General features: G+C 53.9%; 61 protein-coding genes. 13 read left to right on the top strand and 48 right to left on the bottom strand.

The annotated features are described in order from the left end of the window. Nucleotides 1-959 precede the first annotated feature (959 nt). Both ACF2JD_RS22025 and ACF2JD_RS22020 read right to left on the bottom strand, forming a co-directional pair. Nucleotides 960-1,628 (bottom strand): hypothetical protein, encoded by a 669-nt coding sequence (locus tag ACF2JD_RS22025; protein ID WP_103829035.1) that lies wholly within the window; start codon nucleotides 1,626-1,628, stop codon nucleotides 960-962. 571 nt (nucleotides 1,629-2,199) lie between these two features. Next, nucleotides 2,200-4,173 carry a hypothetical protein gene (locus ACF2JD_RS22020; RefSeq protein WP_103829036.1) on the bottom strand — a complete coding sequence of 658 codons (1,974 nt, stop codon included), beginning with the start codon at nucleotides 4,171-4,173 and terminating at the stop codon, nucleotides 2,200-2,202. 881 nt (nucleotides 4,174-5,054) lie between these two features. On the opposite strand from ACF2JD_RS22020, the gene ACF2JD_RS22015 reads away from it, so the two are divergent. The 3 genes from ACF2JD_RS22015 (at nucleotide 5,055) to ACF2JD_RS22005 (ending at nucleotide 7,610) form a co-directional block, all read left to right on the top strand. Then, nucleotides 5,055-6,647, top strand: a complete 1,593-nt coding sequence (locus ACF2JD_RS22015) for a phospholipase effector Tle1 domain-containing protein (RefSeq protein WP_103829037.1) — start codon at nucleotides 5,055-5,057, stop codon at nucleotides 6,645-6,647. 4 nt (nucleotides 6,648-6,651) lie between these two features. Beyond that, on the top strand, nucleotides 6,652-6,936 hold the full coding sequence (locus ACF2JD_RS22010; protein WP_134696325.1) for a hypothetical protein: 285 nt from the start codon (nucleotides 6,652-6,654) through the stop codon (nucleotides 6,934-6,936). A gap of 302 nt (nucleotides 6,937-7,238) precedes the next feature. Next, on the top strand, nucleotides 7,239-7,610 hold the full coding sequence (locus ACF2JD_RS22005; RefSeq protein WP_103829039.1) for a hypothetical protein: 372 nt from the start codon (nucleotides 7,239-7,241) through the stop codon (nucleotides 7,608-7,610). A 677-nt stretch (nucleotides 7,611-8,287) separates the two neighbouring features. On the opposite strand, the gene ACF2JD_RS22000 is transcribed toward ACF2JD_RS22005, so the two are convergent. The 23 genes from ACF2JD_RS22000 to ACF2JD_RS21890 form a co-directional block, all read right to left on the bottom strand. Beyond that, complete coding sequence (locus ACF2JD_RS22000) at nucleotides 8,288-8,839, bottom strand: zinc-finger-containing protein (protein ID WP_103829240.1); 552 nt, start codon at nucleotides 8,837-8,839, stop codon at nucleotides 8,288-8,290. A 113-nt stretch (nucleotides 8,840-8,952) separates the two neighbouring features. Further along, nucleotides 8,953-9,594 (bottom strand): EAL domain-containing protein, encoded by a 642-nt coding sequence (locus ACF2JD_RS21995; protein WP_134696324.1) that lies wholly within the window; start codon nucleotides 9,592-9,594, stop codon nucleotides 8,953-8,955. A gap of 206 nt (nucleotides 9,595-9,800) precedes the next feature. Then, nucleotides 9,801-10,445 carry a hypothetical protein gene (locus tag ACF2JD_RS21990; protein ID WP_146054412.1) on the bottom strand — a complete coding sequence of 215 codons (645 nt, stop codon included), beginning with the start codon at nucleotides 10,443-10,445 and terminating at the stop codon, nucleotides 9,801-9,803. Nucleotides 10,446-10,557: 112 nt separating this feature from the next. Continuing rightward, nucleotides 10,558-10,863: a hypothetical protein gene (locus tag ACF2JD_RS21985; protein ID WP_103829243.1), complete on the bottom strand. Its 306-nt coding sequence runs from the start codon at nucleotides 10,861-10,863 to the stop codon at nucleotides 10,558-10,560. A 237-nt stretch (nucleotides 10,864-11,100) separates the two neighbouring features. Next, nucleotides 11,101-11,334 (bottom strand): hypothetical protein, encoded by a 234-nt coding sequence (locus tag ACF2JD_RS21980; protein WP_103829257.1) that lies wholly within the window; start codon nucleotides 11,332-11,334, stop codon nucleotides 11,101-11,103. Nucleotides 11,335-11,387: 53 nt separating this feature from the next. Continuing rightward, entirely contained in the window at nucleotides 11,388-11,624 is a 237-nt protein-coding gene (locus ACF2JD_RS21975) for a hypothetical protein (RefSeq protein WP_103829244.1), read from the bottom strand. Between the two features lie 20 nt (nucleotides 11,625-11,644). Then, nucleotides 11,645-11,863: a hypothetical protein gene (locus ACF2JD_RS21970; protein ID WP_103829245.1), complete on the bottom strand. Its 219-nt coding sequence runs from the start codon at nucleotides 11,861-11,863 to the stop codon at nucleotides 11,645-11,647. Nucleotides 11,864-12,392: 529 nt separating this feature from the next. Further along, the gene (locus ACF2JD_RS21965) at nucleotides 12,393-12,632 is read right to left on the bottom strand and encodes a hypothetical protein (protein ID WP_103829247.1); all 240 of its coding nucleotides are present in this window, start codon (nucleotides 12,630-12,632) and stop codon (nucleotides 12,393-12,395) included. Between the two features lie 338 nt (nucleotides 12,633-12,970). After that, complete coding sequence (locus ACF2JD_RS21960; RefSeq protein WP_103829248.1) at nucleotides 12,971-13,186, bottom strand: hypothetical protein; 216 nt, start codon at nucleotides 13,184-13,186, stop codon at nucleotides 12,971-12,973. Between the two features lie 114 nt (nucleotides 13,187-13,300). Then, nucleotides 13,301-13,780 carry a restriction endonuclease gene (locus ACF2JD_RS21955; protein ID WP_440988151.1) on the bottom strand — a complete coding sequence of 160 codons (480 nt, stop codon included), beginning with the start codon at nucleotides 13,778-13,780 and terminating at the stop codon, nucleotides 13,301-13,303. Between the two features lie 200 nt (nucleotides 13,781-13,980). Next, complete coding sequence (locus ACF2JD_RS21950; RefSeq protein ID WP_134696323.1) at nucleotides 13,981-14,226, bottom strand: hypothetical protein; 246 nt, start codon at nucleotides 14,224-14,226, stop codon at nucleotides 13,981-13,983. Nucleotides 14,227-14,237: 11 nt separating this feature from the next. Beyond that, complete coding sequence (locus tag ACF2JD_RS21945; RefSeq protein ID WP_103829251.1) at nucleotides 14,238-14,909, bottom strand: DUF4400 domain-containing protein; 672 nt, start codon at nucleotides 14,907-14,909, stop codon at nucleotides 14,238-14,240. Beyond that, nucleotides 14,909-17,053, bottom strand: coding sequence for a type IV conjugative transfer system coupling protein TraD (gene traD, locus ACF2JD_RS21940; protein WP_128343932.1), 2,145 nt, complete (start codon nucleotides 17,051-17,053; stop codon nucleotides 14,909-14,911). Before traD ends, ACF2JD_RS21945 begins: the two co-directional genes overlap by 1 nt. A 105-nt stretch (nucleotides 17,054-17,158) precedes the next feature. Beyond that, nucleotides 17,159-17,713, bottom strand: a complete 555-nt coding sequence (locus ACF2JD_RS21935) for a PFL_4695 family integrating conjugative element protein (RefSeq protein WP_158656467.1) — start codon at nucleotides 17,711-17,713, stop codon at nucleotides 17,159-17,161. After that, nucleotides 17,710-18,150: a transglycosylase SLT domain-containing protein gene (locus tag ACF2JD_RS21930; RefSeq protein WP_167576798.1), complete on the bottom strand. Its 441-nt coding sequence runs from the start codon at nucleotides 18,148-18,150 to the stop codon at nucleotides 17,710-17,712. Before ACF2JD_RS21930 ends, ACF2JD_RS21935 begins: the two co-directional genes overlap by 4 nt. 164 nt (nucleotides 18,151-18,314) lie before the next feature. Continuing rightward, on the bottom strand, nucleotides 18,315-19,184 hold the full coding sequence (locus tag ACF2JD_RS21925) for a hypothetical protein (protein WP_134696321.1): 870 nt from the start codon (nucleotides 19,182-19,184) through the stop codon (nucleotides 18,315-18,317). A 268-nt stretch (nucleotides 19,185-19,452) separates the two neighbouring features. After that, nucleotides 19,453-20,823: a hypothetical protein gene (locus ACF2JD_RS21920; protein ID WP_134696320.1), complete on the bottom strand. Its 1,371-nt coding sequence runs from the start codon at nucleotides 20,821-20,823 to the stop codon at nucleotides 19,453-19,455. Next, on the bottom strand, nucleotides 20,820-21,383 hold the full coding sequence (gene pilL2 / locus ACF2JD_RS21915) for a PFGI-1 class ICE element type IV pilus protein PilL2 (RefSeq protein WP_134696319.1): 564 nt from the start codon (nucleotides 21,381-21,383) through the stop codon (nucleotides 20,820-20,822). Before pilL2 ends, ACF2JD_RS21920 begins: the two co-directional genes overlap by 4 nt. A gap of 1,304 nt (nucleotides 21,384-22,687) precedes the next feature. After that, complete coding sequence (locus tag ACF2JD_RS21910) at nucleotides 22,688-23,530, bottom strand: PFL_4669 family integrating conjugative element protein (RefSeq protein WP_103829290.1); 843 nt, start codon at nucleotides 23,528-23,530, stop codon at nucleotides 22,688-22,690. 24 nt (nucleotides 23,531-23,554) lie between these two features. Further along, a complete protein-coding gene (locus ACF2JD_RS21905; RefSeq protein WP_440988150.1) occupies nucleotides 23,555-24,145 on the bottom strand; it encodes a hypothetical protein in 591 nt (196 codons plus the stop codon). Between the two features lie 379 nt (nucleotides 24,146-24,524). Next, the gene (locus ACF2JD_RS21900; RefSeq protein ID WP_103829292.1) at nucleotides 24,525-25,364 is read right to left on the bottom strand and encodes a hypothetical protein; all 840 of its coding nucleotides are present in this window, start codon (nucleotides 25,362-25,364) and stop codon (nucleotides 24,525-24,527) included. Between the two features lie 53 nt (nucleotides 25,365-25,417). Continuing rightward, entirely contained in the window at nucleotides 25,418-27,439 is a 2,022-nt protein-coding gene (locus ACF2JD_RS21895) for a TraI domain-containing protein (protein ID WP_158656465.1), read from the bottom strand. Continuing rightward, complete coding sequence (locus ACF2JD_RS21890; RefSeq protein WP_158656464.1) at nucleotides 27,343-27,891, bottom strand: hypothetical protein; 549 nt, start codon at nucleotides 27,889-27,891, stop codon at nucleotides 27,343-27,345. Before ACF2JD_RS21890 ends, ACF2JD_RS21895 begins: the two co-directional genes overlap by 97 nt. 253 nt (nucleotides 27,892-28,144) lie before the next feature. Here ACF2JD_RS21890 and ACF2JD_RS21885 point away from each other — a divergent pair, with 253 nt between their 5' ends. Beyond that, nucleotides 28,145-29,539 (top strand): hypothetical protein, encoded by a 1,395-nt coding sequence (locus ACF2JD_RS21885; RefSeq protein ID WP_128344144.1) that lies wholly within the window; start codon nucleotides 28,145-28,147, stop codon nucleotides 29,537-29,539. Between the two features lie 495 nt (nucleotides 29,540-30,034). Here ACF2JD_RS21885 and ACF2JD_RS21880 read toward each other — a convergent pair whose 3' ends face one another. Together ACF2JD_RS21880 and ACF2JD_RS21875 are read right to left on the bottom strand one after the other, a co-directional pair. Then, nucleotides 30,035-30,748 (bottom strand): hypothetical protein, encoded by a 714-nt coding sequence (locus tag ACF2JD_RS21880; RefSeq protein WP_103829325.1) that lies wholly within the window; start codon nucleotides 30,746-30,748, stop codon nucleotides 30,035-30,037. Nucleotides 30,749-30,754: 6 nt separating this feature from the next. Then, nucleotides 30,755-31,663 (bottom strand): DNA replication terminus site-binding protein, encoded by a 909-nt coding sequence (locus tag ACF2JD_RS21875; protein WP_158656463.1) that lies wholly within the window; start codon nucleotides 31,661-31,663, stop codon nucleotides 30,755-30,757. Between the two features lie 220 nt (nucleotides 31,664-31,883). Here ACF2JD_RS21875 and ACF2JD_RS21870 point away from each other — a divergent pair, with 220 nt between their 5' ends. Next, nucleotides 31,884-32,117 (top strand): hypothetical protein, encoded by a 234-nt coding sequence (locus ACF2JD_RS21870; RefSeq protein WP_134696316.1) that lies wholly within the window; start codon nucleotides 31,884-31,886, stop codon nucleotides 32,115-32,117. A gap of 38 nt (nucleotides 32,118-32,155) precedes the next feature. Here ACF2JD_RS21870 and ACF2JD_RS21865 read toward each other — a convergent pair whose 3' ends face one another. From ACF2JD_RS21865 to ACF2JD_RS21855, 3 genes are all read right to left on the bottom strand, one after another. After that, on the bottom strand, nucleotides 32,156-32,527 hold the full coding sequence (locus ACF2JD_RS21865; RefSeq protein WP_134696315.1) for a hypothetical protein: 372 nt from the start codon (nucleotides 32,525-32,527) through the stop codon (nucleotides 32,156-32,158). 118 nt (nucleotides 32,528-32,645) lie between these two features. Beyond that, a complete protein-coding gene (locus ACF2JD_RS21860; RefSeq protein ID WP_128344150.1) occupies nucleotides 32,646-33,197 on the bottom strand; it encodes a hypothetical protein in 552 nt (183 codons plus the stop codon). 404 nt (nucleotides 33,198-33,601) lie between these two features. Further along, nucleotides 33,602-34,492, bottom strand: coding sequence for an AbiTii domain-containing protein (locus tag ACF2JD_RS21855; protein ID WP_134696314.1), 891 nt, complete (start codon nucleotides 34,490-34,492; stop codon nucleotides 33,602-33,604). Nucleotides 34,493-34,769: 277 nt separating this feature from the next. On the opposite strand from ACF2JD_RS21855, the gene umuD reads away from it, so the two are divergent. From umuD to ACF2JD_RS21830, 5 genes are read left to right on the top strand one after another with little or no spacing between them, the layout of a single operon-like run. Then, nucleotides 34,770-35,192, top strand: a complete 423-nt coding sequence (gene umuD, locus ACF2JD_RS21850) for a translesion error-prone DNA polymerase V autoproteolytic subunit (protein ID WP_134696327.1) — start codon at nucleotides 34,770-34,772, stop codon at nucleotides 35,190-35,192. Then, entirely contained in the window at nucleotides 35,189-35,866 is a 678-nt protein-coding gene (locus tag ACF2JD_RS21845) for a Y-family DNA polymerase (protein WP_440988149.1), read from the top strand. Before umuD ends, ACF2JD_RS21845 begins: the two co-directional genes overlap by 4 nt. 44 nt (nucleotides 35,867-35,910) lie before the next feature. Further along, a complete protein-coding gene (locus ACF2JD_RS21840; protein WP_440988148.1) occupies nucleotides 35,911-36,141 on the top strand; it encodes a DinB/UmuC family translesion DNA polymerase in 231 nt (76 codons plus the stop codon). Then, nucleotides 36,128-36,271, top strand: a complete 144-nt coding sequence (locus ACF2JD_RS21835; protein WP_440988147.1) for a hypothetical protein — start codon at nucleotides 36,128-36,130, stop codon at nucleotides 36,269-36,271. Before ACF2JD_RS21840 ends, ACF2JD_RS21835 begins: the two co-directional genes overlap by 14 nt. A gap of 30 nt (nucleotides 36,272-36,301) precedes the next feature. Then, nucleotides 36,302-36,454, top strand: coding sequence for a DUF4113 domain-containing protein (locus tag ACF2JD_RS21830; protein ID WP_440988146.1), 153 nt, complete (start codon nucleotides 36,302-36,304; stop codon nucleotides 36,452-36,454). Between the two features lie 123 nt (nucleotides 36,455-36,577). Here ACF2JD_RS21830 and ACF2JD_RS21825 read toward each other — a convergent pair whose 3' ends face one another. From ACF2JD_RS21825 to ACF2JD_RS21755, 15 genes are all read right to left on the bottom strand, one after another. Beyond that, nucleotides 36,578-36,805, bottom strand: coding sequence for a hypothetical protein (locus ACF2JD_RS21825; protein ID WP_194760745.1), 228 nt, complete (start codon nucleotides 36,803-36,805; stop codon nucleotides 36,578-36,580). Beyond that, complete coding sequence (locus ACF2JD_RS21820; protein ID WP_134696313.1) at nucleotides 36,781-37,455, bottom strand: AbiTii domain-containing protein; 675 nt, start codon at nucleotides 37,453-37,455, stop codon at nucleotides 36,781-36,783. The genes ACF2JD_RS21825 and ACF2JD_RS21820 overlap by 25 nt, the downstream gene beginning before the upstream one ends. 562 nt (nucleotides 37,456-38,017) lie before the next feature. Continuing rightward, complete coding sequence (locus ACF2JD_RS21815) at nucleotides 38,018-38,875, bottom strand: AbiTii domain-containing protein (protein WP_158656480.1); 858 nt, start codon at nucleotides 38,873-38,875, stop codon at nucleotides 38,018-38,020. A gap of 179 nt (nucleotides 38,876-39,054) precedes the next feature. Next, nucleotides 39,055-39,930 carry an AbiTii domain-containing protein gene (locus ACF2JD_RS21810; protein ID WP_103828862.1) on the bottom strand — a complete coding sequence of 292 codons (876 nt, stop codon included), beginning with the start codon at nucleotides 39,928-39,930 and terminating at the stop codon, nucleotides 39,055-39,057. Nucleotides 39,931-40,105: 175 nt separating this feature from the next. After that, entirely contained in the window at nucleotides 40,106-41,008 is a 903-nt protein-coding gene (locus ACF2JD_RS21805) for an AbiTii domain-containing protein (protein WP_440988145.1), read from the bottom strand. Between the two features lie 176 nt (nucleotides 41,009-41,184). Beyond that, nucleotides 41,185-41,517, bottom strand: a complete 333-nt coding sequence (locus ACF2JD_RS21800; RefSeq protein WP_134696312.1) for a hypothetical protein — start codon at nucleotides 41,515-41,517, stop codon at nucleotides 41,185-41,187. Between the two features lie 111 nt (nucleotides 41,518-41,628). Then, nucleotides 41,629-42,525: an AbiTii domain-containing protein gene (locus tag ACF2JD_RS21795; protein ID WP_228520267.1), complete on the bottom strand. Its 897-nt coding sequence runs from the start codon at nucleotides 42,523-42,525 to the stop codon at nucleotides 41,629-41,631. Between the two features lie 179 nt (nucleotides 42,526-42,704). Beyond that, on the bottom strand, nucleotides 42,705-42,983 hold the full coding sequence (locus tag ACF2JD_RS21790) for a hypothetical protein (protein ID WP_128344160.1): 279 nt from the start codon (nucleotides 42,981-42,983) through the stop codon (nucleotides 42,705-42,707). 288 nt (nucleotides 42,984-43,271) lie between these two features. Then, on the bottom strand, nucleotides 43,272-44,141 hold the full coding sequence (locus ACF2JD_RS21785; RefSeq protein WP_167576804.1) for an AbiTii domain-containing protein: 870 nt from the start codon (nucleotides 44,139-44,141) through the stop codon (nucleotides 43,272-43,274). A 203-nt stretch (nucleotides 44,142-44,344) separates the two neighbouring features. After that, on the bottom strand, nucleotides 44,345-44,593 hold the full coding sequence (locus ACF2JD_RS21780) for a hypothetical protein (protein ID WP_206618400.1): 249 nt from the start codon (nucleotides 44,591-44,593) through the stop codon (nucleotides 44,345-44,347). A 139-nt stretch (nucleotides 44,594-44,732) separates the two neighbouring features. Then, nucleotides 44,733-45,023: a hypothetical protein gene (locus tag ACF2JD_RS21775; protein ID WP_181014934.1), complete on the bottom strand. Its 291-nt coding sequence runs from the start codon at nucleotides 45,021-45,023 to the stop codon at nucleotides 44,733-44,735. After that, nucleotides 45,016-45,933, bottom strand: coding sequence for a hypothetical protein (locus ACF2JD_RS21770; RefSeq protein WP_194760742.1), 918 nt, complete (start codon nucleotides 45,931-45,933; stop codon nucleotides 45,016-45,018). The genes ACF2JD_RS21775 and ACF2JD_RS21770 overlap by 8 nt, the downstream gene beginning before the upstream one ends. A 162-nt stretch (nucleotides 45,934-46,095) precedes the next feature. Next, nucleotides 46,096-46,992 carry an AbiTii domain-containing protein gene (locus tag ACF2JD_RS21765; protein WP_103828859.1) on the bottom strand — a complete coding sequence of 299 codons (897 nt, stop codon included), beginning with the start codon at nucleotides 46,990-46,992 and terminating at the stop codon, nucleotides 46,096-46,098. A 494-nt stretch (nucleotides 46,993-47,486) separates the two neighbouring features. Continuing rightward, a complete protein-coding gene (locus tag ACF2JD_RS21760; RefSeq protein ID WP_134696310.1) occupies nucleotides 47,487-47,819 on the bottom strand; it encodes a type II toxin-antitoxin system RelE/ParE family toxin in 333 nt (110 codons plus the stop codon). Beyond that, on the bottom strand, nucleotides 47,816-48,097 hold the full coding sequence (locus ACF2JD_RS21755; RefSeq protein ID WP_134696309.1) for a hypothetical protein: 282 nt from the start codon (nucleotides 48,095-48,097) through the stop codon (nucleotides 47,816-47,818). Before ACF2JD_RS21755 ends, ACF2JD_RS21760 begins: the two co-directional genes overlap by 4 nt. A gap of 775 nt (nucleotides 48,098-48,872) precedes the next feature. On the opposite strand from ACF2JD_RS21755, the gene ACF2JD_RS21750 reads away from it, so the two are divergent. Both ACF2JD_RS21750 and ACF2JD_RS21745 read left to right on the top strand, forming a co-directional pair. Further along, on the top strand, nucleotides 48,873-49,787 hold the full coding sequence (locus ACF2JD_RS21750) for a DUF6685 family protein (RefSeq protein ID WP_228520273.1): 915 nt from the start codon (nucleotides 48,873-48,875) through the stop codon (nucleotides 49,785-49,787). Nucleotides 49,788-50,621: 834 nt separating this feature from the next. Further along, nucleotides 50,622-51,074, top strand: a complete 453-nt coding sequence (locus ACF2JD_RS21745; protein ID WP_103828854.1) for a hypothetical protein — start codon at nucleotides 50,622-50,624, stop codon at nucleotides 51,072-51,074. Nucleotides 51,075-51,142: 68 nt separating this feature from the next. Here ACF2JD_RS21745 and ACF2JD_RS21740 read toward each other — a convergent pair whose 3' ends face one another. Next, the gene (locus tag ACF2JD_RS21740) at nucleotides 51,143-52,261 is read right to left on the bottom strand and encodes a tyrosine-type recombinase/integrase (protein WP_134696303.1); all 1,119 of its coding nucleotides are present in this window, start codon (nucleotides 52,259-52,261) and stop codon (nucleotides 51,143-51,145) included. Then, entirely contained in the window at nucleotides 52,258-53,373 is a 1,116-nt protein-coding gene (locus ACF2JD_RS21735) for a DNA-binding protein (RefSeq protein ID WP_158656478.1), read from the bottom strand. The genes ACF2JD_RS21740 and ACF2JD_RS21735 overlap by 4 nt, the downstream gene beginning before the upstream one ends. A 330-nt stretch (nucleotides 53,374-53,703) precedes the next feature. Between ACF2JD_RS21735 and ACF2JD_RS21730 the strand changes: the two genes are divergently transcribed. Further along, nucleotides 53,704-54,138, top strand: a complete 435-nt coding sequence (locus ACF2JD_RS21730) for a hypothetical protein (protein WP_103829330.1) — start codon at nucleotides 53,704-53,706, stop codon at nucleotides 54,136-54,138. Between the two features lie 125 nt (nucleotides 54,139-54,263). On the opposite strand, the gene ACF2JD_RS21725 is transcribed toward ACF2JD_RS21730, so the two are convergent. Further along, on the bottom strand, nucleotides 54,264-54,977 hold the full coding sequence (locus tag ACF2JD_RS21725; RefSeq protein WP_103829329.1) for a hypothetical protein: 714 nt from the start codon (nucleotides 54,975-54,977) through the stop codon (nucleotides 54,264-54,266). Nucleotides 54,978-55,867 lie beyond the last annotated feature (890 nt).

Raw genomic sequence — 55,867 nt, 5'->3', positions numbered from 1 at the left:
CGACGGGCGTCGGGTCTTGGGGAGTAGTACATGGGACTCTCTCTATTTAATGCCGGTTCACAGCAGTGAACTGAGTGAGCAGGAAAAGGGTCTCCTGGTGATCATACCAGCAGGCCACAGGCGGGGTTCACGGATAGTTAGGCGAGTGTGTCAGGGCTGGGCACATCAGGAAGGTACACACACGGCGGTGTCGTGACGGCATGCTCTTTCGTGTAATGAGGTCGAGGCTCGGGCGCTAAGTAGATATGAAGCCCACCTTCGGGCTTCCACATTGGAGAACAGAGCATGAACAAGACTCGTATCAAACAAGGCGCCCGCTGGGCATTCACTGTCGCCCAGCAGGCGATCACCTAGGCCGCCGTCAGGCTGCTTGGCATGGCGTCAGGTCGCTGTGGCGACTGGGGGGCTATGTTGAGCCCACGAATAGAAGCGGGGCCACAGGCCCCGCCGATTAGCACGGACTTTTAGAGTGAGACTTTGCTTTCATCTCACAAGGGCAGTCCAGGAGTCCGCCGAGCACCACACAAAATCACCGGCTCTAGCACAGGACCGTCAGATCCAATCCTCCACGGGGCCGACTGCGGCCCCCACTGCCAACTACAAGCCCGCCTGCGCTGGCCGCCTTGGGCAATGAATTTTCACGGATTCTCAATCTGGATAGTCTGCAAGTAGCCAAATGCCGATAGCCATGCAGCCGAACGTGGACCCTGTGATTGAATACCGAGCCTGCTGGCCACCGAGTAGTCCAGATCACAACTAAAGGAGGGGGAGGGGGTCGCAGTCGAGTAACTCGAAGTGAAAAGGCAGGATCCGGCTCATCTATCGATGGTGCTTCACTGACGTGGTTAATGCGGTAGATGCTACTCATGCAGTTCATTATCTCTACGACGTCTTCGAAATCACAACATACATCAACAAAAAGCCCCGCTAGGCGGGGCTATTTGCATCTTGCGCCTGGTCTATGCGCAGATCTTAACTGGGCGCGGCAACGGCTTACAGGCGATGATCGCGAGCTGCCATTCGTGGTGCTGGGGGCTACCCCATATCTTATCTGACAATGAAGCCAACTCAGCATCAGAACGGATCTGGTGCAGTTCGCCGGTCATCAGTTGATAGTGGTACACGTACAGCCGACGATAAAGCGCCTCGGACATTCTGGCCTTCCAGAAGTGCATACCTTCCCCAGTCTGCATGTTATCACTCAGGATCACATCATAACGGGCCAGTATATAGCCGAAGAATACCGCAGACGGCAGATCTCGAAGTACAGCCTTGTGGTGCTGATTGAACGAACGCCAAACCCGTTGCTGGGTGGCCGGGCGACATTTCAGATCTTCATAGTGAACGATGATCACCTGGTTGTAATAGGCGACCTCAGCCGTATGGTCATTGACCAAGGCGATCTCGAATTTGTCGCCACCGAGTCGAGTAGTCACACAGACGAGGCGGTAGCCGGGCGGTAGAGCGATTCCCAACTCCGGCGCAATCTCCTGGATGTGCTCATGCCCCACCAGAGCTTGATACATCGCCCCGTTGGTTGCGGTCACTTCCAGGTCACGGAATGTTTCTGTGACCTTGTTTGCATCGATAATGAGTTGCGGCATAGCGTCTCGTAGTTGATTGCTCATATTTGATTCATGCCTACTCTAACACTCTGGGGCGGGTGACTTCCATAATAATAGACAAAGCCCCGCAACGCGGGGCAGGACAACCAAAACGAACTGTGTCAGGCAAATCACCGACTGATTTTATCCCGAGGCCTCATGCATTTGAGCCAAAGGCAATAGCAAGCGACTAGGGAACCCAGGCAGTAGAGAATGAACGGCAGCACCATCCGATATGAGAAGGGGCTAGGAACCATGCTCGTCGGCGGAATTGACATTATCTTGAAGCTCTTGAATTTCGTAGATTTTCCGTCTGCATCAGTCAGATTATAAGTCCCTTCCCAATCAATAGAGAGGTCACCTGCAAGAGTTCTATCATTCGGAAGCACGACTTCCACATTGTGGCGAACAAAGCCAACCGATTGCCATTTCATCCCTAAGTGGATGACCCCTATCGCCATCCATAGCCAACACCCACCGGCCAACAAAATCACTGGCACATACCGAACTTGACTCAATTGCATCTCTCCTAGAACACTAGAAATGTAACGTGGTAGCGATTGACTAGCAAACCACTGAAAATGTTTTTTTGGCTCTAAAGCTTCATTACCTTTTTCCTACGGCTTCCCGCCGCCGCCCGGTTCCAGTCATCCCGCTTATTGCTCTCAATTGATTCCCTTCCTGCTTCCCACGTTCCGCTGAAAAAATTGGCATCATCTGTTCTACCAACAGCGATTAAGGGGGTTACCAATCGTGAGAAATACACCCTCTTGTGAATCTGAGCCGCAACTTCAAGCGGCGATCGAGAAGAAGAGAGCATTTTTTTCAATCTGGCGATAGTGTCTGCGTTATCCCTATACCAGAAAGTGACACGAAGATGAGCCGGTTTAAGCGGTATAGAGCGGAGAATCGTTTCAAATTCTGACTGTTTGCTTTTGCGTGGGTCATGGCTCGCGATTTGACGCAGCAGTGCGGCATCGGCATCACGCGCCACCGATTCAAACACCTTAGCTAGGCTGGTCAATTTGCGATCATCGCCCCCCTTGAGCAGGAGGCGAGCGCCGGCCGGTGACTTCTTGGCAGCCTTACGCAATCCTGACATTATCCGCTCAACAGCATCCAGGTTGGCTGATAGCCACTCTTTAGGCTTGGTTCTGGCGGATGGACTCGTACTTGATGCCGTAAAACTGAGCCCTTGCAGTTCCTCCGCCACCTCAGTGCTATACGCCTTACCGCGACCCCGCTTTCTGGGCACATCGATTACTGGAAGTGTAAGGTCCGAATTTGCTACAGACCGAGCATCCCCGATTGAATGCGATTTAAAGTGAATTTCCGTTGAAAGTGTGAGTCGTTCATCACTTTCCTTTGACTTCACATTTCGATATTTAATATCGACATCGATCAGTCCCGCACTCAGAAGTTCGTTAAGGGCCAATGAGAGTTGCCGGCGATCATTGTGGTTGTGCCGACCAGTCTCGCGTGGATGGATTTCACGCAGGAGCTCAAGAACCGTCATGGGCCGCAGATTCAGAAACACCCTGCGCCCCATTAGCTTGCCTGGCCTAGCTGCGATCCATAGAGCTAGCAGGCGAGCCATCTGAGAGTTCAACTGAATGACTGCACTTCGATTTATTGGGACGAGCTTTTTAGTGCTCAGATACAAGGTTCGCAGCTCTGGGGTCGGAGATATTTCGATGGTCCCATCAGGTTCCAACCTCAGAGTACCAACGATATTCGCAATCATGACCGATCTCTTTCGGCTAGTCTCATCCGCATCATCGAGCGTTGGGTAAAATAGAAGAGCAACGCTCTTTAGCCTTGCAAGCGAATCGACGATTTTTTTGTCCAACAGGTAATCTGACGGCCGCATATCCTCAGGAATCGGTGAGAAAAATCGCTCTATGGTCATACGAATTGGCTTGATGATGGCTTGCTCAAACCTCTCCTTTGACAGGCGCCCTAACCAATGAGTGATGCAGATATAAGAGACCAAATCCATTTGAGTGTTGAGGGTTGGCCCCCTCAGTGACATATAAGCGTGACCACTGCTAAGCGGAGTGGTCAGGTGGTAAATTCTATGCTCATCCAGTGCTGGTGGCGTCTTCCCGCTCGCAAGCACGCGGAACATCCCCGTTTTCAGGGTCATATCCAGGTGCAAATCAATGTTCTCAGGGGGAGGGCTGCGATCTGGGTACAAGGAGCGGGTTTGAACCCTATCGTACTCAACCAAGTAGTCCGTATCTTGTTCTATCACCACGGGAGCTCTTGTGTTAGCCACAGCAGTAGGTTCTGGGTGATCCTTTTCTTCAGCTCCCCCTACATTGTGTTCATTGGCTTCATCCACCAGCAACGTCATTTTTTCCATTGCCGGCCAAATGATCTCTAGGGCTCGCTCTACTGACAGCTCCGGTGCCGTCGACACAAAATTCAGCAGCATTGACACAGCCGACTTGTTAATTTTCGGTAAAAGTGGGGGCGCCATCACTTTGATGACGTCAGCACGAAATCCCTGTTTGGTTAAATACGCCTCTAAAATCGCATTCGCGCAGCTAATTTTATCAACGATCATGCGTCACCCCCCAACCTGTGCATATGCTGAATATAACCTGTTCAAAAGCTGTTTATAACCTGTTATCACCTGACAAAATAGTCTCGATAGAGACTCCGCGGCATAGTAGATAAGAGACCACGGCATAGTAGATAGCATATCACGGCATATAACATAGAGCATCACGGCATAGCATATAGAGCATCACGGCATAGTACATAGAGGAACGCGGCATATAACATAGCAGTGCACGGCATATTACATAAAACAGAAAAAAGCCATATACATCACTAAGTTACAACCACCCCATCTTTAAAGATCTTTAACAGATCAAAGATATTAAAAGATCAGTAGATCAAGAGATCAAAAAAAAGAGATCAATGATCTATAATAAGTTGCAGTCGATCTCTTCTCGTTAGGATCCATTTTCGGATTCACAATCCGTTCGCAGCCCCTGAGCAAGCCTGATTTGAGCCCTAGACAGCTCTCAGATGGAAAGTAGACCCCGTGGCAATACGTTGGTATACCCCGGTGATGAGCGCCCTATAAACCGCAATTCCAGCGATTTTATGACTGGGTGAATAACCGCTTAAAAACCGTCCCATCCTATCGGATCCAGACCATAGATCTACTGGATCCAACGTGGATCCATTTTTTAACAGGACCTCGTTTACCTCACACCATCAATAACCTACAGCTAATCGTTCAGTTCAAGCTTTTCGCTGTAGATCCAAGACACGTTGACCCCATACTCTGAACTAGATCCTTAGCAGGGTATGCAAGGATCGATGATCTGAAGATAAAGCGACACAAACAGACGTCCTGAGTTTAAAACACGGTCTCATTCAGCATCTTCAAGATCCGATTGGGGTAACATATGCCTTTCGATTCGGAGGTATTTGATGAGGACCTTAGCAAGGAAAGGCGATCCCACCAGCACTGGCGGTGCGATCCAAGACGGGGACAGCAGCTGGCTCAGCGAAGGCTCCCCAACCACCTATATCGGGATGATAGCGACCTGCCCAGCTTGCAAAGTCGGACAGGGCCCTATCGTCGCCGTGGGCCCCCGCTCCATCATCGGCCCGGGCGGGCCGGTAGCACTGCAGGGCGATTATGTCGCTTGCGGCTGCCCGCCTATGAGCAACACCATACTCCCCGCCCAGGGGACGACAGTCGGCGACAACAAAGGGCCTCGAGCGAAAGCAGCCAGCGCCCCAGCAGAACCACCAGCGCCAGCACCGGCCAGTTCGCCGGCGACCCCTCTTGTCCCGTTGGTTGACCCCGAGGAACACCGGATCGGCATCTTCTTCGATGGCACCCAGAACAACAGGCACAACAGCGAGCTCAGGGAGCAATGTGAAGAGGCAAGCGAGGCGGCCTGCAAATCCATAGAGAAGCTGATAGGCACTGAATCCTCATACGACGGCGGCCCAACCAACATTGCCCGGCTGCATCAAGCCTATACCGGCCCAGCAATCTACATCGAGGGGATCGGCACTGCTGCCGGCAAGGCTGACACAAAGATCGACATGGCTTTCGGTACCGGTGCAACTGGCGTCATAGCCAGGTCAAAGGAAGGCCTGGCCAAGATCAGCACCATGATCGCCAGCCTACCCGCCGGCCCGGTAGCTGTGGATGTCTTCGGCTTTAGCCGGGGCGCTGCAGCTGCGCGACATTTCGTGAACATCCTTCTGGAATCGAACCTGGGGCGCCAGGTGCACGTCGCATTCGTTGGCCTCTTCGATACCGTAGCAGCCATAGGCCTGGACGCCAGCAATGACGAGAATGCGCCAGTTCGCCTCTACATTGCTCCCGGGGCCGCGGAGAAGGTTGTCCAGCTCGCCGCCAAGGACGAGTACCGGCTCAATTTTGCGCTTAACTCCGTACAGCCAGACCACACGGAACTCCCGCTATTCGGTACTCATAGCGACGTTGGCGGCGGGTATCTAGACCAAGTTGAGAAGACGCCAATCATGCGCCCCTATGATGCCATCCTGAAATTTGGTGATGACGCAGCCTATAAGAGATTCCAGGCTGCAGCCAACGCCAGGCTCCAGGAGGAAGCTATCCCTCTATACAAGGGATATGCGAAAGACAGCAGCCAAATAAAGCCGACCATCAGCTCTTTCTCCGTCGTATCCAAGAGCGACGCGCCAATGGTGGGCTATGTGGCCAACGCGATCATGACGCGCACGGTCAAACCTGAACTGCAGCTGCTCGCCGGCCACCTTATGCAGACTATCGCGCAGGAAAGCGGAGCGCCGCTCACCCCCCTGTCTGAGCCGGTTCCCGGGGCGCTGGCCTTCTTGTTCGACAAGTACCTGGGCCTGTGGCATGGAAGCGGTGACCTCAAACTGTCCAAGGAGCAAAACGAGATGCTGATGACGGAGTATGTTCACTGCTCCGATAACTGGACGCCGCTCGGCCCCCTCTACGTGAACGCCCCCGCCCCTAGTAGGGTTCGTCGCGTCTACCAGCAAACACCAGGGAAGTGACCTTATGAAGCGAATAGTCAGTGTCCTAGCCCTCCCCCTCGCACTTGCAGCTTGTGGCGATACCCAGGAGAAGAAACAGCCCCGTAAGCCGCCAGAGGAGCGGGTGATCAGTGAGCCAGCTCATGGATTTGGCGTCCTTTTTGGCAAGCCAAACCCCGATTACACACCGCCAGGGAGGCTAGTTGATAGCCCGGACTTTAAAGTGACTCTCCCAGAGGACCGCTGGGAAGAGGTCACTATCAGCAAAAAAGAGGGCAAGCCAAGCGCGGCGGCAGGTGTAGATAAGTGAGAGCTCGCTGGGCTGTCACTCTCCTGGCGACAGTAGGGGTCTTGGCCATAGCCACCCTGTTTTACACTAGGTCAGATCTACCGAAGGCGGAAAGGCCAGGTATCACCTCCTCCAGTCATGGAGTGGGTGTCCTGTTAGGTTCGCCACAGTACCAGGTGAAAGGTGAGCTGGTGGAGGGGGGCTTTCTGGATAAGCAGCTGGACGAGAAGGGCAGTACGGAATTGGACGAATACCAGTGACACTAGGCCGGCCAGCTGCAATGATGAACCAATCAATCAATCAATCAACACGGAGGGCAAGTGATGTCCTTTACTGCGATCACCCTTGAGGCCGCCCTGGCCATTGAGCCGGCCAAGCTATCTGGCGTCATAGACGGGGTACCGGTCAACCCGGCCAAGCCACCAGCCAGAGACATCAAGCACGACGAGCGTGAGCCCGAAGAAATGATTCTGTGGTGGCGCCAACCGTACCTGCAATGGAATAGCAATGGGCACTGGGATGTTAGATGCCTCGATGGCGGCGCATGGGATCGCCCCACGTTCATAGGTAACCATGAAGAGCTGGCCGGTGCCATAGAGCTGGCCAAGAAGCCTACCCGCGCCTATGCCATAGGGGAGCGGCAGGCCCTGGAGAGCGGCGAAGCCCTAATGAGATCGCTGGGGCTTGATGAATGAGCCAAGGGCGCCACATAGGCGCCCTTGTTCTGAGATGAAAACAAGCAGTAAGCTTAACTTTGGTAGGGCACTATAAGCTCAGAGCCCTGACAATCGCCCGTTTCGCATCTGTCCTAGTAAGGGCCTTAATAGTATGTGTGGCCCTGCTCAGTCTTGGGGCTAGAGTGACGTGACAAAATGGAATGACGCCGGCTAGATCACTGGTCACCACATGGGATCCCGGAGTCCAGTAAAACTCGTCGCCCCTACACACCCAACAATGCCTCCCATCAAGCTCGCCGGTGTACTCTAAATCGGATTGCCTCATAGTTACTCCAAACTCGCCTTTGGTTCCTGGTGGTTACCACTCCAGGATCAGAATATGGCCATGGATTCTCCATATGGCCGTGCTTGACGCCTGAGTTACCAATTAGCTCTGATTTTCATCATCCAACCCTTCAGCGGTATACCCAACCATGGAGTTTTGGTACCGAACCGCAGCTGTATGGATACGGATTGAAGAGAATAGCCCCGCCGCAGCAACGACTGCAGACAGCCATGGGTCAGACCCCGTGTTAGCTAGACCAAGTACCAGAAGCATGATGCCAATGCCGATCATGTGGCTGGCAGTTACAATGCCATGGGTTCGCAGTCTAGCAATCATTCTGTTCATTTGTGGCGTTCATTCCTCGTCGCAATCAAGCGTTGAAGTGGTTCAGAAGCTGAAGGCGATCCATTAATCTCTGGGCATTTTTATCCTTGCTCCGAGAGGAATCATCCCGTGTTCGGTCGTTCTTATCAAAAAGCGCTCTCAAGCTAGCTATGCCTCTCAGGGAGGCTTCATATCGAGACCGGCTCATGATTTCCCTTACTTCTCGAATAACAACCTTACACTCGTGCTCATCCAGCCAGCCTATGCCCCGGCGAGTATATGGCAGGCTCAGAAGGTGCTGCATCCATGCATAGGCTTCGTGCTTATTCATTCTGCCGGAATCGATCAGGGTGTTGATGCTGGTATGTGCCTCGCGCCTCGCCAATCGGGTTTCCCTGTTGGCAACAGAACCGATCGCGATGTCAGTTCCTTCTCGGCAGCTAACGTAGCTATCGCAGGCATCACGGTTGCAACGGTAGATCATCGCTTTAGCCGGCGCGGCAGGATACACCACCTGTTTTCTGACGAGCTCCAGAGGAGCGCCACAATAGCGGCAGTCCTTTGGATGAAAATGACTATTTGCTGTGTTGCGAGCCATATGCACAATCCTGATGAGAGGGTTGTAGCCATTGTCTCGTGGTACTCAGGAATGCAAGTTTGAGTTGCAGCCATGCCGGCTGTGAAAACCCTGCTAGGCCCGGGTAAGGGGTTCTACACCCGGGTGTGTAGTTGGGAGTGCAAAACGATCTCGGGTTTAGCCCAAAAATAACCTTGCTGCAGATTGAAGCCGAGCATTTGAGATGAGACAGCTTGGTTGTAGGTTTCGATGCGTTCAGCGATGATGGGGATCCCCTTCCTCATACAAGTATCAATCCCTTCCAGCATGCAGGAGGTGTAGCCGTTCGTCTGGCCACACTCAAACTTCACTATGTCCCATTCAAAATCATGCAGCCGTGTAAGCGTGGAGTATTTCGTGCCGAAATCATCCATGACAAGTTCGACACCCATCGATCTTAGGCTATCCCATCGTTTTTGGAGCGTAGAGGGGGTGACCTGCTCGGTGACTTCAACCAAGATGTTGTGCTTGCGGGCCAGCTTGAGGATCAGAGTGCGCCATTGATGGAATCGGCGCTCAACTGCCAAGGTATGCTCACTCACATTGACCAGTAGGTTCAATTCCCCCTTAAGGAGCTGGTCCGCGAGATCGAGAACGGCCTTATCAATGTCGAACCAGGAGTGGTAATCGGAGGTTGGAGGGGAGAACCTTGATAGGCCACTATTTCTCGCAAGCAACTCATAGGCATGAATCACCTGTTTCTCTGTGTCGAACACTGGCTGCCTAGCAATGAGCATTAACTTTGGTCCCCTCAAAAATTACCGCGAGAGAGTCTACCCCTCTGACGCCGAGTAAATCCTATGGTGAAATCGTGAGCTATTTCTGATGTGAGTTATCCACAGAATTGCTGGATAAGTAGCCTGTGAACGTGTGGACAGTTCGCTGCAGCCATTGCTAGGACTGTGTTATTGGCAGCCCTTGGCTGCAGCGCATTTGATTTGGGCTATCTAGCACCAGGGAAGCCGATCAGAGGCCAGGTCATGACATCAGCAAGCAGATCTTCGTATTCAGACAGTGCCGCCCGGCCGAGAGCTATCTGCAGCTTGATTAGGTTGGTAGCCAAAGCCGTGAAACCGACCGCCTCGGTACAACTGCTTTCGCCATTACGCGCCGCGGATAAAATGTCAAAGGAGTGATTAAACTCGGGCTGCCGGGCAGCGGCATGGATGGCATCGTAGATCAAAGCAAGCCGCGATATGGACTCAAAGGCCAGTTCCGGGAATGTATCCGGAGCTGAGCCCATCGTGTGGCCAAAAAATGGTGCAATGACGGATCCTGCCTGGCAGGACAAGTCACTCGAGATTTTCTCGATGCTTTCCAGCATTGAATTCAGAAATTCCTGAGAATACCCGGCCCCCTGATCACCCAATTGCAGCAACACGTCGTTCTTAATTTGCTCCTCAATGGACATCAGGATCAGTTGATACGAGGCATGCACTGCTCGTACACAAGCCGTCAATGGCTGGTGAGGAATGAGCTCCTTATGCCAGGTGGCCAGGGGATGGGACTTCAGTTCCGCATTGTCTGCGTCGGAGTAGGAGTAAGTTACGAGCGAACGGCCATCGAGGTATATGATGTTGTGCACCATGACTATAAAGCCGTTCTTCGTGAGCCACAGTGAACCGGCTCTGACCCTCGAGTCACCCTGGTCTGCGGTGTTGGGTCGTGTGTCTATTGCGGTCATTTTATTCCTCTCAACATTAGTGAATTGTAAGGCTGCGATGGTGCAGTTCGCTGGCATCGATCAAGTATCGGTACCGGTATAGCTCGCTGGCTTGTTGGTTCAACGGCACCAATACCCACTCCACGTCGGAATGACAGATGATGGAGAAGCAGTGATCGTTGATGATGAAAATATCACCGGGGAAGTGCCGGCATTTAGATAGGAAATCATCACGCTGAGCCAACGTCAGTGGCTTGCACTCTGCGTAGTTGAGGATTTTTTCCCGTTCGCAAACCTGCACCGGCAGGTCTATGGTGGTGGCGATTGCTTTACTGAAGTCCATAGGGTCCCCCCATTTTTATTGATAAGTTGGTGACAGGATAAATTGCTTTTTTGCAATGCAAGGGGGGCCCATCCTGGGCGGCAAGTACCTGAACAGCTTCAAAACGAGAGGGCGAGTGCACCGGAACTATGTGGCCGGTGCCTGGGAGTTTGTGATTGATTGGAGGGAAGGGGGGGTAATCAAATTCATCCTGCCGGTGGTTCTAGATCTAGGCAGGCAGGGGATGCAATCCTCGGGCTATAGGGACTTCAGTAACAGTGCGCGGAGAAAGTCCTGCTGTGAAATTGAGCAAGCTTTGAACCCGCGAAACACACCATTATCGACCAGGATTTCGTCATACCGGCCAATGGTATCTCGATAAACAAGACGTCGCTTTCCAATACCGCCGACCAACTCATCAACCGTGCGCACAACCTGTTCGGCTGAATTCGTGATTGTGGCGCAGAGGTCTAGATCCAGAAGGAGCAGCATGGTCTCGTCCTGGTACACGATTTCAAAAACGGGTGTTGGCAATTGTCTGCTCCCTATACCTCTGTTGAGCCAACCCAGGTATCACCAAGGTAAGCATCCGCACCCCGGAGGCGCTCCAGAGGGATATCTAGAGCACACAGGCTTTCATGTGTCCAACCTTCTGCTGGAGGGGAGTATTCAAAGATGACTACTGCCTTGTCGAACAAGTCTACGATCTGCAGATGACAGTGAATCAATGAGGTGGTCAGAATCACGCTTTCACCAGGTAAAATATCAGTGATGAACTTCATGGGTAATCTATTCTCCTTGATTAACCCTGTTTTTCTACAAGAACGGCGTGAATGGTGTTGTGCGGCATTGCCGTTTTGATCACCCCGGCACTTTCCATTTCATTCACCAATTCGTCGCAGATAAGATGCTGTTCGTTTTTGTGATAGGGTTTTTGGGGGGCGGACAGATACCACCCAGCCCTCCGGTTTGCAAGTTTCCATCCGGCACGCAGAAGCTCAATGATGTCACGCACTTCCATATCTGTTCTCCAGTTCACTTGACTATGTTGATCGCTGTCAAAAGGTTATTCACCCGAACCATGTCTTCATCGCTATGAGTAGGCCCGCTGTGGTACAAGCGACCGCACTCTTGGCACTCGAAGAGAAACCCGCCAGCCAGCGGTTCGCTGGTGAAAGACACATCAGAATGGCACTCGCAACTCAGATGTAGACCATCCGTGTCGACAATGGTTTGAACTGATTCATAATGGTCGGCACTCGGTGCAAGGCCGTGTTTTGCCGTTTCAGCAGTCATGATATTCCCCCTCTTTAAATCAGCCCCAGGCGCTCGAGCTCTGCACGGAGGTCAGGGGCGAGGCTGTCAGGTTTAAAGCTCCTCCATCCCCCGCCAGATACTTCGTGAACTTGCCGCTGAGTTCCTGTTTTTGTGATCCAGATTTGTCCATGTTCCTTAGCAGCATTCATTGCTGCTTCACGGGTCCGGTGGCTTTTAACATCACGGTCTTTGCCTGCTCGGAGGCTGTAAAACGGAGCGTTTTTGGTGGCCATTCAGATGCCACCTTCTTCGATTGCCGGGCGCTTAGTCGGATCTAGCCACGCCAGAGCTTCCTTCTCGCATGCTTCGCGAGACGCGCTGAACCCGGCCTGCTCCATGACCCGGCCATACTCTGCTGCCAGGTATTCATAGGCGTCGGCTAGGTCACTCAGGAGCTGGGCTGCGTCGACATTTCCGGAATGGTACAGACCCTTTGCTTGCATTCTGACTTTGGGAATTCCTTTGATGCTCATGATGTTCTCTCTTTGGTCGAAATCGTTAATATTCAATGAGTTGAATGTACCATAATGCCGAGTGACGCAACTTCAGGAGCGCTCCCGGCTTGGTTAATCTAGGAATGGCAGGTCGCACTCACGAATGCTGATCTGCTGTCGTGATTATGCCGAGGGGAGTAGGGGGAGCCAATAATGGGTGGCTATCCTAGATGTCTCGGTGGCGAGGTATCCTACGATGGGGCAGAGTGCTTTGTTGGGACATGCCCGAGCTCACAGCGCCAGCCTATCTATCAATACCGAGCGGCGTTTCGGCTTCGGCAAATATCCCGGGCCAGCTCATTGATTTCTACGTTGTGTCACAAGCTCACCAAGACCCCAACCACAGCTATTAGCCACGGGATAGACCAAAGAGAAATGAAACCAACTAAATCATCATGTTGCCAAACATAATCCAAGCCACAGGCAAGGCGAACTATGGCAGCTGTCATACAGATAAAAATGGTGATGACCCACCCAGGAATCACATCTGCATGCGCTTTCGCGATGTCTTTTATCGTTGGTCCATGTCTCATGCTTTCCGGCTCCTTCTTGGTTGACTTCGATGGGATGAATCTACCATAGAGCTGGGCAGCACAACCTTGCTGGTGGACCCTCCCTGGGTCTCTCGGTTGGTGGGTCACCGGCGGTTATGTTAGGAACTCGACGAGTTGTGGGCCGCTGATGATAGTGACAGGGGACCCTTTGATCGCGTGCCAAGCAGATTTCGGAGTACGTCCAGTATGAATGAATAGGCCTTTACATTCCTGCTGCCGGCATTGCTCGGTAAATGCTCTCACATGGTCTGTGCTGATGAATTTCTTGTAGCGTTTTGCCTGGATGAGTACCAATTTACCGCCTATGACAGCCTTTCCATCAATTCCACCATCCCGGGAGTAGCTTTTGTTTCGAATGATCGTCAATCCCTGCAGTTCCAATGCGCTGAGAATGAGCTCCTCAAATGTGTATGGGTCGATCTTGCGGAGGTAGGCTATCTGGGCCTGCCATGTCGGTATTCCCCGAATTTTTGCCAGCACCGAACCCGATTGTTCTATCCGAGCCTCATGCCTTCCTTTTCTCCCCCTTGACCTGCGGACCGGGTTAAAAAAGGCGAGCATTGCGAGCAACACAAATAGAACCAGAATCGGCCAGGTCTCCGGTGAAGAAGAAGAGATGAAAGCGGCTCAGTGAATGAGGTTAGAGAAGGAAGAACAATCATGGAAACGCCCTTGGTGGGTGGGTGGTGAATGGCTGGAGAGGCCCCCCCTGACAAGCACCGAATGTGAGAAGAAGGCGGGGCCTTTGGCCCCGCTGTTAGTTTCGGATCGCGCTATTCGCCGGCGTCTAGGACTTGGTAGGTACCGATGGCGGCCAACTCTTGCTCTAATTGCAGAAGGGCATCCGAGTTGTCCCCTGCATGTTGATGATCAAGGCATGTGGAAATGCGATCCCAGACAAACAACAGCTCTTTCATGCTGAGAGATGATTCGTGGCTGTCAGCAAGCAACTCCAATGCTTGCGATGTCTCCAGACTGCTTACCCTGGATAGGATCGCAACGACGTGGGGTCTGGTCATGGGCTCCTCCATTACAGATGCTTTTTGAAGAACCTTACTGCCAACCAGAGGGATACAGAGGACAGCACTGCACTGGGCACCAAAATCCAGTTGGGGTGGATTGTGAATGGAATGGCCAAGTACAGCCCCCACCCACACCACATGCACGGTAAAATCATGCGCTTGGCGTAGTGGTGTCTTAACCCAGACTCCCGAGCCCCTCCGTACTTGCGTAGATCCCGGAGCATCAACCCATCAAAGAAGGCCACAAACATGAATAGCCCATACAGTGGCAACGTAAACAGCAAGATCACCGCTCGGATTAGGCAGACGATAGTGATGTAGATGGCCGCGAGCAGGTACTGTTCGAAAACCGCCATCGAAGCAGACCAAGAGGTGATCCATCGATACCTCGCGGGGTCTAAAACGTCGGGCCCCATAGGGGAACCCGTTACGGCCTGTGTGATGTAATGGATAGCCTCAGTCGGTGTCCAACCAAACAGCGCTGCATTAACGAAGTCTTCATTCAGATAACCAGCCTCTTCGATCACCATTTTGAGGGCGTGCTGGGCTCCTTGCTCAGGCCAGAACCATATCATGCCGCACCATTCAATCATGACGCCGGTGACGGTGGCCCCAACCACCATACCGATGGAGACGATGACAAACGAGATGATGTCGATCCGTTCATTCGGTGTGGCCATCAGGCAACCCTCGCAGCCAGTTCATCGGGGAGGCCAGCTGCAGTCTGACCAAAGGGGTTATTGGCCGCGGTTGGCCTGTCTATGCTCTTCCAGGATCTCAAGTTGTTATACCAGCTATCCGAGGTCTGGTAGTTCGATTCCATCAGTGCGCAGATCTCTTCCACGTCTTTCGGGATTGGTATGTTGTCTTTCCTGTCATCCATTAGCGGGAAACGCAGCTTGTAGAGCTTGGCGCCATCGAGCAGTGCGAAGGCCTGACCCTTGGGCAGGCGAATAATATCGGAGGGTTGTAGTAGTGGGACCTGGCGTGTGCCGATGGTATCCGAGTTGTTCGACTCGAAGTGAATGGTACTAGTCACGTCGGAGTTATCACGTGCAGAACTCAGTGCGCCCAACTCGCTAATAGTGACCTCTGGCAACTGGTTGGTAAGAAGCTCAGCTGTTTCTATGGTTTTGACGCGCAGCATGATGATCGCATTGAAGTTTGACAACATTTGCTGGGCTTTGGCTGCGTCTCCAAGCTTGGCCTCTAGGTCGAAAACTGACTGGGTGTAGGCTGTGAACCTCACCCCAGAGCCACCGGACTTGTTGAGGATCGGGATGGCGAAATCTGTCGCCAGCTCATTGAACTCATCGCAGTGGAGGTAAACCTTCGGTAAAACGCCATTTCTTGCGTCCACCAACCCTTTTTCCATCCCGTATTTATACAGATAGCCACAGGTAGAGAGCAGGTCAGACAGCATAGAACCGCCAATGGCCTCTGCTACTGTCTTATCTGTCATGGCGTCCAGACCGATATAGACCACTGCCTTTTGCCGCATGATGGTCATCCAGTCGATAATGGGTCGGGAGTCTTTGGCGTCGTATGTTGGGGCCACCAGCTCCACCAGCCGGCCGGATGTGACTTTCTCCACGAACGGCAGCAAGGATGCAGTCAGTTTGTCAAAGTAGGTCTTGTCGTACTGAATTGCGGATAGCAAGGCCAGCAGCACAGGATCAAAGATGCGCTTCCCCTTGATGTAGGCTTCCAGGGCCGCGGTTCGCTTGGTCCGGCTTTGCATGTGCCGGGGAGGAGCCTTCATGTTCAATTCGATAGTGCTCACGTCCTCTCGCCAGCGAGCAATCCGGTGCTTCTCGAAATAATACTCGCTGTAGTCGTTGAATAGCGGTTCCATGTCAGCAATGTCACCTTGGATCTGCACGTAACTAGGCCGACTACCCATTGCAACCCTAGCTTGTGCAACGATGTTCACGAATCGCCAAGAGAACTCCGCAAAAGCAGCACTGTTTCCCTCACTGGCGAGTTGGCTGGTGGCCCGGGTGGCCACTTCCGAAATCCTGGCGAATGAGCCCACGGCGTTATAGCGGCAGCTGATGTCGGGGAATCCTAAGTGGAAGATGTAGAACGGGCGATTGTGCCTCTTGGCTTCCGTATAGAGGCGCTTGAGGATGCCGGCGTCAGATTTGGGGTCCATGAAGACCGTGCAGCCGTCGCCGCGGGCAATATCGGACGCAACGTAAATCTCGGCGGCTCGGGTCTTCCCCACGCGCGTTGTGCCAATCACGATTTTGTGAGCAACTCGTTCTCCCAGGTCTTCGTAGACATCCCTTTCATGAGGTTCAACAGCATGCATGATCGGCGATCCCCCAACGGGGGGGAGGGGGCGGACAGGGTTCCATGGGCTGTCCTTGCGAAGCGCTTTGGCGATGGACTCAGCCAGCATCCCTTTCCCCTCCAAGGTAATTTCCGCCCGGCGGGCCAGCTTACTTAGATTGCTGGGCTCCAGGTACTTCATCGCCTTGATGGATTGCGCCTCAATCATCCGCTGTGTGTGAATGGGCTTCCACTCAAAACCTCGGCCGATCCAGTTGAGACGTTGCGAACATGGAACGTCCTGGGGCTTCATCTCGTAGTAACTGAGGCGCGTAAGGTTGCGATGGTACTTGCTGACGGTCCATCCGTCGTGAAACCTGCTGAGGGCCCCGGCCGCCAATATACTGCCACAGGCATAGCTGACTGATGGAGTCATCATGAGAGTGTGAGGCGCCCACATGCACAGCGCTGCTCCCCCTGACATGATCGCAGAGCTGTAGAGCTCAACAGGCGGGCGTAGCAAGGACTCAATTTCAAATTTTGCAGTCATGGATACATTCCATATATGGGATATAAGGGGGGGGGAGAATCTCGCCGGGGAGCAAGGGGCACCGGCGTGGCTGCGGCAGATGGGAGGATGGCCATCTCGGACTAGCTACTGAAAAAAACCAGATTTGGTGATCATGATCGGGTAGCCCGGGGCGCCTAGCTGATCGGCGAGGGCATCAGCATTCATTGGCCAGAGTTGCATGGGAGCCACCAGCTTTTGCATGTACTCCCACTCGGTTTGGTTCCTTACCTTCGTCAACACCCCGGACGAACCATACTGCTCCAACACCTTTCGATTTGCCTGGAACCATCGAATGCTGTACTCGTCGGTGCCGATGACGAACAGAGGCTGGGGGAGGTCCGGCAGCTCCTTGAGCATCTGGGTACCAGGAAGAACTACCGGCTTGATGAGCTTTGGTTCAATAGGAAAGATCCTTGGCAGTGCTGCAGATGAGGGCTTGAAATTCTCCATAGCAGTTTTGAGGTTGGTCTTGATCTGATCCAGTGAATCCGGTTTCTTCAGGTCGGAGTAAAACTGGTCATCAACCCAGTTCTTGATAGGGAAGGCCTTCTCATTCTGGTAGATGACAATCCCTGGCGATGGCACATCTGCATGCGCACAGCCAGCGATCGCCGACAGCATGATCCCCAAAACGGTCATTGCATGGTTTGTTTTACATATTGCCATTGTTTATACACCGACTTGCGATAGGCTGCGGCTTTCGCTACATCCGTTGGGTTGTGATACTGGCCGGCTGCTTGCCACCAGTTTCGGGATTTCTGGTAATGCTCGGATAGGTAGTCAGCTGCCGCATTGAGGTTCGTCCATGGGTCAGTAGCCGCCCAGAGGTCTCCACCAAACCTCCCGGAGTGCCAACGCCAATTCACCTGGGCAATACCGATGTCTACGGATCGGTGTCCCTGGTCAATTAGCCGCTTGCAAAACTGATACAGTGCAACGCGAGTTTTGAACCTATACCCTTTCCCTTTGAAATTGGCCGTCCATGGCCACGGCACGATTCGCCCCTTGTTTGTCGGCAATTTACTTTCGGCCAACGAGATTGAATACAGAAGATCTGCCGGCACACGCTTAATCATGGCTACTTCATAGTAGGCTGGTGGAATAGGTGCTACTTGGGGCTTTGCACCCTTAACCTGCTTAGTTGCATGGCGGCCTCGAGCATCGGTTGAGGCGCTTCCTTGTGAGGGGCTGGCAAAGGTGAGTATGGCCAGAATGACTGCAGCACTGATCGTCCCTATCCTCATGGCTTCAACTCAACCGTGTTGTTTAGTTGGACCCGGTATGCAACCGGCAACCCAGGGGTAGGTTTAAGGCGAGCATAGTATCCACTGTCATAGTTCACGGTCGCTTTGCCATCAGCAAGCATCTGAGTTGAGATCCCGACACTTCGAGAGAAAGACAACAGGTTTTCATCGGCGTTGGCATTGATGACGAACAGATCAAGGCGATTGAGTTTGCTTGAGCTGGTGGCGAGATTCTTGATGAACCTGGTGCACCTGACATCGCAGTTTGCAGCGTCAGCATAGGCAACGGTTCGCGTGTCCTTGATCGGTACCGCTACACTGTTGCTGCTGAAGCCTGCGGCCTTAGAGCTGTCAACGCCAGATTCAGCGCTGCGCTTGGCCCAAGCTCTTCTCTCCGAATCTGACATCCAAACCGGGTGGTTCGGGATCAGCGTCTTGATGTATTGATTAACGGCCTCGTCAAACTGAACTTCCCTTGCCAATCGGGCACGTTCCATTTCGACCGAAAGTTTGGCATATCGGGATCGATCAAAATCTGTCTTGGCGTTTATACCCATGACCATGAGTGGTGTGAGCTCTGGTTTATTCGAGTAGTAGGCGGCATTCGGTCCGGTGGACATCAACTCCTTGTACTCCATCCATTCTGATTGTTTCATCCCCCATGCCTTGGACTGTCGAAGATCCTCTTTCGTCCACTGCAGATACGACGGTACTTCGTTAACGGTCGGTAAAGTTTCACGTTGTGTTGCTGATTGGCCTATGGTGGTGAGATTGGTATTTACTCCTGACCGCAGTTCTACAGCTTGTGCTGATATGCCGAGCGTGCCAGCGACAATGGCGGAAATAATTGCACGTTGAAATTTCATCGTAAGTACCTCAGTGGTAGAAGGCAGCGCGAGCCGTCCCGGCCGTAAATGAAGATTGAACCGCCAGAGTAGTAGGGCCTTGATGAGTCAATGTAAAGTGAACGGAGGCCGGTAATGTCTTGTTGTGAGCACGCGGGGACGGTAGCCACTTTCTTCGGCTCACTCTCTTTCTCTCCGAAGCTTTTGGCTAGCGAATTGGAAAGGTTCTGGATGGTGCTACACCCACTCAGTAACAAGACTGCCGCAGAAAGTAAAATCCATCTAGGCATCAGTAGCCTCCGCTGGCCACAACAGTGAGAACCTTGTCCCCCTGGATGAATACAGCCTGTCTTGATTGACGGTCGGCACTCTCCAATCGCCACATTCCAATTTCATCGCCAACTTGAAGTCTCTTAACGTCGTCGCCATTGATCATGGTGACAAGCAGGATGCCCCCCCAATCATCAACATCGAAGAGTGTATGGCCATCGACGACTTTGGCCAACTGAGGTTTCCTGACTGGTAGAGTCTTCGTTGTGGAATAGTGTGACTCTGCAGTGCGTGTTGTTTGAGAGATGGCTTGGTGGCCGGTATTCTTTAGCTTATTGATAGCTGCCTGAGATGCCTCTTGACTAACCCTCAATGCATCAACAGACTCCTGAATGTTGTCGACTAGTTGGCGAGTTTGCCTAGCCCAAGTTAAACCAAGGTCTGTGTCCGTCGACAGTTTTTCGGTAGATGACTTTAGCGAGCTCAGCTCTGAGTTTAGAGCTGACAAATCTGCTGCCTGTTGCTGAACATGCCGCGAAACTTCACCTACAGCAGCATCAATTTCAGAGGTCCTATTCACGGAGTTAGATTCGATTTTATCCATCCTAGCTACCATCTCAGTACGTAGGTCATCGAAAATCTGTTGAATGTTTTGATTCTTCGGGAGCGATAGAAATGTGTAGCTGGCTAAACCAAAGCTGAAAACACCAAGAGCAAAACTGACATACGCCGCCGCAATGGTTCTTCCCCCTACAGGGTCAGTATCATACCGCTCATATCTGTCTCCTTGGTCATGATCCAGAGTCGACTCGCTCACAGGTTCATGTTCGGTGCTTGGATGAAGTGCCGGCTGCCTTGCTTTTTTCAATCGACGGAATATGCCGCTCGTTGATTTTTGTCTATCGCCAGACTCTGCATGAATTGATTCCAACGGAGGTTCGACAGGTACATCCCCATCATTTAGCTCTACGTCATTATTCGCGTGTGATGCATCCGGGGTTATCTCTGGAAGAAATTCGTCACCGTCGGTGACACTATCACTCCGCTGAAGTTGCATATCTTGAGGCTGTTCGGTAACTGAGCTTTGTTCTTCAGTGAATGTTTGCTCCGTTTTTTCTACCACTCCCCCTACAATCCAACCCGCACTTAAGTCTTCTCCCATGAGTTCTCTTGCAACATCCATCGGGTCGATTTCTGGGACTGCATCGATAGCTTTTGCCGTTTCTGCGCCTGCGTAATTTGGGGATGTGGCATCCCCACTCACCTGGTTTTTGCCAACTAATGAGTCATCATCCTGAATGACACCCTGGGCAGTTGAAACACCAAATGAAGAAAGAAGGCTGTCTGTTTCACTGCTCTTTCGCTTGAGGAAATCGCTATCCGTTTTCATTGCTTTACACCGTTAATTTCAATAGATGTAGGGTCTTCATCATGGAGTAATGGGACAAATGTGACGACGCGATGCACAGGGTCTACAAGCAGCAAGAATGCATCACCAGCAAGTGTCTTGAGAGCGGATTGGACAGTGACGTATGAAAATTTTCTTTGCACGCTTGGCAAGGGGAGGGTGAGCATCACTTTCGTGCTTTCTGGCAGATTAGACATCTCGGCAAGCGTGTACCCGGTCTGCTGAATTGTGTAGTTGATCGCTTGCCCTACTGTCTCTACGGTGGGTGGAAATGAAAAGCTCACAACGGTAAGAAGCGGATTAGATTGGCGTACTTCCGGAGTGGTGTCGATTGTGGTGTAACGCGAAATTGCATACCGGTCTTCTGGTGTAGCTGCGGTGACACCCTGCGCAATCATCATCCAGATTGTCGCTACTGTCAGCGCACTTTTTACTGTCTGCATCTCAATGCGTCCATGGTTGATTTTAGTCGCTAATTTTACCATGACGTGATACCGGAAAATGGGTGCAGTTTTGGCAGTGATTTTTTCAGCGATATGCATTGAGCGATATGCTGAAGCCTAACAGCATTAACTTCGATATCTAGCAGAGTGGGCAATGGCGAAGGATGGGTTCTACGGAGAGGAAATTGTTAATGCAGGAAGGCGTGTGATACGACCGTATAGCAGATAAAGTTAAGGCGCCATCAGGCGCCCTAATATGATTCGTGTTTTTCTTGAAATTAAAAGGCCGGTTTCTTTTCCTGGCTATTTGATTTGATGTTGGGGAGGAATTTTCATTCCGGCCTCTGGCAGCCCCTGGGCCTTTCGTCGGGCCAGATTTACTCTGACTAACTGGCCGATCGTTTTTGCCGACGATCTGCGCGGCGTTGTTGAAGTCATGTTCACCATGACGGTTCCAATGCTATCGGATCACTCCGGGCTGATCAAGGGAACTAATCGACAGCCAAAGAGCAAGGGGAATGGCGAAGGGAAGGGGGCAGGCTGCGCTGCCCTTAACCATTAAAGGGGGTGTGGGGGAAAATAGAGGGCCCTTCACCATTGCGCTGGCGTAGGCCTGCATAACCCCAAGGCGGATTGGGTTTTGATAGCCGTCGGCACTTGAATGCGGACCAAGCAAAGCATGCCGCGTTGTCATATCATATTGTTTTTTAACGTTTTGACTGTTTATTGCCCTTAGGGGAGATCTACCTTTCCAGCAGCCCAGCGGGCAGTAATATGTCAAAAATTGGCTCCGTATGGGTGTGTGCGTGTTGCTTAGCTCAATCCGTGTAGACCCAATGGGCTCCGCTAGGTTGATCCAACACGTGCCTGAGGAGGAGTGCCGCCCCGTTCTTCATGGGCACTTCGGTGCAATTGGTCGCTTGTATTGTGGGAATTCTCCCCAACGGCTGGGATGGTGAGTGCAATGAATGTGATCTGAGTCACGTTTTGTTTTAGGTGCATGCCACCACAAGTGGCGTGGGCGGCGTGCCGTTACTGTGCCGCCTATAAAAAACGACCCGCAATAATCGCGGGTCTTTCCTATCTTCTCGTTCGCTTGGCGAACAGGCCGAGTTGAGAGTTTATATAGTCGAGCTGAGTTTGGGTTTTTATGGCCAGAGAGCTCTCTGTTTCATCTAGCTGGAGACCAAAACCACTGTAATTCGATATCCTTCTGTTACTACCATCGACAATCTTCCATCTGAGGTAAATCCTATTGTAACTCCGATGTGGGATTATTATTAATGGAAGAGCATCGCGAATCTTCAAATTAAGCTCATGGACAATATTTGAAATCTCGGCCTCTATATAGTCATCGCTCATCTGTTTCAGAGAGTTTAGACAGAGGCCATCCATCTCTTTCATCATGCCTCTTCGGCTGTCGTTTCCTTAACGATTTCAGGTTCGATGTAAGCGTCCGCTGGGTTGCTCTTTCTTTCCGCTACGTTATGAATTTCAGGTGCGAATTCATGCCGAGTTTCACCGCGCATGTGGCCAATCGATGGCAAGATCCCAATCGACTCATAACGCTCTGCAGCGATGCGAGCTTTCTCGTTATTGGCTAACACGTCATCTCGAGTGACAGGAGTATGTCGATAAGACGCTGCGCGTGAAATGAGTGCTCGGCAGCCCCGCATAACATCGCGAATGTAAGTGGTTCTTGCACTCGGGCTAAGCAGAGCTACATGGCTTGCAAGCATGACAAGGCGAATGAAGGAGTCAATTTCCAGGACTGTATACAGGAACTGATAGTAGAGCTGGCTACCACTACGAACCTGATAGACGATGGGTTTCACGGAGAAAGATTCAGAGGATGTGAAATTCTCTGGAACCCGGTCTTCCATGTAGCTAATCAGTGCCTGCTTTTTGGTTTTCAACTCTTCTCTGAACTCTGTAATTGCTGTCCAGATTGAATCAAACCAGAAGTCTGCATAGGGGTTGTCGAGTCGGATATCCCCTTCCAGGATCATCATGGATTGCGCCAACATGGTCAGATTGTGTGGGGTGAATTTTTTCTTCTGACCATTGTCATCAGTACCGTCCTGATCCGATTCACGCTTGACGCCGGAAAACAGTGCGGCTCCTTCATAGGTATGGATCTCAATTTTGATGTGTGACCTGAGTCTGCCCAGTTCGGTTACTCGATTGCTCGGTGTGCTCGAGGTCTCTTCATTGCTGAGGGCTCCAAGAATCAGTTTGCTGCTCATTTTTCCTTTTTCTCCGTTTGTTGATCAAATGATGATGTCGACAGCGTGGTATACCTGTGTTGCCATTTTTTTTATGCTGGGTGTGATAGTGATGTTGAGACCCATGCCACTACATGCATTCGTACATCTCCTGACATCGGCCTGATTCCACTTTGAAATCCTCCCCATAAGTACGCCAAGATGCTGGCCTGCATGCTTCAGTGAAATTTCCTCCCGCTCATCGCCTTGGTAAAATTCGACTATGAATCTGACGATCTGCGTGTAGAGATCCAGAGGGTCCATTACATCAAAACTTGGTTGGAAGAGATTCAGCGTGTGAATCACAAGCCCCTCCAGACGGGGGTCGATTTTCGACGTTGGTCGGCCGGGAGTATTTTGCGTCCCCATCCACTGGATGGCTGAAATTGGCGAGCCCGTGATGATACCGATTTTCTTCCTGTGAATTTTCATCATGGACAGAAGCTGTTGAGTTCGTATCACTTCGTTAAGCTGTTCAGAGGTCTCCCCAATGATCATGGCGATGTCTGGCGATAACCTTATGTGCTCCGGTAGTATCAATGTAGCAAGAGAACCGAGCCTACTTGGATTCATCCTGCAGTATTGGACTACTGACATAAGTTCATCCCTTTTCAGTAGACATACATCTGCTAGGAAATCACAATTTGTGAAGCTACTACTGATCAAATGCAGTAGAAGTGCCCGAGGGAATTGAGCATCTGCGTCCTCGTCCCTTGCAGGCATACCGTTGGCGATGGCATTGAATACTGGTCGAAGATCGATAGTTCCAAAGCACCCGCTAGGGTCATCATGAATGTCATCCATCACTCGGCGTTTGAACTGAAGCGTCTTTATCCAAAATTCATTCTGGCAAAATTGCTCAAGCCCATACCCTGTTAGATTGTGAGAAAAGGGGGCCGCATATGAACGATGTAGGATGGCGTGCCTGATTATCTCTGCCAGGAGTGAGCCACAGCATGCGATCAATTTGTCCCGTTTATTCGACATCACACTCTCCGCTGTTTAGTGCCACGCTGATCGACATGCGTCGTATCAATCGCATTAGTCTGCCACAAGCTGGGTGAATTGTGTTGTCGTTTGATTCGTCGATCATGGAGATGATTGTTGCGTTGGCCCAGGACGAACGAGATAGGTTGAATCGCAGATGAATTGACTCTGCCATCTCGTTTTCATCGCGATATCCATTTCTGAGAGCCAACTTATCGAGGCCGGCCGCCAGTGACTCGCTTCGTGATGATTGTGCGCCGAGCAGAAGTAAAGGGATTGCTCTGACCATTTGTACTCTGCTGGAGACGCTGCGCAGATCAACACAGAAACCGCCATGTATAAGCGTTGATAGTTTTATGCCATATGTTGAGGCAATAGATTCGGCGGTGAGATAGATTGCGTGATCAAGAAATGAGAGGTCTTGTTGTGCTTCAGAGATCTGCTCTGGTGCTGTGGAGATCTCGATGTCTGGTTTTGTGGCGACCAGAAATGAAATGGCATGGCCAACAGTGTAACCCTCGATGGGGCTTGTTGGATTGTTGTCCCACTTATCCTGACCGTCGCAAATCTGCGAGAGAAGGGCGGCCACGTTTTTGATTTCCATGGCCGACGCCGACCGGAGCTTCTCAGCACCAAATGTTACGATGCTGTTCCAGCTTGCTCGGTAGTCGCGAATAAACCGCTTCGATGAGGCCATCACCTCTTCGTAACTACTAGGTGTATCAATTGGAATTTCAAGCTGCTCGTTGCCGTAGAGTGCTGCAATTGCTAACAGTCTCTCCCCGCCATCAAGCTTCCTAAGATCCAAATCTTCTTCTAGCCCGTTCACTATTTATCCTCCCGCAATCACCACAAAATTTGTGTCTTTTTTTTTTGCGATATCTATCTGATATCGCCGAGTGTTATGAATCTATTTGCATTGTTGAAATCGAGGTCAAGCATCAGCTCTTCGGTACCCTGTGCTGTCAGCACCATCACGTGCAAGTCAGCTCGTTTTCGCATGCCAACAATTTCAGCTGTGATCATTGTGCCACCCAGGATAGAACGCTCAAACGTCAATACCGATGCAATGGCGTGCTGAATTTTGGACACTGCATCGCGTCTCGCTTTGGGATCCATGTTCTTGTTCGCGCCATTTTGATCTAGAAAGGTGTAGAAAAGCCCCGGGCTGACAAAACAGAGCCTGCGTTCTGAAACGATATGTACTGCGCCAGCTCTTGCATTGACCTGGATGGTCCCGGTCATGATCTGTGCACGTAGCCACTCAATAAATTGGTGTGCTGTATCAGAACGGCCAGAATTTGTTTTTTTGATGGAGTGTGGCGCGGACTGTCGAGTCTCCTGACGTGTACTCGGCGCCTCATTTCCTTGAATGAAGTTTTTGAAGTCGTCGCTTGTAGTCTTCACCGTCAAAGGGTATTCAACGTTGCTCGCTACCACTTCGGCAGTAAGTTCAGTGAAGCTCTGATTATCGGTGCAGGTTGGTGGGACTTGCTCATTACGCTGTTGAGGTTGTGACTCCATGCTCTGATCGGGTGGGACCATTTTGGCTTCAGGAGCGGCGGTGTTTTTCGGTATCGTCTGAGTAGAGATAGCCTTCTGATCTGAATGAACTTGTGATTGAGCGGGCTTAGCAACCTGCTTCACATCGCTTGTTGATGAGCCTGCCTTGGCCGGCTGAGCTTCACCGGGGATCTGATGATGATATTGTTCATCTACAGATGGGCATAGAAGCCTGCCGGTGTAGACTGGAAGCTTTGCATCTGGGTCTAGGACCTGGCGTTTGATCAGCACCACTGCAAGTGGCTTTTGATTTGGAGTGAACATGAGCGAGTGCATCGCCTTCCCATTCATGTTCAGTATCAACATGCCGTTGTCACCCATTGTGTCGTAAATCAAGCTGGTGTTATCCGGCAGGAACTGGTTTTCGGAGCCGAGGGCAGATCGGATGCATTCGACGAAACGCGGGGCGACACAAGCAATGAAGTGTTGGGATACCCAATAGGGTGAATTTTTCTTGTTAGGCTCAAAGTCACGCAGTGACAGCGTAATTCCCTTGATGGCCAGGGCATGAATTTGCGGCCTTTTTGCAAGAGAGCTATTCACAGTGGCTTGTGCAGCTATTGCTACAGGGGCATCTGCCATGGCGTCGCCTGTTGATTGAGAGTCGCACTCAATCACGCACCGACCGATATTCCCCCCTAGCTCCATTGCTTTTCCACCAATCGTGGCAAGCCATTCATCGCGGATGATTGATTTTTTCCAGATCCAACTGAGTGCAGCCCTTGGCATGATTTGGAATATCAGTGGAAGACTCGCAACTTCGTGTACGCCGTGCTGGCGGCGGTCATTGTATCGATAGATGTACTTGGTACCCGGCGCCATGGGGCCAAGGTGTGGCAACCAGGGTGTCATGTTTGACCCCTTCACAACCACCACATCAACATCAGTGAGGAGCTTGCCAATATCGTGCAGTGCCCCCGCTGAAGTCATCGCGAAGATATATAAGGCCTGCCATTGAGAGATCTGTTCCTCTCCATCGGCTATGTATAAGAATCGACCTGCGATTCGGGCTGAGTACACCGCAACTTCGATACTGTGCTCTAACAGACCACCAAGGTGAGCGTGGTGATGTCGTTCACTCGCGGGCAGGTGCTGGCACCAAGCTGCAAGATTTCGAAAGAGCTCCATGTAAATTTGATTGAATCGGGTCTCATCGAGTTGCGTGAACGCACTCAAGTTCTGCAGCAGGGGTATATGGCGTTTTAACAAGGCATCAGGGCTCTCTGCGACGAGGGCACCACCGCTTAATGCATTTGCTTGTTGTGCTGGATCAGCGTGTGATTTGTTATCGATTTGTCCGACTTGTTGCCTTGTTGACCGCTTGAACCACCAATTACGCACGCCTGCTTCTCCTTCACTTCTTGTAGTATTTTCTTCCAAACACTGATCACTCTGGGGTCAGCCTCTGGCATCACTTTTCTCTGAACTTGTGTTGGGTACATTCGACCGATGAAAGAGTGAAGGGCTTCATCTTCAGGGTTCCAGCTTTCCCCCTGGCAGTAGAAGTGCAGCCTCCCTAATGAACAGCTTGCTATCGCCATATGGGCGGCGGCTTCCGGAGTTTTCTCGGTTTGTAGGCAATGGCTTGCCACAAGCAGCAACGGAAGTTCATTTTTGGGGGCCATTGAGCTGGGTGTTGCTGAGTCAAAAATTGCACAGTGGGCGGAAAAATCTCTGATCGCTGTATAAAGGACTCTCATCTCTGGCTCAAGAGCAAAGTTGAGCTTGTCCTTCCCGGTCAGAAATTCGTATAACTCACCCCAAGGGTTCACCGCTTTCTCTTTAACCAACACAACACCCCCCTTTAAGTTTTGTGGCATTATCTAGCAACTGAGGACTAATAAACGGCTGTCAATTTAGAGGGGGGTTTTTATGGCGGGTGTTTGGGTTGTAAAGGGGGGGACGCTTCAACCGATTAGGCGTCTCGAGAAGTCTATAATCCTGCATCCAGACAACCGCGATAGCCTTGAGACGCAGGAGCTTCTTGCAACGTTGCACCACAATAAGTATTGGCTACTCTGTGGGTGTAAGAAGCCGGACGCGAGGATGTTTGTGCGCCAGGTTGCGGAAGATAGGTACCTGATAGTCAATCACCATGAGCATGGTCACCACGACCCACATTGCCCTCTGCGCACGTCTCTTGGGTTGGGAGGCGCATCGGAGGACTCTGGCCCTGATGCTGGCGACAACACTACCGCGATGAAGCAGCCAGAGTATCGCCTGATCTCTCCATACCGCAAGATAGACCTGCTTTCGTTGGATGGTGATGTCATTGATGATGCGGAAGCACAACGGAGTGCTGCTCTTGATGAATTGGGCATATCACCTGTTGATAATTCGGATAAACCGAAACGAACTCAGGCTGAGAACCCCGCTCAGAAGGTAGATGTTCTCTACAAACTCCTCTGGCAACTGATGGACGATTCGTTCTGCACTTATCGTCACCACCGGCAGAAGATCTCGATGAACTCTTTGCAGATGAAGATACGGGCGGCAGCGTATCCGCTCAATCTCAAAGGGTTTGGGTGCTTGCAGCAATTCACATTTGTTGGGGAACAGGGATTGGACATGCTGCTTGGCCAACTAAATCGTGCCCATAAACGCGACCCTAAGACCCGGCACCAATTCCTTTTTTTGTGTGTGATCGCCGACTACACCCTGTTTAATGGTGCGGCTTCTTGCGTCTTGCTCAATGGTTCTGCACTAATGTTGGGGCAGGCTAAACGACCACCACTGTTGCTAAATGGGATGCAGTCAGGTGATGGCCCGTTCATGCTGGCTGTAACCTTTGCCTACGATAAGCCAACCGATGAGGGACCCTCAATCCTCCGTTGGGCGTTGCAACCGCTTGCCAGTGCAGAGACCCCGTTACCAGTTGCCAGTTGGCCAGAGCGCCTTATTGTGATTGAGATGGCCCGTTGCCTGGACAACATTGATCCCAACATCAGCACACGTTACCAGCTCTGGTTGCATAAGCCTGTTTTGCCAATGGTCGACCGAATGACTGGAGTCTGGATCCAGCCGGCGATCACGTTGATGGCCAAGGACTCTCGCGGTGAACGTTGCCGCGTTGCCTTCAGGCTCCAGGGGGAGGGTGACAATATCGAGGCCTACAAACGTACTTTTGAGCATGTCCATACCCTGGATCTGGATAGCCCCAGTACGTTGGCTAAGTCATGCCAAGAGATGTTTGTCATTGGGAAGGGGGTGATTGACGATCACTATCGGGCGCTTGACAAAGAGCGTGCTGAACTGGAAGCAATGGAAGAACAGAAAAAAATCGAGTATCGAATGCAGAATAGAGAGCTTGAAATCCGTGGAGAGCTATCCCTAGCTTCAGCTGGCCACCCAGATATTCCCCCGATGCCGATGGACACTCCAGAGTATGAGATCCCTTACGATGAAGAGTGGGATCGCATGATAGAGGACCCGGACGACTGAATTTCGGGCAAAAAAAAACCACGCCAATAGGCGTGGTTTTTTGTTTTTTAACTTCGGGCCTTAATTCGCAGGAGGCGTGAACGTTCAAATGCGGCCGCATCCTCCCGGCACATAAACCAGAAACGAATCGCAAAGGCTAAGCCGACGACTTCAAGTGCTAAAACAATGTTGATCCACATAATGAGATCCTTGGCCAGAAAGGCCTGGTTGAGGTGGCCCAGATGGGCGGGTTGGAGGTTGGCAGCCGCGGTTAGCGGTACAGGCTGGTTATGCCATCGCCTGTCAGCACACTCTCGGGAGAGAGTGGTTTGGGCTGTGCGCATATGAGGGCGCTCAGGCCAAACATGACAGTCTGAGAACGACAAAACGCAGCCAGGGCTGCGTTTTGTGATTGGGGTGACTCCGATGCATTTCTGCGTGTGCTATGCGGGTAAACCGAAGGAGAATGAGCACTTCGGTAAAATTATCCTATAAGCGGCCGTCATGCAACGGCTGTTATTTATTGCCCATGATGTTCGTGACCAATTTCTTGAGCATCCCGGGTTCGTGTTGCCCTTCCTGGGAAATGGGATGGCCCTGTTCACTGTTTGGTGAGTGACGGCGGGAGCGTTCTTGCCTATCACGCTCTGCCCGCTCTAGCGCGACGCGATAAGTGATACTGCCGCGCATAAAACCAATCAAGGCGCTGAAGCTGAGGCAAAATGCCTGGCACAGTCTGCGGCTGGTTTCATGCTTGTCTTTGGGTGAGCGATTGTGGGTCAGCAGCTCCATAAACTGCAGATCACGGTCGCTGGGCCCATCTGGAATGACGATGCCTGTTGGAGGGGTGATGTCGAAAACCTCCAGGATCGCTTTCTCTGGTGAGTAACCCATATCGAAGACAAGCTGGCGTAGCCTTGTGATGTGCTGCCGTGCTCGTTCTGCTCTCCGGTCGGCCTCGATCATCTCCAATTTAGTGGCACTCATACCCGGGGTGCATAAGGTGGAGGCATTTATTGGTTTGATGTTGACTGCCAGAAAACCTTTTTGTACGGCGCGAGCGTTGAATTCTACAATCATGCCGACTTCAGGAGGAGCCTCACCTAGCCAGTTTTGAGGGGTGATGAAGTAATCGACGCCGGAGATGTCTGCGATAGTGCCGATGGGGCCCGTATCATTGATCACTGTACCGACGACAAAGCCGCGTAGAGGGCCAAATGCGATGCTCATGATTTACTACTGCTCCTGGTAAAGCCAGAGGCGCGAGATAAGCGGCTCATTGGCGGTTTTTTTTGTTTGCCGCGGTGGGCGTTTTTGGGTGACGTCGTAGTTCTTTAGAAGACCGATCTTCACCTTCTGAGCTCCGAGAATGAGAACCGGGGTCGATGCTACTTGCATACGACGGCTATCTCCTTCCACCAGCCAGGCTTGCGGATGGACTGGATTGGGGCGCCGGATGACAAGACGAGCATCATCGGAGAGTGCGGATAGCAGCACAATTTCATCCTCTAGCTGTGCGACCCAACCAGTTGGATCGATTACATGGCGAGGGGGGGAGTCCTGTGATGCTCTAAGCGTACCGATGATCTGTTGTTTGGTCATTCTCTGCATAGTGTTTTTATGAGCCCAACAGAACGAAATTGATCGGGCTGTGTCGCAGGCGACGGTGATTTGTCGGTAAAACTGCAAAGTGATCAGCCCCTCGAACATGCCTTTGCTATGCAGAAACTCCCACCGAGTATTGGGTCCCCCAATTATTGTGCCTGAGTTTGTTACTAGGTCTCGGAAGGTTTTTCGGTCTGCATTAATGGCATCGATTATACCGGCGAGCTCCTCGTTGTGCCTGGAGTGAATCTGAATCGCTCCCGGCAAGCGGTACACCAGGCGAGTGTTTTCACCAGCGTCCGCGTACAGATGGCCCCAAGCATGGTGAGCAGCATACAGAGCTTCGAGTCCGTGAGCCGGAGTCACCGTTATAGAGGGAGTGTCGTGGCGGGTATCCTGCTTCGGGTCATGCGGGGGGAGGGCAAAGGTGCTTCCTTGGATGAACTCGCTGTCGTCAATGAAGTCGCGCAGCATGGCCAACAGCTGGTGTTGACGCTGCTCCAGAGTGCGGAGCTGTGCAGCTAGTTCGTACTTATTCATGGGGCACTCCATCGAGGGGCTCAAACTGGTGCTATTATGACCAGTGGAGAGTGATTTCTCAACCAACATTCCTATAGGATGATCTTCAATCAGAACACAGCCCTTCGGGCTGTGCTCAACTCCTGGGCTACTTTGCTCTAACGACGCCCCGAGTGCTCGGCTAGACCCGGTTCCGCTACTTCTGCGAGACCGCGCTCGCGCGAAGAGAAAGGGTGAGAGAGTGAAGAGAAAGAGAGAAAATAGAGATCATTACTTAGGCTTCGGAGTTTATGAGGATCGTATCGGTTCAGCAGCTAGGCGTCTTGTATCAGTTATCGAAATAGGAATGTTGGTTGAGATTTTAAATGTGACCACCTATCACAATAAGCTCTCCCCCGGAGATACCTCACACCTATGGCGCGATGGCCACAAAGCAGGGCATAAAAAAGCCCCGCTGTGCGGGGCTATTTCTTGAATGTCAGTCTATGTGCTGCATTCACTGTTCAACAGACCTCATCTAGTGAGAGGTAAACCTTGCGCACTGAGCCAGTTCAGTACCGCTTCGTGAAGAAGCTGGTCCGACTCCATTTTCAGTACAGACTCGAGAATCACTCGAGCCAGGCAATCCCCATCTTTCTTGTCAGCATGATCGTAGTCGAAGATGCATGCAAGCCGGGAGTAATCAACTAGCTCAGCAATCCAGGCAGAGGTTTTGCCACAGGCGGTAACCAGAGCATCCATTACCCCATCGTGTTCGTCCGGAGAGGCCTTACGATCACGTAAGTGCATTTGCCAGGTGTTTGCCAGCAGATAACCCATGGTGCTATCGAACATCGGTTTAGTAGCTACGGTGGTAGTAGCGGTATCTTGCAATGAGTTGTGCATTTGTATTCCAAAAGCCCAGAGGGCTGGTTAAACCTTCAACACGAATGTTGAGGCGAAAGGCCGTTGGCCTGGTTGAAGTGAATAGGGGTATAGCAGTCCAAAAAATCAGATTGACGACCTATTCGTTATGGAAAAGAACATATCCAGCTCCGATTTTGCTGGCATCTCTGAACACCGGCCACAATCGTTCTGGGATTGCTCCTTCATCGAGGGCGTCGTAGTTCGCCATATTAAAAAGAAACTCATAAGTTGGGTTGTCATGGTGATGGTTGCCCTTATGAGAGAAGGAGGCGTGCTCACGCACCCATTCCCACTCCGGGACGTCATATGCGCAGTCATAATCTCCGACGGTTTCAGGCATGCTGATTTCCAGCACATGACAGACAGGGCCGGCAGTCACTGCCGGTATCTGAGACTTTCCGACTCTTAGATCAATGACCTCGATTACTGCGCCCCGCATGGACGATGCGATACTCTCAACGACCCTTAGAAGCTCTGGAAGAGCGAGGTTTTCATAGGTTTCGCTGGGCACATAGCTACATAGGGAATCGCCTGATTTGACAGAATTCAGAAGATCCTGGTACGCAGATAGCCACTGTTGTTTATCAATATGTGGGAATACTTGAGCCATCGCATGAGCGAGTAGCACATCATCGATTGCTTGGTTCATGAATTGGACCTCGTTGCATCTGGGCTTTACGCCCGGGTTGGTGTTGGTCACGAGTGGCACATTGCGGACCGAGTGCCATAAGACAGCCTTGGGCTGTTTCTGCATGTGCGCTGACGCCGGAGAAATACCGGTGAACGGACATGCAGAATCAGCCAACGAGGGCTTGGGTGATAGATCACAGGTGGGGGTACCTGCAGAGTGCAGGGAGAGTTGAAGTTGGTGCCTGGCCGGACGGCCTGTCCCCACGTGGGCACCGAGGACAACCGCAGGATACCGAATATCATGAATGGGAGCAACAGCATCAACTCAGGTTGCGGCTGGCGACCTGATTACCTAAGCAAGGCAAAGCAGCAATGTATGGGGGGCACTGACCCCCTACAAATGTGCAGAGTTCCCTGATCGAATTAGCCACCCCTCAAGGTTGCCATCCACCGCTGTGCCTGCGCCACCAGTATCCCTCCGCCGGCGCTCTCCAGGATCGTCCGCACACTGCCGACCACGGCGCCAATCACTGACCATTTTGGGTTAGGGGAGGCGGCCTGGGCCTTGAGGGTATCCAGATCGGCCTGCAGCTCTGCACACGCCTCTCCCTGCAGTTGCCCTTGCGCGACCACCTGCTGCAGCCACGGCAACAAAGCCGCCAGCGCCTCGGACTTCTGCTCGCCTGTCACCGTCTGCTGTTGTTGGCCGCCGGGCGAGCCCAACATCATTTGACCTCCGATGACATCCCCCCCAATGAAAATATTGGTCACCGATTCCGCCTGCTTCTGCTCCTGGGTGGTAAAGCTCATCCCTTCACCTTGGATCCCCAACTCATCCAGATCGAGTGCCCATTCAAGGACCTTAGTACGCACCGCACCGATCAAACGCTGGACCTGATTTGCTCCAAATCGAACTTGTGGTGCGATTGGCATTTTATAGAGAGCCGCTACCATCTTCGATTGAGACGGGTCCATGGGCAACACTACATATTCTGTCCCTGAAGCCAATGGTTCCACTCCATCAATGGGATAATAGAAGGGACATGTTGTCATCACCTCGTGAAGCTCTGCATTCAGGACCGGTAGCAGCACAAGACCTTTCCCCGGGTTAATGGCGTACAGTTGCCCCGTCAAAATCCGGTACTGAGGGATAACAGCCGACTCTGGGTAGCCATCAAGTTCGTTTTTGATCCAGCTAACCCAGTCAGGCTGCTTGAGCTTACGTGCGGCCACCAGTGCGTTTCGCAGTAGATCGGTTGTCTTGACTTCGGGATTACTGGCTATGGTGATGAGCTGAGGGATAAGGGCGGGCATCAATGCGCTCCTGGGCGATATTGGGCCCTCATTGTACCCGGGTTCGGTGGTTTGGATTGCAGGATTGCAAGCGGCAGGATCCCGGCCGCCCTCATGGCCAGCGGTTGGCTCACGTTGACCGGTCACCCAGCCGGCAAACGCGGCAGTTTACCCGTTCCGCAGGTGCTGCTAGAACCAACGCAAAACGACAAAAAATGCGGAGCTAAATGCTAAACGGTGATCCTCACTGGGTTGGTTGGTATACTGTGTTTTTATACAGCAACCAGAGATGACCAGCATGTTTGCTCAACCCGCCCCTAATGCTCCCTTGCTGGAGATCCCCCTGTTTCTCTCCCCTGTAGCCTGCGGCTTTCCGTCCCCGGCGCAGGATTACACCGAGCAAACCATAGACCTTAATCTGCTGTGCGTGGCGCACCCGGCGGCCACCTACTTTGTGCGGGCGGCCGGTGACAGTATGGTCGACCACGGGATCCGCGATGGCGACCTGCTGGTCGTGGACCGCAGTCGCAAGGCGCGCCACGGTAGCGTGGTGGTCGCCGCGGTCGATGGTGAGTTCACCGTGAAGCAGCTGCAGCTTGATCCCACTGTGGCCTTGCTCCCTGGCAACCCGGCCTATCGGCCTATCCATTTCAGTGAGGGGCAGGAGCTGGAAATCTTCGGGGTGGTGTCCTTTATCGTGCATCAGGTGGATGCCCCATGAACAAGTGCTGCACCGTCGCCCTGGTGGACGTGAACAACTTCTACGCTAGCTGCGAGCGGCTGTTTCGGCCCGACCTTAAGGGGCGGCCAATAGTCGTGCTCTCGAACAACGATGGCTGCGTGGTAGCCCGTTCGGCAGAGGCCAAAGCGCTCGGCATCAAGATGGGAGTGCCGTACTTTCAGATCCGTCAATTCTTCGAGGCTATGGGCGGGGTCTGGTTTTCCAGCAATTATGCCCTTTATGGCGACATGTCGAACCGGGTGATGACCATTTTGGAGGGGATGGCCCCGGCGGTGGAGGTCTACAGCGTTGACGAGGCCTTTATCGAGCTGAGCGAACGCTGGGCGGGCGACTTGGTGGCCTATGGCCACCAAGTCCGCGAGCGGGTGCAGCAGTGGACCGGGCTGACCGTGGGGGTCGGCATCGGCCCCACCAAGACGCTCGCCAAGCTCGCCAACTACGCCGCCAAGAAGTGGCCCGCCACGGGCGGTGTGGTCGATCTGCGGGATGAAGGACGCCGCGTCAGGCTGATGGCGATCACCCCGGTAGACGAGGTATGGGGTATTGGTCGGCGGCTCACCGCCAAGCTGGAGACCCAGGGCATCAAGACCGTGGCGGAACTGGTCGCCGCCGACCCCAAGAGCCTGCGCCGCTGCAGTATGGCGTCGTCATAGGTCGCCGTCCAAGGGCTCCGGCGATCCCCTCGCCGAGCTCGACGATGACGCCAGGCCAACGAATCATCTGCAGCGAGTTCGGCGAGCGCATTACCGAGTTTGGCCTGATGCGGGAGGCACTGGCCGGTTACATGGAGCGGGCCGCCGAGAAATTGCGAGGGGAGGGGATGTGCTGCCATGTCACCCTGTTAGTGTGCGGACGTAGCCCATTCAGCGAGCGGGAGCCCTATTACGGCAACCAGGTGAGCAATCAGGTTGGTCATGCCCACCCATGACACCCGGGCGCTGCTGGCTCTTATCCCCGAGCTACTCCCCCGCATCTGGCGTGACGAGCAGCGTTATATGAAGGGGGGCGTCATGCTGGCCGACTTACCCCAGCCAGCATGCACGAGAGCTGTTCGCTGACCGGCAGCAGAATCCCGTAGCGAGGCACTGATGAAGGTGATTGACCAGATCAATCAGGGAAGATTAGGAAAGGTCTACTTCGCGGCTCGTGGCCGGGACACTACGGAGTGGATGATGAAGCGAGAGCAGTTGAGCCCTCGTTATACCACTGCCCTACATGAATTGCCGATCGCAATGACATAACCATGATTTTGAGTGATGAGGGGAAAAACCATTCCACTAAAGATGAGTTATTTCCCTCCTTCTTCGGCTGTTTTCCCAAAATGCAAAGCGGACTGTCGCCCCGCCCATGAATCCGGCTATCAATCAGCTACCGGTCAAGATAGCCAGCCACCCCAGCGCTTGTGCCGAAAGCACTCCTCCGGCGCCTTCCAGGATCGCCCGCACACTGTTGGCCAAGGTTCCAATCAACGGCCAGCTCGGCGTGGGGGCGTCGGCCTGCGCCTGCAGGGCTGCATGCTTGGCCTGCAAATCGGCGTGTGCCGATACCGATAGCGTTCCCTCGGCGTTCACCTGCTGGAGCCAGGCCAGCAAGAAGACAGAGCATCGGTCTTTTGCTCGCCGGACACTGTCTGCTGTTGATGGCCCCCGGGCGAGTTCAGCTGAATTTGAACACCAGTCGCATTCCCTCCGATGTGTATGCTCACCGGCGCCACCTGCCGTTCTTGCGGAGTGACGCTCATGCTGTCCCCCTGAACACCGGAAGCGGCCAAAGCGAGTGCCCAGTCTAGCACCCGCTCCTGCACCGCCGCGATGAGGGCCCGCATCTGGACCGTCGGCATACAAATCTCCACCTCCCGTTCGGTACCGATTTCGGCCATCAGCAAGCTCATGAGCTCAGGGGGGAATCGGACCCTCAGTGCTTTGCCGGTTGCGGCCAGCTCAGCCAGCTCGCTTGCGGGCAGCGAGAGCGGGCAAGTTTGCCACTGTACCGCCCGCTCGGTGTTGGCAACTGACAGCAAGTGGTGGGACCCTGCCTGCCAGTACGCCAGATTCCCGCGCCGCTGGCGATAACGGGGCACACCGCAGCCGTCAGGATAGCCCTGTAGCTCATGGTCAAGCCAGATGATTGCCTCGGGCTGTTGGAGCAGACGTGCCACCACCTTTGCCATGCGCAGCAACTTAGTGATTTCAACGTTCGGATCGCTGGCCAGGGTGATGAGTTCGGGAACATGGGCAGGCATGGGGTGCTCCTGGGCAATAGTGGGGGCCTATTGTACCCGGTTTCGGTCGTGCGGGTTGTAGTGCTACAAGCGGAGAGGATCCGCTCCGGGTCAAAAAAAAGGGAGGCCGAAGCCTCCCTCCAAAAAGTCACTTTTTGAACCAGTTTCACTGGCCTACGTGTAGGTGAAAGTGAAGAGAAATCTTCACTTGATACACGCAGATCAGCATCAAACCGCTAGCGATAATCATGCTTGATAGCATATCGATCTCCATATCAAATCAGGTGAATCCGTTCACCTGAGGGTTATTGGCCTCCTGGCTAGCCATAAGACTCGCTCTTGTGCCCGTGTTGACATTATACACCCTGCCCCCCAACATTTTTCATAAATTCATGATAAATCATGTAGATAATATATAATTCTCACGCTGGTATCACTCGCCCCCAATACTTGACCAGCCCTGTTTATCTACGAAGTATTCCCCGCGTCCACAATATGGGCTGCACCAGTTGATCTGGCTTGTATCTCGCAACGCCACCCGCCGCACGAAGAAAACGTGGCCTGCTGCCTCTGCCGGACTAGCTCAGTGGCCGTTAAGGGTTGCCAGCCACTTCAGCACCAGTTCGCTCAGAACCCCGCCGCCGGCTCCTTCCAGAATCGCCGCAACAGTGCTGGCCACCGCAGCGATCACCGGCCATTTCCACTTGGGGGCGGCGGTCTGGGCCTTGATAGTATCCAGCTCGCTCTGAAGCACATTGCCGTTTGCCAGCTGCAGTGGCTTCTCCTGCGCCACCCCAGGCTGGTCCGTAGCCTTCTGCCCGCCGGTGATGGTTTGCTGTTGCTGGCCCCCGGGCGAGCTCACCATCAGTTGACCACCGTTGAACCCGCCCTCGATGCGAATGGTAACCGGCGCCAGCGGCTGGGGCGAGGAGGGCATTTCGTCCCCCTCGATCCCGGCCTCAACCAAGTCGAGCACCCAGGTCAACAGTTGGTCCCGGACCGCATCAACAAGTGCGCGGATCTGATTGCCGCCAACCACCCGTACCGGCTCCATTGAGATATTCAGGTCTTGCATCAGCATGGCCATCATCTCCGGCGGGAGAACCATGCTCACATTTTTCCCGGGAATAGCCACGTCTTCCAACCCGCTGATGGGCTGACCAATGCTGCATGTCGAGACAGCTTCTGCGAATTCAGGGTGGTCGATGATGATGGGGATCAGCCCTCGAAAGGGATTCCGAGCTTTCAATTCACAGCGTATGACACGATAGGAGGGCAGCTTGGCATCATCCGGATAGCCCCGCAGCTCATGGTCGATCCAGGTAGCCCACTCAGCCTGTTTTAGCATACGGGCGACCACCTTGGCCTTGCGGAGCAGATCGGTGGTCTTAACTGCCGGATCACCGGCCAGGGCAATCAGGTCAGATAGCGAGGTGGACATCGAGGTGCTCCTGGGCGACAAGGGAGGTCCAGTGTACCCGATCTGGCCCGGTCAGTTGCAACGCTGCAAGCGGGTCGGATACAGCCGGTCCGCTCTGGCTGGATTTGAGCTTGGCTTTGTCCGTTGGCCCCAGTATGCAAAGCGGGGCCGCAGCCCCGCTCATACCCCGACGATAGCGATCAGCCGCCGCTCAAGCTGGCCAGCCACTTCAGCACCAGCTCGCTCAGCACCCCGCCGCCGGCGCCTTGCAGCACGGCCAGCACGCTACTACCGGCCAGCACGACGATCAGCGGCCATTTCCGCTTGGCGGTGGCGGCCTGGGGCTTGAGGGTGTTCTGCTCGCTCTGCCGCGTGTCGCGGTCTGCCGGCTGCCGTGGTGCATCCGCGCTCCCCTGCGCCAACCCGGACGGGCCCGCGGCCTTCTGCTCGCCGGTGACGGTTTGCTGTTGCTGGCCTCCCGGCGAGCTCACCATGACTTGGCCACCGTGGAACCCGCCCTCGATGTGAACGGTCACCGGCGCCAACGGCTGGGGTGGGGAGGGCATCCCGTCCCCCTCGATCCCGGCCTTGGCCAGCTCGAGTGCCCAGTCCAACACCTTGTCACGGACTTGAGCTACGACGGCCTGCAGTTGGGATGCGTCCAGTTGATGCACGACCTGGTACTGATCGCGGGCTTTCGCTGACAAGCCATCGTAAACGCGATGCCCAGAGGGGAGTTGCACATAGAGGGTGCCTTGTGACCCCAGCGCCTCCAACTTGCTGATCGAATCAAAACAGAGGTGAGCCTGAGCGGGAATCTCACCGTCAGTTTGGAACGTAAACAGATCAGTCAATTCGCCTGTCTGGACATCCCGCAGGTACACCGGGGCACGGATAAAACGGTATAGAGGAAGAGGATCTGACTCACGGTAGCCCCGCAGCTCCAGGTCGATCCAGGCTAACTGGTCGGATAGCTGGCACCGGTGGGCGATCACCTTGGCCTTGCGCAGCAGATCGGCTGTCTTGACGGCCGGATCGCTGGCCTGGGCGATGAGTTCAGGGAGTGGGGCGGGCATCCAGGCGCTCCTAGGCGACAAAAGAGCCCCAGTGTACCCGATTTGGCCTGCGCGATTGCAGCGCTGCAAGCGGGGCGGACCCCGCTCGCCCTCGCTGACCCGATTGGGGGTGGGCTTTGGCCGCTGACCAAGAAAGCAAAGCGGGGCCGCAGCCCCGCCCATGCCCCGATACCGCTCAGCTACCGGTCAAGGTTGCTAGCCACCCCATCGCCTGCGCCGCCAGCACTCCGCCGCCAGCGCCTTCCAGAATTGCCCGCACACTCCCGGCCACGGCACCGATCACCGGCCATTTGGGGTTGTGGGAGGCAGCCTGGGCCTTGAGCGTATCCATCTCGACCTGCAGCTCCGCGCACATCTCCCGCTGCAGTTGCCCTTGTGCGATCACCTGCGCCAGCCACGGCAACAATGCCGCCAGGGCGGCCTCTTTCTGCGCACTTGTCACCGTCTGCTGTTGTTGGCCACCGGGCGAGTCCTGCATAAACTGAAAACCGGTCGCATTCCCCCCGATGTGAATGTTCACCGGCGCTAGCTGCTTGGCCTGCTGCTGTTCCTGTGGGGTGAAACTCATGCCTTCCCCCTGGATCCCTGCATCAGCCAGGTCAAGCGCCCAGCCAAGCACCTTGTCTCTGATCAGTTCAAGGAGTCCGCGCAGTTGGCTGGTTGCCAGTACGACCTCCGGTGTCATTGGCATATCCCCCTGCATTGCCATAATTTCCGCAGCAACGTTTGGAGGAAACAAGTACCTGACAATCCCATGCTCAGCGGTCGCCAACACTTCCAGCTCGCCGACCGGTTTGACAAACCGACAGGTTGATAATGATTCGATCAGCCCCGGAGAGTCGGACATAAGCGGGATCAGTCCCCGAATGGGATTTCTTACCTTCAATTCTCCCCGTAGCAACCGGTAGGGCGGTAACTCAACACCATCGGGATAGCCCTGCAGCTCATAGTTGATCCAGGCAGCCCATTCCGGCTGCTTTAGCTGACGTGCGGCCACCCATTCCTTGCGTAGCAGGTCGGCGGTCTTGATGGTCGGATCGCTGGCCATGGCGATGAGTTCAGGGATAAGGGCGGGCATTGATGCGTTCCTGGGCAAAATGGGAGCCCCCATTGTACCCGTTTTCGGTCGTGCGGATTGCAGTGCTGCAAACGGCAGGATCCCGGCTCCTCGCTGGCCCGATTTTGGGCGGGCTTGAGCCGCTGACCAAGAAAGCAAACGCCCCGCATAAGCAGGGCGTGATCTGGGCACCATCGTTACAGGCCGTACTGGCCCACCTCGTGGATCCATTTTGTATCGTCATTGCCTGGCCGAGCCGCGGTATACCCTGCCCAACAGAAGAACAGCAGGGCGCCTATCACCAGCAACACCTGCACAACCGTGAACCCCGCTCTGGCGCCATAACGATTTTTTTTCAACGCATCCAGTATCCAGATCCCAGCGGCAACAAACAGCAGGATCAGCAGCGCTGTCATGCCCTCCTGTCTGATCCCCGCGATCAGCATCTTCAACGCATCCCAAACCCAAACCATCATGTCACCCTCCAGAACTACCAAGCCACGCCGTTTAGCGCAAAATACTGTATCCATATACAGTCTCGCAAGCGTACCATGCCGCCCCGCTCGAGCGCACCACCGACCATCCTCCCTTGTCGAGTGAGCGGCGGGATCAGCGCAGCGCGGCAGCCGTCCCCCGCGCTATCAGCTGCCGCTCAAGGTGGCCAGCCAGCCCAGCGCCTGCGCCGCCAACACTCCACCGCCGGCGCCTTCCAGCACCACCCGCACACTGCCGGCCACGGCGCCGATCACCGGCCATTTTGGGTTAGGGGAGGCGGCCTGGGCCTTGAGGGTGTCCAGTTCGGCCTGCAACTCAGCACACGCCTCTCCCTGCAACTGCCCTTGCGCGATCACCTGCTGCAGCCACGGCAACAAGGCAGCCAGCGCCTCGGCCTTCTGCTCGCCTGTCGCTGTCTGCTGTTGCTGGCCGCCGGGCGAGCTCTGCATGAACTGAAAACCGGTCGCATTCCCCCCGATGTGAATGTTCACCGGCGCCAGCTGCTGGGCTTGCTGCTGCTCCTGGGGGGTAAAGCTCATCCCGTCCCCCTGGATCCCTGCATCAGCCAAGTCAAGCGCCCAAGTCAGCAGCTTGTCTCGGACCGCCTCAATAAGCCCACGAACTTGGTTTGACCCCAAGGCGAGTTCTGGCACCCCTGGCAGTGAAAGCTCTTGTATCAGAAATTGGCTCTGTTCGGGGGTGAAGAACGAACGAACAACTTCACCAGGTACAGCCAGGTCCTCCAAGGCCCCCATCGGATGACCAAACCGGGATTCCGTTATTAACCTGTTCATCTCGGCATTCCTAATTGGCAATGGAAGCCTCCCATGACCAGGCACATCGACTTTGAGCTCACCTTGCAGCACACGGTAGGGCGGTAAATCCCCGGACTGCGGATAGCCTTGCAGTTCATGGTCTATCCAGGTGGCCCACTCGGGCTGCTTGAGCAAGCGGGCGGCCACCATAGCCTTGCGCAGCAGGTCGGTAGTTTTGACGGTCGGATCGCTGGCCATGGCGATCAGCTCGGGGATAAGGGCGGGCATCGGGTGCTCCTAGGGGTCGACAAGGGGGGCCCATTGTACCCGGTTTGGCCCTGTCGATTGCAGCGCTGCGAGCGGGGCGGACCCCGCTCGCCCTCGCTGACCCGATTGGGGGCGGGCTTTGGCCGCTTACCAAGAAAGCAAACGCCCTGCATAAGCAGGGCGTGATCTGGGCACCATCGTTACAGGCCGTACTGGCCCACCTCGTGGATCCATTTTGTATCGTCATCGCTTGGCCGAGTCGCTGTATACCCTGCCCAACAGAAGAACAGCAGGGCGCCTATCACCAGCAACACCTGCACAACCATGAACCCCGCGCCGGCGCCATAACGATTATTTTTCAACTTCTCCAGTATCCCGATCCCAGCGGCAACTAACAGCACGATCAACAGCGCTGTCATACCCTCCTGTCTGATCCCCGCTATCAGCATCCTCAACGCATCCCAAACCCAATCCATCATGTCACCCTCCAGAACAACCAGGCCGCACCGTTGTGCGCAAAGCACTGTATCCATATACAGTCTCTTTAGCGTACCATGCCGCCACGCACGAGCGCACCACCGACCATCACTCCTTCGTCGAGTGAGCGGCGGGATCAGCGCTGGGCGGTAAGGGATGGCATCGGTTCGCCATCGCGCACCCACCAGCCGGCAAGCACAGCGCGGCAGTGTCCTTTTGCCCTTGGCTTTGGCCGTTGGCCCGGAAAACAAAGCGGGGCCGCAGCCCCGCTCATACCACGACGATAGCGATCAGCCGCCGCTCAAGCTGGCCAGCCACTTCAGCACCAGCTCGCTCAGCACCCCGCCGCCGGCGCCTTGCAGCACGGCCAGCAGGCTACTACCGGCCAGCACGACGATCAGCGGCCATTTCCGCTTGGCGGTGGCGACCTGGGGCTTGAGGCTGTCCTGCTCGCGCTGCCGCGTGTCGAGGTCTGCCGGCTGCCGTGGTGCATCCGTGCTCCCCTGCGCCAACCCGGACGGGCCCGCGGCCTTCTGCTCGCCGGTAACTGTTTGCTGTTGCTGACCTCCCGGCGAGCTCACCATGACTTGGCCACCGTGGAACCCGCCCTCGATGTGAAAGGTCACCGGCGCCAACGGCTGAGGTGGGGAGGGCATCTTGTCCTCCTCGATCCCGGCCTCGGCCAGGTCGAGTGCCCTGCTCAGCAGCTTGTCCCGCACGGCATCGATAAGGCCTCGTACCTGGTTAACCCCCAGCACCCGCTCCGGCACCCTCGAGATCCGCAGTGCCTGCATCATCTCGACGGCCACATCTGCAGCAAAGCAAAAACTCAGGGGTTTCCCTGGTATCACCGCCTCTTCCAGCGGGCCAACAGGCTGGCCACACCGGCACCAGGTATAAAGGTAGGCCACCTGGGGATCATCAAACTGGATCGGGATCAGCCTACGCGCGGAGTCTCTGGCCATCAGCTCACACCGCATCTGGCGGTAGGGTGGCAACTCTACCTCATCGGGATAGCCCTGCAGCTCATACCCGATCCAGGTAGCCCACTCGGGTTGCTTGAGCCGGCGGGCGACCACCAGGGCCTTGCGCAGCAGATCGGCGGTCTTGACGGTCGGATCGCTGGCCAGGGCGATCAGGTCAGATAGCGGGGTGGGCATCGAGGTGCTCCAGGGCGACAAGGGAGGCCCAGTGTACCCGATTTGTCACGGTTGATTGCAGCGCTGCAAGCGGCAGGATCCCGGTCCCTCGCGGTGTCGGATTTGGGGCGGGCTTTTGCCGCTGACCAAGAAAGTAAAAGCCCCGCAGGGCGGGGCAATGTGTGACGGCAAGGCCGGTGATCACGGTCGGGGCGGGGGGGCAGTCACCTGACCTTGTGGAAGATGATGAGGATCAGGGGGACGCAGATCAGGAAGCCCAGGGAGGCCGCGTCAAACACCACGCCGGTGGCTTGCATCACCGCGTCCATCATGGCGCGGTGATACTCCAACGAGACGGGGCCAGTCCCGATCACGCTCTCCTTCTCAGCAATGTGCCCGAAGCTGGTAGAAGCCACCCCCAGCCAGAGGTAATAGCCCAGGGAAACCAGCGCAATGCCGGCCCAACGTAACACGGTTTTACTCTTACTTGCTGATATGACTTTATCCATCTAGTCGTCCATCCACCGCGCCACCGGAATACGGTTTCCGCCATCCACACGACACCTTTCAGAATAATCACAGCGAAAAATAGTACCGCTATATATTATGTCATCACTTATTGCCGCCCATGTTACTATATTTAGTTTTTCTATTTTCGACCCACCTCACAACTAATAAATATGAAAAGTAAAGCGCGGCGAATGAAATCACTGAGCCAAAATAAAGAAAATAAATCATGTCGTACACGCCATTGACTAGGCGGCTATACTCAGTGCCAATTAAATCAAACTCTAATCCATATTTTATATTGACCAATACGAGAACCAATATTGCGCTCATGATTATAAAATGAATCACAAAGGGCATTGCCACCCCTGTTATTTTAAGGATTTTCTTAATCATTGCTGCTACCTAATGAACCACCAAATGTCCCTGGGGAAACGCCACTTGAGCTGCCACCTGCAGCACCGGAACTATTGCCGGAGGAACCAAGGGTTTCTCCAATAGGTCCTGCACTCTTCATTGGCGATAAGCCCTCACCGTTCGGGATGGCTGTCTTCATAGCCGAAGTCACCTCAACTACAAGCATGTCAGAGCTTGAGGCTAGCTGTGACAGGTGGCGTTCGAGTGATGACGGTATGACGAAGTCCTCTGTGTACGTGTTCCCTATCGGCCCGTTGACAGTGAAGACGCTTGTCCCTGCCAGCTTCAACGCATCAACGGAAGTCGTTGTGCAGTTACTACCAGTTAGATCGTATTTATTTATCACTCTGCCAGTTTCTTTTATTTTATCTTTTTCTGGTTGAGTGGAACTGGAAAGCCATTTTCTTTGGAATATTGCCAACGTCAAATTTTCATCTACATCCATGATTTTAAATGCTCTCGCATTCATGCTATATAGTTCGTGTTGATAATACTCCCGAGCTTTTGCAAAGCCATATTGAATAAGTACGCCGTCACCGACAGGGGATACAGGATTACCATCAAATCGACCGTATGTGTATACGTGCATACTCCACTCTTTGTGGACTGAAATAAAGGCGTGCCCGGTTCCCTTTGTTTCAGTCCACAGAAATACACCGTTTGCTAAAATATCTCGTGGATTTTCGCAAATTTCATTTGCTATCCAATGCCCTTTGTTCGTTTCAATTAAGGTGACGCTGCCACGATCATCAGATCGAAAGCTTGAGGTTTTCTCGCCTTCCCATTCGCTTTTACCCCAGCGCTGCCATCCACCATTCCACCACTGCCCACTTCTGCTCGGATCCACATTTCCTCCACAGCCTTGCTTCCCAAAAAACCATTGTGCCATGTATGGGTAATCCGACCAACCGAGCGGATACCCAGACAAGTCACCGTCTGTCCGTTGCCGTACTGCAACTGGGAGCAGCGCTAGGCGGTAAGCGAGGACATCGGTTCGCCATCGCACACCCGCCAGCAGGTAAGCGCAGAGCGGTAGCCCTCCCCCGCGCCATCAGCTGCCGCTCAAGGTGGCCAGCCTGCCCAACACTGCTTCCGTCAGTACCCCGCTGCCGGCCCCTTCCAGGATCGCCCGCACACTGTTGGCCACGGCGCCGATCACCGGCCACTTGGGCTTAGGGGAGGCGGCCTGGGCCTTGAGGGTATCCAGCTCGGCCTGCAGCTCCGCACACGCTTCTCCCTGCAGTTGCCCTTGCGCGATCACCTGTTGTAGCCACGGCAACAAGGCCGCCAGGGCAACTTCCTTCTGTTCAATCGTCACAGTCTGCTGTTGCTGACCGCCGGGCGAGTTTTGCATCAACTGAAGACCATGAGCATCTCCATTGATGTGAATGTGGGTTACCGGCGCCACCTGCTGGGCTTGCTGCCGCTCTTGAGAAGTGAAGCTCATGCCTTCCCCCAAGATCCCCTCCTTTTCAAGCTGCAGTGCCCAATTCAAAACCTGATTTCTGACCGCCCCCAAGATCCGGTTCATGCTGGCCAACGTGAACCGACGAAGAGGGGTACAGTTCGTATCACATGCCGCCCGCAAGGCATCAGCTTCGCGCGGGGAAAATTGCATATGAATATCGTCAGATTCAGCACACCACCCCTCAATCTCGTCAACAGGCGTGTCAAAGTGGCAGAGTTGCCATCGAAATGCGGCCTCTGCAGACGGAAAGACCACCCCCTTCAGTCCATGGTGCCCATCGATCAGGACTTCTCCTTGTACATGCCGATAGACTGGGATGGCATCATCCGGCCCGTATCCATTGAGCTCGTGTCCAAGCCAGGTAACCCACTCGGGCAACTGCAGGCGGTGGGCCGCCACTAGGGCGCGGCGTAGCAGATCAGCGGTTTTAACGGCCGGATCGTTGGCCAGGGCAATCAGTTCGGGGATGAGTGCGGGCATGGACGTGCTCCTAAGCGATATTAGGCCCCCATTGTACTCGGTTTCGGTAGTTTGGATTGCAGGGCTGCAAACGGCAGGATCCCGCTCGTCCTCAATGGCCGGTTTTTCAAATCCCTCTTACTGCTATTAGCGTCTGGTGTACCATTCACGGGAGCAAACACCGCCATCCGGTTCGAACACCCCCATATGGCCAGATAGCCACGCACGGTGAAGCTCTGTGCCAACAATCAGCCTCCTCAACCAACGTGGCCATAGATGTTGCTGATATCCCTCAAGATATGCCCACAGAAGAATCCGCTTACTCATTTTTTCCTTTCTCAACGAGGTTGAGTGCATGGTAGGAGATACCTGCTAACTCCCGCCACACACATCACAATCAGGTTCGCCCGGTAGTACGTCGCCGGCCGGGGTCTTGTGCGGGGCGTCTTGTTCGGCGGCATGGCTGCCGAACAACCGACCCAGGCGGTTAACAAGGGTCATCGGGTGCGTCACCGTCATTGTCGCAAGATCAGATGCCGATACAGGGCATCCTCGATGCTCTGGCGCTGGTGCAGCACCAGCAGGATATAGGCCGCATCGGGCAGCACACTGTAGAGCACCCGGTAGCCCTTCTGATCGATACGCTCGCGCACATCGAGGCCATAGTCAGCGGTCGCCGGGCACTGGCGATAGAGCAGGGGATTGGCACTGATCGCCGCCACGGCCTCGGTCAGCAACGTCTCCACCAGGACGGCGGCCTGCTCGGGCCCGCAGTGCACCGCATTGAAGGCTTCGATGTCCTGCAGGCAGGTCAGCGCGGTCGCGGTCACGCGCACCGACAGCGTCATGTGCGGGCCGCCCGCAGCAGGGCCAGGGCTTCATCCTCGCTGTAGCTGCGACCTGGCCGGCCAATGTCCTGGGTGGCCAGGGCGACCAGCTTGACCAGCGCCTTATCTTCCCGCGCCTGGTGCAGATCGGCCAGCTCTTGGGAGCGGTCGGCGGCGGTGGTGATAAACAACTCGGGGGTGCCGTTCTTTGTGACGTAGACCCCGCCGCTGAAATTCTCTGGAGTGCCCAACGCCTCGCGCGCGGCGCGCTGGGACATGGCTTTGACGACTTCTCTCATGGCGTTATCTCTTACTGGTGTCCGTGATGGGATCAGTATACCCCTGCCCGGAACGCAGCGGTACAAAATTGATTACCAATATTACCCACTAACCCGCCGTGCCGGTTGTAGGGCTGCAAGTGGCAGGATCCCGGCCCCTCGCTGGCCAGATTTGGGGCGGGCTTTGGCCGCTGACCAAGACTCCCAAATCCCCTTAGCCATCCCCTCACCACAACATATGGTGCCTTTGCAGCTGGCCGGGGACACTATATCTAGTGGATCTGGCGAGGATCTGCCCCGCGCCGCGCCCTTCCTGGCTCCCCCCGCGCTTTTGACTTTTCGCACTATCCGGTAAAACTCCCAAACCGGCGCCGGGCCGGCGCGGATTTATTGGCCCTGACAGCGGCCCCCGGATCTGGCATCCTGCCGATCACCGACTTCCCCCCCGCGACGAGGATCCCGATGCAGATCACCCCGCTTGGCCATGGCCACCCCCTGGCCACCCTGCACCAGGGCGGCCCCCTGGTGCGCCCCGTTATCCCTTGGCCCATAAAGTGCGGGTGGTGCTGGCCGATGGAACTGGCTGAAAGAGACAGAGGGGGAGGGATATAACATTGGTGGTGCTGACGCCGCGGTGCTGCTACAGGAAAACCCGCAATTTACGGGAAGGTGGAGTTGACGCTGGCCGGCACAGCCCACAGGATAGGGGACGCAAACAGCCCTCGCGTCAACGGCGCTCGGGGTTATCAAAATCACTTTTGAACAATCAATATCAACATTCGATGGAGTCCTTGCCATGTTTGCCACCACTGTGCGCTTTATGAAGCATCAGCTGGGCCACCCCGCCCGCCTGAATGCCCTGCTGGCCACCGATCCCGCCCTGGGCTATGCCCTCGAGCTGCCCCCCTCTGTCAGTACCGACAGCATCACTCGCTGGCACGAATGGCGACCAGCAGGCTGGAACGCCCAACCCGGCGAGCTGCGCGGCTGGGCACGGATCAATGGCCAATACCAGGGTCATGCCATCCTGAACGGTGCGCTGGCCACCCTCTGCGAACAGGCACAATTTGAAGACTGGACGTGTGATATTCGCCAAGTGCAGGTGCTCTCTGCCTCCAAGAGCCCCCTCGAAGCCTTTGCCGATCTGGATGCCTTTGCCGAGGCCCGTTGCCGGGGCTACCTCGATGACGCCAGCTCCGACAACATCGCCCGCAACCTGGTCCATGGCGAGGTCAGGATCATGCAACCGGGTCGCGGCGACTATTTTCTCTACCACGGCTGGGATGGCCGGCTCTGCCTCATCAACAGCGGCGGCAGTCACCACTTTGCCACCGCCCGTTACCTGGCCGGCGTCGCCCGCCAACCGGTCGAGCTCAAAGGGATGCTCAAGGGCTACCTGCTCAACCCTGCCGCCGTCACCGGCCTGACAGACGAATATGAGCTGTTCGCCATCACCCGGGATCCGCTGCTCTGGGATGAGTTGTTTGAGTCGATGCGTGCATTGCAGGCCACCTGGTTTGCCGGCGACTTACCCCGCCCTCACCGCGAGGGGCGGGCACTGCTGCTGCCCAGGGACGACCGCAATTCGATGAAGGTGGCCAGCGCCCTGCGCAAGGCCGGAGTGACCGATCTAGGGAGTTACCTGCAGCGGCAAGTCCATCGCCAACATGACTATCCGGTCGGGGCGATCATGGCCGGTTGTCACGGGTAACCCCGCACCGTGGACAACAGCCCAGTCCACAGAGGACAAGCCCCTGCTGGACGGCCTGCGGTATGGCACTTGTCCATCGCGTTAAGAACCTCTTAATTCTAATGACTGACTGCAGTGGCGTGTGCCATAGAGGATGTCGAAGGTGAATCTGTGTGTGAGCTGATGCCATAGACATATCGGTGAACGGACATGAAGGATTCAACAAGCGAGGGGCTAATTGATACACCACAGAACGATATGGTTAGCAGGGGGGTGTAGATGGACTATGAGTAGGGGCCAAGTCGATTAGCTGGTTCCCTCATATCCTCCGGAGACAATGGCCAGATTAGCCCGTTACAGAACAGAATTAATAGATGGTTAGGAGAGCATAGTCAGCAAACCATTCTTCAAACACCACGAATGCGGATTTTAGCTGCCATTCATGACCCCTGGATCAAATCCCAACGATCATTCTACCGATTCGAGTCGTGTTGCTTCAGCATGGTTCAGCCACATCATTATAGCCTCAGTATGATTTGACGATAAGTTTATGCCCTGATCACTGCAATGCTGAAGCCATGTCAATACAGAAGAGGATGTTGAGTCAACAATGATCTCTGTGAGCTCTAAATGGATGTGGCAACCAGGTGGAAGAATGCTCGCGTACATGATCATAATTTCGCCCAATGAAGGTGCTATTTGTGTATCTGTGGCCATAGTATCTGTCTATCAATTTATCCCTCGGCAGCATAGCTCAAAGCTCTCTTGATAATCGGGTACGAATTGATAGGGGGGTTTTTGCATGCCGGTAGATAGCATGTAGAATACCAAAAAACATCGAAAAATGAGTGGGTTATGACACAAGAATACGGCAAGGCGTTCAAAGTGTACCGGCAGGATCTATCAATGGCCGCCACCTTCCAGGCAGTGAAGGCCTCCGCCGGATATCCGACTGTGAGACTGGAGTTGGCACCAATGTCCGGAAGCAATGCGAACTGGGAAAATAAGTGGGGGATTAATATCTCATTCAAGGAGCTGCATGCAGTTGCGTCTGTCCTGACGGGCCTTAAGAAGACTTGCTCTGGCTCTTTCCATGGCGAAGAGAAAAACCATAGCTATGAATTTTTAAACACTGGAGTAGGGGTCAAGCTGGTGATACATTTCGCAGGCCATGGGCGTTCGATAACTCTCAATGGCAATGATTCTTTCTGGTTGTCGACCCTGGTCATTGATGCCATATCGCAAAATGCTCCCCCGGGATTTGCAAACAACCTCATTATGCCGCTCATTCAAAGAACACAATTCTGAACTGAATTGTTGAGCGCCGATCAGTACCAATCGGCGCAAATAACGCTGCAATATACAGATGCGATTGGCTAATCTTCAGTACCTTCAGAATATCTGCTAAATATATCCTCGCCTGCGATGACGGCGCGCATTTCATCTCTGCTAGTTTCAGTGTAGATCGAGGTAGTTGATATATTTGAATGACCCATCAAGTCTGACACTGTTTGTATATCGCTGCGTTTGAGGTTCTTTTGTGCAAAGGTATACCTTAGGTCATGTGGTGTTGCATGCTCGATGCCAGCCAAGATCAGCCTTTGCTCCATCATACGGTTCACGCTAGAGCGGTCGAGTGGCCTCAGTTGACCGACCATGCTCGGTGGAATCCGCTTCTTAACGGCATCGTTGTCTGTGTATCTTACAGTTTTCCCACCCCTGTTGATTGAGCAGAATAATGGACCGAGGTCATCCCCCCGGACCTCGGTCCAGTTCCCAAATATTTCTCGTAACCCTCGTGGCATAGGCAATGTTCTTGGTTTATTTCCCTTTCCTTTGTAAACCAGTAATTCTCCATCAATCGCACCCGCCCATCTGATATGCTCAATCCGTAGGCCAACCACTTCCATTCGACGTAACCCACACCCCCTCATAACGGACAAGATAGCCATATCACGAAGCCCTTTAGGACTTTTGTCAGCTCCCAGCATACTAAAGAGGCAAGAAATCTCGTCGTCAGTTAGGCTTCTGTGGGGGCGGATTTCGCCACGCCCTTGTGAGCCCTTGATGTTCTTTGACGCCATAATCGCATCATATTCACCATGATTGTCATCCGGGATCATCCGTAACAACTTTGCCATTTTTAATACAGAACGAATCATGCTCATATGACGATGTATTGTTTTTGGTGCCAACCCTTGTTGTTCGAGATAACGCATGGTTATCTGGTAGTGATTTGATGTCATTAGATGCCAGGGGGCCACTTCAGGTTCAGAGCCATATAATAGCTGACTGATTTTCGTCAATGTCGATTTTGCCGTGGACCTGCTACCGGCAGAAAGTGAAGCTAAGTATCCGGTGTATGGCGATTCTGGAATTAGATCTATTCTGCCCGCAAGGGTGTTTTCACCATACGGCACTAGTGTTGTTGACGGCTCCTTCAAATACCCCTTATTTACACCATCAATTATCAATTCACCCTTGACCTTTCTCAATTATCCTTCCCCCCTAGCATACTCAGCATTTCATTCATAGTCTGCAACTTAGCCTCTTGCTGAATAATAACGATCTTTGCCGCCTTCAGTTCATCTTGAGCATATGAATATTGTTGTTTGGATGAATCATTTTGCTCTGTCAGTTCCAGTAAATCACGTTCGAGGTTATTAACTTTATTCGCCATCTGTTGCTCTGTAACTGCAGCAGTTTGAAGCTGTTGACGCAAGGTATTGCATTCGATTTTTACTTCATTCATTCCATCTAATTGGTTTTGAAGCATGAGGATCTTGTGCTCAAGCTCGATGCAGTTCCGTTGGCATGAACGTAATGCTTCCTGAGTGGCATCAAGCTGATTTTCCTGCGCTGTGGAATGATCTTTGACCTTGAGCAATTCAGACTTCGACGAGGCAACTTCTGATTGAAGTTGACCAATGGTAGCGTTTGACTCAGCAAGTTGTCTCTGTAATTCGACACGCTGCTCTGTCGACATATTCAGGCCTGATTGCAGACGAGTGGCTTCTAGCTTGAGTGCTTTCGCTTCATCATTTGCAGCCCGAGCTATCGCTTGTGCTTCATCGACCTGAGTCCTTGCCTCCAGAAGATTTTCTGATGCAATTGCGAGAGCGGAAGTAAGACGGGCCACCTCTAACTTGGTCGAATTGTGAGTATCTGAAAGTTCGGTAAGCCGATTTTGAAGCTCGTGATTCTGCGCATTCACCTGATCATTAAGTGCTTGCTGCCGGTCGAGCTGTTCCACCAATAAGGCATTCTCAGCCTCAATTGCCTCAATGGCAGACTCACTCATCTTAGCTTGCTCATCCATGCGCCGGCGTTCGGCAACCAGGTCCATTTGTTGGCAATCTGCTGAAATCCGCCACATCTGCTCAATGAACTCCATGCCGGCGGCCGACACCGACGAAGGTACATTAGCGGAGCTCGGTGCAGGGCGATTTGCGCTCTGCCACTCCCTCAATACCGGGCCGATTTGGGAGTTAGAGCCGCGGCCCAGTCGCTGAATAATGAGCTTGTATGTTGGAGCATGGCCAGTAGCGGCAACCTCCTCAATGGCCCTCCAGATATCTTCTCGTTGCAAAGCTACCTTTGTTTTCATAACTGTCCCCAATAGTGACCACATTTAGCCAATCGCGTATCGCGTAGCATCTCATTACACGCGACACGACACAACCCCAAGTCACCAGCACAGCGATAAATACAGCCGAAACCAAAACCATAAAAGGACTGGAGCGTCAAGATACCCCATCAAAAATACATAGCGCAATGAAATGTATATTCTATTGCGTTAAATCCCCAGTGGGGGTAGGATTCATTTTGTCGGTGTAACCATCACTACACGACGACACTACCAAGCAAATGAGTGGGCTCATGACCATCAACCACGATATGGTTGGTGCTAGAGTTGGAAGCAACGAAAGGAGGAAGTGTGAGAGGCTTGTTTTTAGGGGTTGACCACCGATTCGTCACGCAGGCCTTTCTTGGGGCCACGGTGGCGACCGGCTGCGCACTACGGTTTGGATCTGGAGCGGACTTCGCTGCTGGTTACTACGCGCTCACGGCACTGGTCATGGCCATAGGCCTAGGGTGTCTGTACTTCGGGTTATCAGCGAACTACCTGGGCTTAAGTTGGCAGTTGTTCCAGTACCCATATGACATAGGCACCCGCACTCGCCTGGCATCACTCTTGGTGATGCGCCGTCGAGCTGCGATAGGACTCGGCATTTCAATGGCGATGACCAACAATTTGATTATGTTGGCGGCTTTTGGGGGGGGTGTGTTTTCTGTCACCTCACTCGGGGTGTTGGCGGGGTTCTTTTTCGTGTTGGCGTATCAGTGGCACTTCAAAAGGAAAGTGGCTTAATACAGACTAGGGTGCGATTAAAAAAGCTCCGAAAAAGCCGACTCTCATTGAATTCTAGCGCCCTGAGCTACCTCCCCCCAAAAACTTCAGCGGCCGTCATCTCTCACGATTATTGACTTGGATTCTCAGGAGCAAATGGTACCGAAATCTCCCGCGCTTTCAGGAAGCGTCATCTCCCATGGACGAGGTGTTGGTTCGTAGTAGCGGATCCCTACACCTCTTGCTACGTTCTGCAGCTCGTTCAATATCATTTTTGCAGAGTTAGCGACAGCGAAACGGTGGGATGGGAGAACGGAATTAATTCCTTTCTGTAGGAGGGATGGATAGAAATGATTGGATTGAATATCTCCGATACCAACTTGAATGCCGACAGCATCATATATTTCGGCGAGTCCTTTGGTATCTAAACGCTCAGGAAACATCCCTAATGAATCAGGCGTTCCCATTAAAATAAAATGTTTATTGTGAGCCAGCAGTGCGACATGTCTTGTCACGGTTTCAACGAAACGATAATCAGCCAATATTTGCATGCTAATTGGGATGAACATTTTCGGAGCTTCACCAATAGCATCGCGAGGTATGCTTTTCCAGACATCTAGTGCTTTACCAAGAAGGTACGAACCAAGCAAAAACTCTACATCGTAGGTGTAGGTTGCAAAGCGCATAGATAGCGGAAGGCGAAGCACAAGAGCATTCGTAGTATCCCCATCAGCAGGGAACACTGGGTCTAGGGTCAGCTTGATGCTATCAGCAGCAATTGCTTGGCGTGCCAATTGAGCCGCCGTGAGTTTATCTGGTTTCATGTGGTTATGTTTTTTTCTCCGCTTGTCTTTAGGCATTGTGACACACCTCCGTAAGCGAAATTAATAGTCAGCTGAGGTGATGGTTTTTCACGGCAGCAATCACAGCATGGCAGTTTGGGACTCAAATTACAACAGACCAAATGTATAGTTTGCCTACACTACAATGTCATACCACACAAAAATGTTAACACACTATTACGCGCTTCATTTCATTTGGCAAGGTAAACCCCCTACTTCGTTCAGCGTTTCGCAAGGTAATCTAACATCCCGGTTGTTCTTTCATATGCAGACCCCTTCATTTGGCTCTGGGCCTCCTCCCTTCGCTCACCGCAGGCCGCCCCGGGCGCCGAGACCGCGGCGGGTCGGTGCCACCAGCTACACCGACCCGCCGGACGCAGTACCGGATCCACCCCGCCGGCGGAGGCCACCCTGGGCCCGAGCTCGTCGGCGGCCCGGGGCCACCTGCTACACCGGCCCGCCGGACGCAGCACCGGATCACCCCCGCCGGCGGAGGCCACCCTGGGCCCGAGCTCGTCGGCGGCCCGGGGCCACCTGCTACACCGGCCCGCCGGACGCAGTACCGGATCCACCCCGCCGGCGGAGGCCACCCTGGGCCCGAGCTCGTCGGCGGCCCGGGGCCACCTGCTACACCGGCCCGCCGGACGCAGCACCGGATCACCCCCGCCGGCAGTGGCCACCCTGGGCGCCGAGCTCGTCGGCGGCCCGGGGCCACCGGCAGTACCGACCCGCCGGACGTCGCACCGGATCACCCCCGCCGGCAGTGGCCACCCTGGGCACCGAGCTCGTCGGCGGCCCGGGGCCACCTGCTACACCGGCCCGCCGGACGTCGCACCGGATCACCCCCGCCGGCAGTGGCCACCCTGGGCGCCGAGCTCGTCGGCGGCCCGGGGCCACCTGCTACACCG

Source organism: Aeromonas ichthyocola (assembly GCF_046087985.1).
Lineage (GTDB): Bacteria > Pseudomonadota > Gammaproteobacteria > Enterobacterales > Aeromonadaceae > Aeromonas > Aeromonas rivipollensis.
This window is presented reverse-complemented; position numbering and strand designations above follow the sequence as displayed.

Coding starts and splice junctions, on each gene's coding strand:
- ACF2JD_RS22025 (WP_103829035.1), bottom strand. CDS start 1,628: ATGAGCAATCAACTACGAGACGCTATGCCGCAACTCATTATCGATGCA.
- ACF2JD_RS22020 (WP_103829036.1), bottom strand. CDS start 4,173: ATGATCGTTGATAAAATTAGCTGCGCGAATGCGATTTTAGAGGCGTAT.
- ACF2JD_RS22015 (WP_103829037.1), top strand. CDS start 5,055: ATGAGGACCTTAGCAAGGAAAGGCGATCCCACCAGCACTGGCGGTGCG.
- ACF2JD_RS22010 (WP_134696325.1), top strand. CDS start 6,652: ATGAAGCGAATAGTCAGTGTCCTAGCCCTCCCCCTCGCACTTGCAGCT.
- ACF2JD_RS22005 (WP_103829039.1), top strand. CDS start 7,239: ATGTCCTTTACTGCGATCACCCTTGAGGCCGCCCTGGCCATTGAGCCG.
- ACF2JD_RS22000 (WP_103829240.1), bottom strand. CDS start 8,839: ATGGCTCGCAACACAGCAAATAGTCATTTTCATCCAAAGGACTGCCGC.
- ACF2JD_RS21995 (WP_134696324.1), bottom strand. CDS start 9,594: ATGCTCATTGCTAGGCAGCCAGTGTTCGACACAGAGAAACAGGTGATT.
- ACF2JD_RS21990 (WP_146054412.1), bottom strand. CDS start 10,445: ATGGTGCACAACATCATATACCTCGATGGCCGTTCGCTCGTAACTTAC.
- ACF2JD_RS21985 (WP_103829243.1), bottom strand. CDS start 10,863: ATGGACTTCAGTAAAGCAATCGCCACCACCATAGACCTGCCGGTGCAG.
- ACF2JD_RS21980 (WP_103829257.1), bottom strand. CDS start 11,334: ATGCTGCTCCTTCTGGATCTAGACCTCTGCGCCACAATCACGAATTCA.
- ACF2JD_RS21975 (WP_103829244.1), bottom strand. CDS start 11,624: ATGAAGTTCATCACTGATATTTTACCTGGTGAAAGCGTGATTCTGACC.
- ACF2JD_RS21970 (WP_103829245.1), bottom strand. CDS start 11,863: ATGGAAGTGCGTGACATCATTGAGCTTCTGCGTGCCGGATGGAAACTT.
- ACF2JD_RS21965 (WP_103829247.1), bottom strand. CDS start 12,632: ATGAGCATCAAAGGAATTCCCAAAGTCAGAATGCAAGCAAAGGGTCTG.
- ACF2JD_RS21960 (WP_103829248.1), bottom strand. CDS start 13,186: ATGAGACATGGACCAACGATAAAAGACATCGCGAAAGCGCATGCAGAT.
- ACF2JD_RS21950 (WP_134696323.1), bottom strand. CDS start 14,226: ATGACCAGACCCCACGTCGTTGCGATCCTATCCAGGGTAAGCAGTCTG.
- ACF2JD_RS21945 (WP_103829251.1), bottom strand. CDS start 14,909: ATGGCCACACCGAATGAACGGATCGACATCATCTCGTTTGTCATCGTC.
- traD (WP_128343932.1), bottom strand. CDS start 17,053: ATGACTGCAAAATTTGAAATTGAGTCCTTGCTACGCCCGCCTGTTGAG.
- ACF2JD_RS21935 (WP_158656467.1), bottom strand. CDS start 17,713: ATGACCGTTTTGGGGATCATGCTGTCGGCGATCGCTGGCTGTGCGCAT.
- ACF2JD_RS21930 (WP_167576798.1), bottom strand. CDS start 18,150: ATGATTAAGCGTGTGCCGGCAGATCTTCTGTATTCAATCTCGTTGGCC.
- ACF2JD_RS21925 (WP_134696321.1), bottom strand. CDS start 19,184: ATGAAATTTCAACGTGCAATTATTTCCGCCATTGTCGCTGGCACGCTC.
- ACF2JD_RS21920 (WP_134696320.1), bottom strand. CDS start 20,823: ATGAAAACGGATAGCGATTTCCTCAAGCGAAAGAGCAGTGAAACAGAC.
- pilL2 (WP_134696319.1), bottom strand. CDS start 21,383: ATGCATATCGCTGAAAAAATCACTGCCAAAACTGCACCCATTTTCCGG.
- ACF2JD_RS21910 (WP_103829290.1), bottom strand. CDS start 23,530: ATGAGCAGCAAACTGATTCTTGGAGCCCTCAGCAATGAAGAGACCTCG.
- ACF2JD_RS21905 (WP_440988150.1), bottom strand. CDS start 24,145: ATGTCAGTAGTCCAATACTGCAGGATGAATCCAAGTAGGCTCGGTTCT.
- ACF2JD_RS21885 (WP_128344144.1), top strand. CDS start 28,145: ATGTTTGTGCGCCAGGTTGCGGAAGATAGGTACCTGATAGTCAATCAC.
- ACF2JD_RS21880 (WP_103829325.1), bottom strand. CDS start 30,748: ATGAGCATCGCATTTGGCCCTCTACGCGGCTTTGTCGTCGGTACAGTG.
- ACF2JD_RS21875 (WP_158656463.1), bottom strand. CDS start 31,663: ATGAATAAGTACGAACTAGCTGCACAGCTCCGCACTCTGGAGCAGCGT.
- ACF2JD_RS21865 (WP_134696315.1), bottom strand. CDS start 32,527: ATGCACAACTCATTGCAAGATACCGCTACTACCACCGTAGCTACTAAA.
- ACF2JD_RS21860 (WP_128344150.1), bottom strand. CDS start 33,197: ATGAACCAAGCAATCGATGATGTGCTACTCGCTCATGCGATGGCTCAA.
- ACF2JD_RS21855 (WP_134696314.1), bottom strand. CDS start 34,492: ATGCCCGCCCTTATCCCTCAGCTCATCACCATAGCCAGTAATCCCGAA.
- umuD (WP_134696327.1), top strand. CDS start 34,770: ATGTTTGCTCAACCCGCCCCTAATGCTCCCTTGCTGGAGATCCCCCTG.
- ACF2JD_RS21845 (WP_440988149.1), top strand. CDS start 35,189: ATGAACAAGTGCTGCACCGTCGCCCTGGTGGACGTGAACAACTTCTAC.
- ACF2JD_RS21840 (WP_440988148.1), top strand. CDS start 35,911: ATGACGCCAGGCCAACGAATCATCTGCAGCGAGTTCGGCGAGCGCATT.
- ACF2JD_RS21835 (WP_440988147.1), top strand. CDS start 36,128: ATGCCCACCCATGACACCCGGGCGCTGCTGGCTCTTATCCCCGAGCTA.
- ACF2JD_RS21830 (WP_440988146.1), top strand. CDS start 36,302: ATGAAGGTGATTGACCAGATCAATCAGGGAAGATTAGGAAAGGTCTAC.
- ACF2JD_RS21820 (WP_134696313.1), bottom strand. CDS start 37,455: ATGCCTGCCCATGTTCCCGAACTCATCACCCTGGCCAGCGATCCGAAC.
- ACF2JD_RS21815 (WP_158656480.1), bottom strand. CDS start 38,875: ATGTCCACCTCGCTATCTGACCTGATTGCCCTGGCCGGTGATCCGGCA.
- ACF2JD_RS21810 (WP_103828862.1), bottom strand. CDS start 39,930: ATGCCCGCCCCACTCCCTGAACTCATCGCCCAGGCCAGCGATCCGGCC.
- ACF2JD_RS21805 (WP_440988145.1), bottom strand. CDS start 41,008: ATGCCCGCCCTTATCCCTGAACTCATCGCCATGGCCAGCGATCCGACC.
- ACF2JD_RS21800 (WP_134696312.1), bottom strand. CDS start 41,517: ATGGATACAGTATTTTGCGCTAAACGGCGTGGCTTGGTAGTTCTGGAG.
- ACF2JD_RS21795 (WP_228520267.1), bottom strand. CDS start 42,525: ATGCCCGCCCTTATCCCCGAGCTGATCGCCATGGCCAGCGATCCGACC.
- ACF2JD_RS21790 (WP_128344160.1), bottom strand. CDS start 42,983: ATGATGGATTGGGTTTGGGATGCGTTGAGGATGCTGATAGCGGGGATC.
- ACF2JD_RS21785 (WP_167576804.1), bottom strand. CDS start 44,141: ATGCCCACCCCGCTATCTGACCTGATCGCCCTGGCCAGCGATCCGACC.
- ACF2JD_RS21775 (WP_181014934.1), bottom strand. CDS start 45,023: ATGATTAAGAAAATCCTTAAAATAACAGGGGTGGCAATGCCCTTTGTG.
- ACF2JD_RS21770 (WP_194760742.1), bottom strand. CDS start 45,933: ATGGCACAATGGTTTTTTGGGAAGCAAGGCTGTGGAGGAAATGTGGAT.
- ACF2JD_RS21765 (WP_103828859.1), bottom strand. CDS start 46,992: ATGCCCGCACTCATCCCCGAACTGATTGCCCTGGCCAACGATCCGGCC.
- ACF2JD_RS21760 (WP_134696310.1), bottom strand. CDS start 47,819: ATGACGCTGTCGGTGCGCGTGACCGCGACCGCGCTGACCTGCCTGCAG.
- ACF2JD_RS21755 (WP_134696309.1), bottom strand. CDS start 48,097: ATGAGAGAAGTCGTCAAAGCCATGTCCCAGCGCGCCGCGCGCGAGGCG.
- ACF2JD_RS21750 (WP_228520273.1), top strand. CDS start 48,873: ATGTTTGCCACCACTGTGCGCTTTATGAAGCATCAGCTGGGCCACCCC.
- ACF2JD_RS21745 (WP_103828854.1), top strand. CDS start 50,622: ATGACACAAGAATACGGCAAGGCGTTCAAAGTGTACCGGCAGGATCTA.
- ACF2JD_RS21735 (WP_158656478.1), bottom strand. CDS start 53,373: ATGAAAACAAAGGTAGCTTTGCAACGAGAAGATATCTGGAGGGCCATT.
- ACF2JD_RS21725 (WP_103829329.1), bottom strand. CDS start 54,977: ATGCCTAAAGACAAGCGGAGAAAAAAACATAACCACATGAAACCAGAT.